This is a genomic window from Ruegeria discodermiae (assembly GCF_030758345.1).
Taxonomy (GTDB): domain Bacteria; phylum Pseudomonadota; class Alphaproteobacteria; order Rhodobacterales; family Rhodobacteraceae; genus Ruegeria_C.
Window position 1 is genome coordinate 1065497 of record NZ_JAVAMO010000001.1, and the last position, 56322, is coordinate 1121818.

Annotated in this window: 56 protein-coding genes and 1 tRNA gene (1 of these 57 running past the window's edge); 26 read left to right on the top strand and 31 right to left on the bottom strand. The window is 60.8% G+C overall.

Annotated features, from left to right (window positions below; genetic code table 11):
• From rpoD to Q5Y75_RS05335, 5 genes are all read right to left on the bottom strand, one after another.
• Positions 1-43 carry the 5' end (the start) of an RNA polymerase sigma factor RpoD gene (rpoD, locus tag Q5Y75_RS05315; RefSeq protein WP_306195032.1) on the bottom strand. It extends 1955 nt beyond the left edge of the window, so 43 of the gene's 1998 nt are visible here — the first part of the coding sequence; the start codon lies at positions 41-43; the stop codon falls past the left edge of the window.
• A gap of 112 nt (positions 44-155) precedes the next feature.
• Positions 156-2108, bottom strand: coding sequence for a DNA primase (gene dnaG, locus Q5Y75_RS05320; RefSeq protein ID WP_306195033.1), 1953 nt, complete (start codon positions 2106-2108; stop codon positions 156-158).
• A gap of 1 nt (position 2109) precedes the next feature.
• Complete coding sequence (locus Q5Y75_RS05325; RefSeq protein ID WP_306195035.1) at positions 2110-2445, bottom strand: hypothetical protein; 336 nt, start codon at positions 2443-2445, stop codon at positions 2110-2112.
• A gap of 167 nt (positions 2446-2612) precedes the next feature.
• On the bottom strand, positions 2613-3182 hold the full coding sequence (locus Q5Y75_RS05330; RefSeq protein WP_306195037.1) for a DUF6151 family protein: 570 nt from the start codon (positions 3180-3182) through the stop codon (positions 2613-2615).
• Positions 3183-3188: 6 nt separating this feature from the next.
• Positions 3189-4619 carry a Glu/Leu/Phe/Val family dehydrogenase gene (locus Q5Y75_RS05335; protein ID WP_306195039.1) on the bottom strand — a complete coding sequence of 477 codons (1431 nt, stop codon included), beginning with the start codon at positions 4617-4619 and terminating at the stop codon, positions 3189-3191.
• A 446-nt stretch (positions 4620-5065) separates the two neighbouring features.
• Here Q5Y75_RS05335 and Q5Y75_RS05340 point away from each other — a divergent pair, with 446 nt between their 5' ends.
• Genes Q5Y75_RS05340 through Q5Y75_RS05350 form a run of 3 tightly spaced genes read left to right on the top strand, consistent with a single transcriptional unit; the run spans position 5066 to position 7852 of the window.
• A complete protein-coding gene (locus tag Q5Y75_RS05340) occupies positions 5066-6766 on the top strand; it encodes a pilus assembly protein TadG-related protein (protein ID WP_306195041.1) in 1701 nt (566 codons plus the stop codon).
• Positions 6763-7299: a TadE/TadG family type IV pilus assembly protein gene (locus tag Q5Y75_RS05345; protein ID WP_306195043.1), complete on the top strand. Its 537-nt coding sequence runs from the start codon at positions 6763-6765 to the stop codon at positions 7297-7299. Before Q5Y75_RS05340 ends, Q5Y75_RS05345 begins: the two co-directional genes overlap by 4 nt.
• Positions 7300-7303: 4 nt before the next feature.
• On the top strand, positions 7304-7852 hold the full coding sequence (locus Q5Y75_RS05350) for a TadE/TadG family type IV pilus assembly protein (protein ID WP_306195045.1): 549 nt from the start codon (positions 7304-7306) through the stop codon (positions 7850-7852).
• On the opposite strand, the gene Q5Y75_RS05355 is transcribed toward Q5Y75_RS05350, so the two are convergent.
• Positions 7849-8319, bottom strand: coding sequence for a hypothetical protein (locus Q5Y75_RS05355; RefSeq protein ID WP_306195047.1), 471 nt, complete (start codon positions 8317-8319; stop codon positions 7849-7851). The genes Q5Y75_RS05350 and Q5Y75_RS05355 overlap by 4 nt on opposite strands.
• A 98-nt stretch (positions 8320-8417) precedes the next feature.
• Here Q5Y75_RS05355 and Q5Y75_RS05360 point away from each other — a divergent pair, with 98 nt between their 5' ends.
• The 3 genes from Q5Y75_RS05360 (at position 8418) to Q5Y75_RS05370 (ending at position 11020) form a co-directional block, all read left to right on the top strand.
• A complete protein-coding gene (locus Q5Y75_RS05360) occupies positions 8418-9596 on the top strand; it encodes a 4Fe-4S double cluster binding domain-containing protein (RefSeq protein WP_306195049.1) in 1179 nt (392 codons plus the stop codon).
• A gap of 171 nt (positions 9597-9767) precedes the next feature.
• On the top strand, positions 9768-10679 hold the full coding sequence (locus Q5Y75_RS05365) for a pirin family protein (RefSeq protein WP_306195052.1): 912 nt from the start codon (positions 9768-9770) through the stop codon (positions 10677-10679).
• 50 nt (positions 10680-10729) lie between these two features.
• Entirely contained in the window at positions 10730-11020 is a 291-nt protein-coding gene (locus Q5Y75_RS05370; RefSeq protein WP_306195054.1) for an ABM domain-containing protein, read from the top strand.
• Between the two features lie 3 nt (positions 11021-11023).
• Here Q5Y75_RS05370 and Q5Y75_RS05375 read toward each other — a convergent pair whose 3' ends face one another.
• Entirely contained in the window at positions 11024-11611 is a 588-nt protein-coding gene (locus tag Q5Y75_RS05375) for a TetR/AcrR family transcriptional regulator (RefSeq protein WP_306195056.1), read from the bottom strand.
• A gap of 94 nt (positions 11612-11705) precedes the next feature.
• On the opposite strand from Q5Y75_RS05375, the gene Q5Y75_RS05380 reads away from it, so the two are divergent.
• The 5 genes from Q5Y75_RS05380 to Q5Y75_RS05400 all read left to right on the top strand — a co-directional run bounded on the left by Q5Y75_RS05380 (position 11706) and on the right by Q5Y75_RS05400 (position 16484).
• Positions 11706-11993, top strand: a complete 288-nt coding sequence (locus Q5Y75_RS05380; RefSeq protein WP_306195058.1) for a hypothetical protein — start codon at positions 11706-11708, stop codon at positions 11991-11993.
• Between the two features lie 107 nt (positions 11994-12100).
• Positions 12101-13387, top strand: a complete 1287-nt coding sequence (locus Q5Y75_RS05385) for a homoserine dehydrogenase (protein ID WP_306195060.1) — start codon at positions 12101-12103, stop codon at positions 13385-13387.
• A 102-nt stretch (positions 13388-13489) separates the two neighbouring features.
• Positions 13490-14467 carry a class II fructose-bisphosphatase gene (gene glpX / locus Q5Y75_RS05390; protein ID WP_306195062.1) on the top strand — a complete coding sequence of 326 codons (978 nt, stop codon included), beginning with the start codon at positions 13490-13492 and terminating at the stop codon, positions 14465-14467.
• A gap of 86 nt (positions 14468-14553) precedes the next feature.
• Positions 14554-16305, top strand: coding sequence for a single-stranded-DNA-specific exonuclease RecJ (gene recJ / locus Q5Y75_RS05395; RefSeq protein ID WP_306195064.1), 1752 nt, complete (start codon positions 14554-14556; stop codon positions 16303-16305).
• Between the two features lie 104 nt (positions 16306-16409).
• Positions 16410-16484: transfer RNA gene (locus Q5Y75_RS05400), tRNA-Glu, on the top strand.
• A gap of 263 nt (positions 16485-16747) precedes the next feature.
• Here Q5Y75_RS05400 and Q5Y75_RS05405 read toward each other — a convergent pair.
• Entirely contained in the window at positions 16748-18043 is a 1296-nt protein-coding gene (locus Q5Y75_RS05405; RefSeq protein WP_306195066.1) for a hypothetical protein, read from the bottom strand.
• A 243-nt stretch (positions 18044-18286) separates the two neighbouring features.
• Between Q5Y75_RS05405 and Q5Y75_RS05410 the strand changes: the two genes are divergently transcribed.
• From Q5Y75_RS05410 to Q5Y75_RS05420, 3 genes are all read left to right on the top strand, one after another.
• Entirely contained in the window at positions 18287-18529 is a 243-nt protein-coding gene (locus tag Q5Y75_RS05410; protein ID WP_306195069.1) for a hypothetical protein, read from the top strand.
• Positions 18530-18871: 342 nt separating this feature from the next.
• On the top strand, positions 18872-20032 hold the full coding sequence (locus tag Q5Y75_RS05415) for an extracellular solute-binding protein (protein WP_306195071.1): 1161 nt from the start codon (positions 18872-18874) through the stop codon (positions 20030-20032).
• A gap of 31 nt (positions 20033-20063) precedes the next feature.
• Positions 20064-21665: a BCCT family transporter gene (locus Q5Y75_RS05420; protein ID WP_306195074.1), complete on the top strand. Its 1602-nt coding sequence runs from the start codon at positions 20064-20066 to the stop codon at positions 21663-21665.
• Between the two features lie 77 nt (positions 21666-21742).
• Here the strand turns inward: Q5Y75_RS05420 and Q5Y75_RS05425 are convergent, their stop codons facing one another.
• A complete protein-coding gene (locus Q5Y75_RS05425; RefSeq protein ID WP_306195076.1) occupies positions 21743-22951 on the bottom strand; it encodes an aminopeptidase P family protein in 1209 nt (402 codons plus the stop codon).
• Between the two features lie 165 nt (positions 22952-23116).
• Positions 23117-24007 carry a LysR family transcriptional regulator gene (locus Q5Y75_RS05430; RefSeq protein WP_306195079.1) on the bottom strand — a complete coding sequence of 297 codons (891 nt, stop codon included), beginning with the start codon at positions 24005-24007 and terminating at the stop codon, positions 23117-23119.
• Positions 24008-24109: 102 nt separating this feature from the next.
• On the opposite strand from Q5Y75_RS05430, the gene Q5Y75_RS05435 reads away from it, so the two are divergent.
• The 6 genes from Q5Y75_RS05435 (at position 24110) to Q5Y75_RS05460 (ending at position 31773) form a co-directional block, all read left to right on the top strand.
• On the top strand, positions 24110-25555 hold the full coding sequence (locus Q5Y75_RS05435) for an aldehyde dehydrogenase family protein (protein WP_371933223.1): 1446 nt from the start codon (positions 24110-24112) through the stop codon (positions 25553-25555).
• Positions 25555-26535: a membrane dipeptidase gene (locus Q5Y75_RS05440; RefSeq protein ID WP_306195081.1), complete on the top strand. Its 981-nt coding sequence runs from the start codon at positions 25555-25557 to the stop codon at positions 26533-26535. The genes Q5Y75_RS05435 and Q5Y75_RS05440 overlap by 1 nt, the downstream gene beginning before the upstream one ends.
• Entirely contained in the window at positions 26535-28223 is a 1689-nt protein-coding gene (locus Q5Y75_RS05445) for a hypothetical protein (RefSeq protein ID WP_306195083.1), read from the top strand. Before Q5Y75_RS05440 ends, Q5Y75_RS05445 begins: the two co-directional genes overlap by 1 nt.
• Positions 28220-28849 carry a DUF3726 domain-containing protein gene (locus Q5Y75_RS05450; RefSeq protein WP_306195084.1) on the top strand — a complete coding sequence of 210 codons (630 nt, stop codon included), beginning with the start codon at positions 28220-28222 and terminating at the stop codon, positions 28847-28849. Before Q5Y75_RS05445 ends, Q5Y75_RS05450 begins: the two co-directional genes overlap by 4 nt.
• 12 nt (positions 28850-28861) lie before the next feature.
• Complete coding sequence (locus tag Q5Y75_RS05455) at positions 28862-29890, top strand: Ldh family oxidoreductase (protein ID WP_306195086.1); 1029 nt, start codon at positions 28862-28864, stop codon at positions 29888-29890.
• A gap of 68 nt (positions 29891-29958) precedes the next feature.
• Positions 29959-31773: a BCCT family transporter gene (locus Q5Y75_RS05460; protein WP_306195088.1), complete on the top strand. Its 1815-nt coding sequence runs from the start codon at positions 29959-29961 to the stop codon at positions 31771-31773.
• 82 nt (positions 31774-31855) lie between these two features.
• Here the strand turns inward: Q5Y75_RS05460 and Q5Y75_RS05465 are convergent, their stop codons facing one another.
• Genes Q5Y75_RS05465 through Q5Y75_RS05475 form a run of 3 tightly spaced genes read right to left on the bottom strand, consistent with a single transcriptional unit; the run spans position 31856 to position 34922 of the window.
• Positions 31856-32599, bottom strand: coding sequence for a maleate cis-trans isomerase family protein (locus Q5Y75_RS05465; protein WP_306195090.1), 744 nt, complete (start codon positions 32597-32599; stop codon positions 31856-31858).
• Positions 32600-32607: 8 nt separating this feature from the next.
• The gene (locus Q5Y75_RS05470) at positions 32608-33771 is read right to left on the bottom strand and encodes a M24 family metallopeptidase (protein WP_306195092.1); all 1164 of its coding nucleotides are present in this window, start codon (positions 33769-33771) and stop codon (positions 32608-32610) included.
• Positions 33771-34922, bottom strand: coding sequence for an amidohydrolase (locus Q5Y75_RS05475; RefSeq protein ID WP_306195093.1), 1152 nt, complete (start codon positions 34920-34922; stop codon positions 33771-33773). The genes Q5Y75_RS05470 and Q5Y75_RS05475 overlap by 1 nt, the downstream gene beginning before the upstream one ends.
• Positions 34923-35099: 177 nt before the next feature.
• Here Q5Y75_RS05475 and Q5Y75_RS05480 point away from each other — a divergent pair, with 177 nt between their 5' ends.
• Positions 35100-36149 carry a pyridoxal-phosphate dependent enzyme gene (locus Q5Y75_RS05480; RefSeq protein ID WP_306195095.1) on the top strand — a complete coding sequence of 350 codons (1050 nt, stop codon included), beginning with the start codon at positions 35100-35102 and terminating at the stop codon, positions 36147-36149.
• Positions 36150-36351: 202 nt separating this feature from the next.
• Positions 36352-36510 carry a hypothetical protein gene (locus Q5Y75_RS05485; protein ID WP_306195097.1) on the top strand — a complete coding sequence of 53 codons (159 nt, stop codon included), beginning with the start codon at positions 36352-36354 and terminating at the stop codon, positions 36508-36510.
• Positions 36511-36586: 76 nt separating this feature from the next.
• Here Q5Y75_RS05485 and rarD read toward each other — a convergent pair whose 3' ends face one another.
• The 10 genes from rarD to Q5Y75_RS05535 all read right to left on the bottom strand — a co-directional run bounded on the left by rarD (position 36587) and on the right by Q5Y75_RS05535 (position 46209).
• On the bottom strand, positions 36587-37471 hold the full coding sequence (rarD, locus tag Q5Y75_RS05490; protein ID WP_306195100.1) for an EamA family transporter RarD: 885 nt from the start codon (positions 37469-37471) through the stop codon (positions 36587-36589).
• Positions 37472-37514: 43 nt separating this feature from the next.
• Positions 37515-38396, bottom strand: a complete 882-nt coding sequence (locus Q5Y75_RS05495; protein ID WP_306195101.1) for a metallophosphoesterase — start codon at positions 38394-38396, stop codon at positions 37515-37517.
• A gap of 4 nt (positions 38397-38400) precedes the next feature.
• A complete protein-coding gene (locus Q5Y75_RS05500; RefSeq protein ID WP_306195104.1) occupies positions 38401-39000 on the bottom strand; it encodes a superoxide dismutase in 600 nt (199 codons plus the stop codon).
• Positions 39001-39160: 160 nt separating this feature from the next.
• Positions 39161-39571: a hypothetical protein gene (locus tag Q5Y75_RS05505; protein ID WP_306195105.1), complete on the bottom strand. Its 411-nt coding sequence runs from the start codon at positions 39569-39571 to the stop codon at positions 39161-39163.
• On the bottom strand, positions 39568-40020 hold the full coding sequence (locus Q5Y75_RS05510; RefSeq protein ID WP_306195107.1) for a hypothetical protein: 453 nt from the start codon (positions 40018-40020) through the stop codon (positions 39568-39570). Before Q5Y75_RS05510 ends, Q5Y75_RS05505 begins: the two co-directional genes overlap by 4 nt.
• 316 nt (positions 40021-40336) lie before the next feature.
• Positions 40337-40903 (bottom strand): sarcosine oxidase subunit gamma, encoded by a 567-nt coding sequence (locus Q5Y75_RS05515; protein ID WP_306195110.1) that lies wholly within the window; start codon positions 40901-40903, stop codon positions 40337-40339.
• Positions 40896-43913, bottom strand: coding sequence for a sarcosine oxidase subunit alpha family protein (locus Q5Y75_RS05520; protein WP_306195113.1), 3018 nt, complete (start codon positions 43911-43913; stop codon positions 40896-40898). Before Q5Y75_RS05520 ends, Q5Y75_RS05515 begins: the two co-directional genes overlap by 8 nt.
• A gap of 50 nt (positions 43914-43963) precedes the next feature.
• Entirely contained in the window at positions 43964-44293 is a 330-nt protein-coding gene (locus tag Q5Y75_RS05525) for a sarcosine oxidase subunit delta (protein WP_306195115.1), read from the bottom strand.
• A 4-nt stretch (positions 44294-44297) separates the two neighbouring features.
• Positions 44298-44627: a TfoX/Sxy family protein gene (locus Q5Y75_RS05530; protein ID WP_306195117.1), complete on the bottom strand. Its 330-nt coding sequence runs from the start codon at positions 44625-44627 to the stop codon at positions 44298-44300.
• A 337-nt stretch (positions 44628-44964) separates the two neighbouring features.
• On the bottom strand, positions 44965-46209 hold the full coding sequence (locus tag Q5Y75_RS05535) for a sarcosine oxidase subunit beta family protein (RefSeq protein ID WP_306195119.1): 1245 nt from the start codon (positions 46207-46209) through the stop codon (positions 44965-44967).
• 176 nt (positions 46210-46385) lie between these two features.
• Here Q5Y75_RS05535 and ccmI point away from each other — a divergent pair, with 176 nt between their 5' ends.
• The 4 genes from ccmI (at position 46386) to Q5Y75_RS05555 (ending at position 49006) form a co-directional block, all read left to right on the top strand.
• Entirely contained in the window at positions 46386-47609 is a 1224-nt protein-coding gene (ccmI, locus tag Q5Y75_RS05540; protein WP_306195120.1) for a c-type cytochrome biogenesis protein CcmI, read from the top strand.
• The gene (gene ruvX, locus Q5Y75_RS05545) at positions 47606-48070 is read left to right on the top strand and encodes a Holliday junction resolvase RuvX (protein WP_306195123.1); all 465 of its coding nucleotides are present in this window, start codon (positions 47606-47608) and stop codon (positions 48068-48070) included. The genes ccmI and ruvX overlap by 4 nt, the downstream gene beginning before the upstream one ends.
• A gap of 15 nt (positions 48071-48085) precedes the next feature.
• Complete coding sequence (locus Q5Y75_RS05550; protein ID WP_306195125.1) at positions 48086-48316, top strand: DUF1289 domain-containing protein; 231 nt, start codon at positions 48086-48088, stop codon at positions 48314-48316.
• Between the two features lie 189 nt (positions 48317-48505).
• Positions 48506-49006 (top strand): ClbS/DfsB family four-helix bundle protein, encoded by a 501-nt coding sequence (locus tag Q5Y75_RS05555; protein ID WP_306195127.1) that lies wholly within the window; start codon positions 48506-48508, stop codon positions 49004-49006.
• A 169-nt stretch (positions 49007-49175) separates the two neighbouring features.
• Here Q5Y75_RS05555 and Q5Y75_RS05560 read toward each other — a convergent pair whose 3' ends face one another.
• The 8 genes from Q5Y75_RS05560 to Q5Y75_RS05590 form a co-directional block, all read right to left on the bottom strand.
• Positions 49176-49901, bottom strand: a complete 726-nt coding sequence (locus Q5Y75_RS05560; RefSeq protein ID WP_306195129.1) for a SpoIIAA family protein — start codon at positions 49899-49901, stop codon at positions 49176-49178.
• Between the two features lie 31 nt (positions 49902-49932).
• The gene (locus Q5Y75_RS05565; RefSeq protein ID WP_306195130.1) at positions 49933-50718 is read right to left on the bottom strand and encodes a hypothetical protein; all 786 of its coding nucleotides are present in this window, start codon (positions 50716-50718) and stop codon (positions 49933-49935) included.
• Entirely contained in the window at positions 50712-51536 is an 825-nt protein-coding gene (locus Q5Y75_RS05570) for a sulfite exporter TauE/SafE family protein (protein ID WP_306195132.1), read from the bottom strand. The genes Q5Y75_RS05565 and Q5Y75_RS05570 overlap by 7 nt, the downstream gene beginning before the upstream one ends.
• Before the next feature lie 59 nt (positions 51537-51595).
• Positions 51596-52630 (bottom strand): tRNA dihydrouridine(20/20a) synthase DusA, encoded by a 1035-nt coding sequence (gene dusA / locus Q5Y75_RS05575; RefSeq protein WP_306195134.1) that lies wholly within the window; start codon positions 52628-52630, stop codon positions 51596-51598.
• A gap of 472 nt (positions 52631-53102) precedes the next feature.
• A complete protein-coding gene (locus tag Q5Y75_RS28450) occupies positions 53103-53402 on the bottom strand; it encodes a DUF6378 domain-containing protein (protein ID WP_371933224.1) in 300 nt (99 codons plus the stop codon).
• Positions 53399-54460, bottom strand: a complete 1062-nt coding sequence (locus tag Q5Y75_RS05580) for a metallophosphoesterase family protein (protein ID WP_306195136.1) — start codon at positions 54458-54460, stop codon at positions 53399-53401. The genes Q5Y75_RS28450 and Q5Y75_RS05580 overlap by 4 nt, the downstream gene beginning before the upstream one ends.
• Positions 54460-54750, bottom strand: coding sequence for a hypothetical protein (locus Q5Y75_RS05585; RefSeq protein WP_306195137.1), 291 nt, complete (start codon positions 54748-54750; stop codon positions 54460-54462). Before Q5Y75_RS05585 ends, Q5Y75_RS05580 begins: the two co-directional genes overlap by 1 nt.
• Before the next feature lie 11 nt (positions 54751-54761).
• Entirely contained in the window at positions 54762-55100 is a 339-nt protein-coding gene (locus Q5Y75_RS05590; protein WP_306195139.1) for a hypothetical protein, read from the bottom strand.
• Positions 55101-56322 lie beyond the last annotated feature (1222 nt).

Genomic DNA, 56322 nt, shown 5'->3' on the forward strand with positions numbered 1-56322 from the left:
GTTCGTCGGGCTTGCGGTCGTCGTTGGTGTCTTTGGCGGCCATTCAATGCTCCTGCAGGGCTGGGTGATTCGGCTGAAACGAATCATTAGCGCGAAGATCTGATTCGGCCACCCGTTTACCCTGTTTTTTTCCCATGTTCCTTAGCAAAACGCCCCTATCGGCGTTTTCGTTCAAAGTTGATTCCCGAGACAATTGCATCCAGCGCGTCCCGTTCGTCCCGCTTGATTCGCGCGCCATTGTCGGCCACGTCAAAGATCGCCTTGTCCTCGTTCTGCGAGCGACTGGCGCGATTATGCTCTTCGGCGGCCTGCGCCACCCGCCAGGTCACCGCCTCATCTTCGAGCTCGGCAATCTCTTCGCGTGCTTCGGCCATCTCGGCGGTCAGCCCGCGCAGCGCGGTGAGTTTTGCGAGTTCTTCGGCCAGGGTCATCTCGGCCAGTTCGACATCGCCGGGTCGGCGCACGCAGGGGCTGATGGCCACATGGCGAAACCTGTGCAGATTTTCAAGGGCCTCGGGGCCAAGCGCCTCGTGAATTCTGTCCGATAGGTGTTCTGGTGCATCAATCGCGTGGCGCAGGACCTGATCGCGTAGCGCCGCAGTGTCGGGATCGCGGCACTCCATCTCTTCGATCTGCGCCTCAAATTGGACCACGACTTCGGGCGTTGCGATGGCGGCGGCCAGAATGACAGCCTCGCGCATCTGGATCTGGCTGTGCTCGCCTTGCGAGGCCAGCAGCGAGGCGCGGGTCTGTGGCAGCGGTGTCGGTTTCGGCGGCTGCCATTTGCCACGCGGTTGCCAGGTCCCCTGTTTCGGCTTGCGCTGCGGGCGGAACAATTCCCAGCGCAGATCCTTGATCTCCTGCCCATAATGCGACCGGATCGACGGGTCACGGATCAGCTTGATCTTTTCGCGCAACGCCTTGTCCAGCGCCGCCTTGCGCTCGGGGCTGTCGAACACCTTGTCGTCGGTCTCGCGCTGCCAGAGCAGGCGCACCATCGGCATCGCCTGATCCAGCACATTTTGCACCGCTGCAGGCCCTTCGCCCCGAATCAGATCATCGGGGTCCTTGCCTTCGGGCATCAGCGCAAAGCGCAGCGATTTGCCAGCCTCCAGCAGTGGCAGGGCCAGATCGATGACGCGCATCGCCGCGCGCAGACCGGCAGTGTCACCATCCAGCGCAATGATCGGCTCGTTCGCGATCCGCCAGAGCAATTGCAGCTGATGTTCGGTGACCGCCGTCCCCAGCGGCGCGACCGAAGCACCAAAACCGCCCTCGGCCAGCGCGATCACATCCATATAGCCCTCGGCCACGATCAGCGGCTGACCCTTGCCCGCTGCGGTGCGGGCGGGGCCGTGATTGTAGAGGCTGCGGCCCTTGTCGAACAGCTCGGTCTCGGGCGAGTTCAGGTATTTGGCATTGTCATTGGGATCCATGGCGCGACCGCCAAACGCGATACAGCGCCCGCGCACATCGCGGATCGGGAACATGATGCGGTTGCGGAAGGTGTCATAAGGCTTGCCGCCCTTGGTCGAGGGTTTGGCGAGCCCCGCGCCCATGATCCGCTCTTCCTCAACGCCCTTGCCCCGCAGGTGATCCCAGAGCCCCTGCCAGCCATCCGGGGCAAAGCCGATCTCCCACCGTTCAGCCGCCGCCCCGTCCAGACCGCGTTTCACCAGATAGTCCCGCGCCGCCGTCCCTGCAGCGGTCTTCAGTTGCAGGCGGAAAAACTGCACAGCCTGCTCCATCACCTCGGCCAATTGCGTGCGGCGATCCTGCTTTTCCTGCGCGCGCGGGTCGCGTTCGGGCATCGGCATACCCGCCTCGCGCGCCAGAATCTCGACCGCCTCAATAAAAGAGACATTCTCGGTCTCTTTTACAAAGCTGATCGCGTCGCCCTTGGCGTGGCAGCCAAAGCAGTAATAAAACCCCTTGCGATCATCCACATGGAATGACGCGGTTTTCTCATGGTGGAACGGGCATGGTGCCCACATGTCGCCCTTGCCCTGATTGGATTTGCGCGGGTCCCATGTGACCTTGCGCCCCACCACCTGTGACAGGCTGGAGCGGCTGCGCAATTCATCCAGAAAGCCGGGCGGCAGCGACATATCAGTTGTTCAGCTCTTTCTGCATCTTCTGGATCTTATCCCAGTTCTCCAGACATTGGGCCTGCAATTGCGCCCCCAGATCGGTCTTGCGCAGATCGCGCATCTTCTGCTCATAGACCCATGGCACGAATTGCGGGATCGCGGCGTTGTACTGCGCGGGCCATGTTGGATTGCTCGCCGCAATCGTCGAGATCACATCGGCCTGTTTCACCCGGTCCAGCCGCGCCTGCTGAATGGCCTGGATGACCTGCGCCTGATAACCGCAGCTTTCCTCCTTGGTTTCCTTGGCCAGAACGGGCGTCGCCAGCAAAGAGGCAGCAAGCACATAGCGGATCATCGGGTCCTCCGGAATCAGTTGAGACGCCGCAAGACTACCCGCCTGCCGCCAGCGCTGCCATCGCCGTTTTGGGGTCATGCGCATTTGTGGCGACCCTGGGCCTGCGATCGCGGAGCAAAACCGTCAATCGGCGCACTCCGCGTTTTCGCTGACAAGCTGTTGCTGCGCTATGAGGGGTCGAGGATCTCGGGTCTGACAACCGCCTTGCCATCACTCGTAAAAAACGGTGTTTTCCGGCCATCGCGCTGAAACCCCGCGCGCAGATGCCGTCCCAAAATCTGCGCGACCATCTTCATCCGCCCCTTGGCTTTCAACCCGGTTGGCGAGGTCGCATCCTCCACGTTGCCAACGGCCACGACCGGCCCGATGACATCAGAGACGTCCGCGTCCGGGTAAGCAGCCAACAGAGTGCCCATGAAGCGCAGCTTGGCGCCAACCGTATTGACCAGCGGCGTGTTGCAGCAGGAAGCATACCAGCGATAGAGGCCCTTGGGGGTCAGGCGCAAACAGGCCAGTTGCTCGACCCCTTGAGTGAGTTCGAGCCGCGATGGCAGGGTCTGGTAGAGGGCGGTGCCGCCTTTGGGGTCCATCGCCCACTCTGCCCCCAGATGCCGGGCGAAGGCCTGGCAATCGACGCAGTAACACAAAACATGCGTGCCGTTTCGAGGTGAAACGCCACGCACGATACCGCGGAGCTTGCCGCACTGACAACCGAAGGTCAGGTCGCACTCCGCCATCCTGGGTCAGAGCCCTTTGGCACGATAGCTGGCCGCAACCTTTTCGATCGAGACGATATAGGCCGCCGTGCGCAGGTCCTCGATATCGGCCCGGTCATGCCAGACATTGCGCATCGACTGATAGGCGATCCGCATCGTGTCATCGAGACCCGAACGCACAAGTTCCAATTCGCCCGCGCCACGCAGATACTTGTCCTTGAAATCCGGAGACATCGACCATTTGTCGCCCAGATAATCGTCAAGCCGCTGCAACTCGTCGATGACCAACTGGTGGCGTGCCTCTTCCTGGCGGCGCTGCATCCGGCCAAAGCGGATATGGCTGAGGTTCTTGACCCACTCGAAATAGGACACCGTCACACCACCGGCATTGGCATACATGTCGGGAATGATCACGCAGCCTTTCTTGCGCAGCACCTCGTCGGCACCTGCAGTAACGGGGCCATTTGCGGCCTCGATGATCAGCGGAGCCTTGATGCGTTCGGCGTTGCTGAGGTTGATCACCCCTTCCAGCGCCGCCGGGATAAGGATGTCGCAGTCTTCTTCCAGCAGGACCGCGCCGTCCGCCACATGGGTGGCATCCGGGAAGCCGGAGACGCCACCATGTTTGACGATCCAATTGCGCACACCCTCCACATCCAACCCGTCAGCGTTATAGATGCCGCCGTCGCGCTCGATGATACCGATGATCTTGGAGCCATCCTCTTCTGACAGGAACTTGGCGGCGTGGAAGCCCACGTTGCCCAGCCCCTGCACGATTACCCGCTTGCCATCGAGCGAGCCGGTCATGCCCGCCTTGTCCATATCGCGCTTGTCCCGGAAGAACTCGCGCAGCGCATATTGAACGCCGCGCCCGGTGGCCTCGGTCCGGCCCTGAATACCGCCGGCATTGATTGGCTTGCCCGTCACGCAGGCGCGGCCATTGATGTCGGTGGTGTTCATCCGCATGTACTGGTCCGCGATCCAGGCCATCTCGCGCTCACCGGTCCCCATGTCCGGGGCAGGCACGTTCTGCGAGGGGTGGATCAGGTCGCGCTTGGCCAGCTCATAGGCGAAACGGCGGGTTATCTGTTCCAACTCATGCTCGTCATATTGGCGCGGATCGATACAGAGGCCACCTTTGGAGCCGCCAAAGGGTGCCTCGACCAGCGCACATTTATAGGTCATCAGCGCCGCCAGCGCCTCGACCTCGTCCTGATTGACCGATGGCGCATAACGAATGCCCCCCTTCACCGGCTCCATATGTTCGGAATGCACCGAACGGTAGCCAACAAAGGTTTGAATCTGCCCACGAAGCCGCACGCCGAACCGGACCGTGTAGGTGGCGTTGCAAACCCGTATCTTTTCTTCGAGGCCCGGAGGCAGGTCCATCAGGGCGACCGCCCTGTTGAACATCAGGTCCACACTCTCGCGAAAACTGGGTTCGTTCCTTGGGCTCATATTGGTCCTCCCTGACCTTATGCGACTCGCCATACACATCGAGTGTTATCGCCACCTTAAGCAGGTTCGACGCGGCGATGCGACATTTTTGAGCATGTTGCTAACCACTCTTTCAGGTCTCTGGCGCGAATCAGCTGATACCGGGGCCGCATTGTGGCACTGTCGCGTGGCGGGAAACAGAAGCCCAAATGCACGCATAAGTGTCCGCGAATTGCCCCTATTAATCTAGGTTTGGGGCGGGTTATGCCCAATTATCGCCATGTTCCCAGCGCATCTAGGATAGTCGAAGTAAGTCTGAAGTATGTCTTCGGAATTGGATCATCGGGTCCGGGGGATAGAGGTGTAGTATGCACAACCATGTTAACAAACCGCACGTATGGGGGCGTCGTGCGGCCAAACAATTTCACAAACGCGGCAGGTCATTCCTGTCGGATGACACGGGATCCATGACGATTTTCTCGTGCTACATTTTTCTCATCATCATCGCATTGGGGGGCATCGGCGTAGACGTGATGCGTCACGAACGCGACCGGGCCCGCCTGCAAGGCGTTCTGGACCGGGCGGTGCTGGCCGCTGCCGACCTCGATCAGACCCAGGACCCCAAAGACGTGGTCATGGACTATCTGACCAAGGAAGGCCTGCAGGACTATATCGACCGGGACACCGATATCATCGTCACTCCGGAATTCTCGGGTGAAGAGAATATCGGCCCGCTGGGGTATCGGATCGTCGAAGCAACCGCCCGATCCAGCTTTCCGACGCAGTTTATGCATCTGTCCGGTATCGACACGTTGAATGTACAGGCACACAGCGTTGCCGAAGAACGCATCGGCGAGGTCGAGATTTCGCTGGTGCTGGATGTATCCGGTTCGATGAACAGCTATAACAGGCTGGTCGATCTGAAAGTTGCGGCGAAGAATTTCGTCAACCAGATGTCGGCGAATACCCGCGATGGCGACCTGTCGATCTCAATCATTCCTTATGCCACGCAGGTGTCCTTTCCGGACAGCATGCTGCCGCATCTGAGCCTGAGCGGTCAGAACGATCATGCCAACTGCATCAACTTCTCGGATGACGAGTTCCTGACAACCTCGATGGATCTGGGCCGTGAGCGTGAGCGCACACTGCATATGTCGCCCTGGCCCTGGAGCAGTTACGCCTTCGATCTGCGTGCCGAAAACAAGCGCGTCTACTATGAGATGTGCGACGATGGTGTTCTGATTGAAGAGGGCGAAACAGACGGCAGCGTAAGCCGCAACAACCGCGAGATTCTGCCGTTTCAGAAGGACGCAAATGCGATCAACACCTATATCGACGAGCTGCGTGCCTGGGGCAACACCTCAATCGATATCGGCATGAAGTGGGGCGCCGCCCTTCTTGATGACAGCACGGCCGACATGATCTCCGCAATGGCGGACGGCTCCGAGAGTGCCACGGTTCCCAGCGAGTTTGCCGATCGGCCCTCAGCCTATAACAGCGGCGACGCGATGAAGGTTTTGGTGCTGATGACCGATGGCGCAAATACCGATCAGGGCGCGATCAAAGCCCCCTACCGGGAAGGCCCATCGAATATCTGGTGGAATGGCGCGGAAAAAGTTTATTCCAGCTACAACGACTCCACCAACCAGTATTTCTGGCATCATGAGGGCATCTGGCAGGACCATGCCTATGGCGCGCAGCCCGGATCGGAATATGAAATCCAGACCCGGGTCCGTGTCTGCGGCTACTACAATTGCTGGTATGAATACCAGACCGAAACCAAAGAAGAGGGTGGCAACGCGGCCCGGCTTGACTATGCCGAGCTGTGGGAACAGACCTCTGTTCGCTACGTGCGCAACCTTCTTGATGACTGGATGGGCAGTTCGGCTGCAGGCAATTGGTATAACTCGGTTGTCGATTGGACCTACAACGATACCAAGGACCAGCGCGTCAGAGCGATGTGCGACCTGGTGAAATCCCCCGAACGCGGCGCCTACATCTACAGCATCGCTTTCGAGGCACCGGAATCCGGCGCAACGCTGCTGGATTACTGCGCAAGCTCTGACAATCATTTCTACAAAGTCGGCGACGCATCCAACGAGTTGACGATTGACGAGGCCTTCTCGTCCATCGGATCGTCGATCCGCAAACTGAGGTTGACACAATGAGACCTGGTTTCCTGAAACGCCTCCGCCGTGTTCTTCGTAACGAAAGCGGCACTGCGACCATCGAATTCGTAATGGTGTTCCCTGTCGTGATGTTCCTTGTCGCCTCCGGCGCCGAGATGGCGATGTTGAACATCCATCGCGGAATGCTAGAGCGGGCCGTGGACACGACCGTTCGCGACATCCGCCTCAGCACCGGCACGCATTACGAACATGATGATGTCAAACAAACCATTTGCGAGCGGGCAGAGTTCATTGAGGATTGCAATAGCAATCTCAGGCTGGAGTTGGTGCCGGTGGATCCCCGCGTCGCGGTAACCACCCAGGAAGGGGCCGATTGCATCGACCGGGTCGAAGTGATCAACCCGCAATACAGATTTACCAATGGTCAAAGCAACGAGCTGATGGTGATGCACGCCTGTGTCCTGATCTCTCCGATCCTGCCCACAAGCCACCTTGGCGCCGCCTTGGCCGACAACGAAGACGGCAAGTATCGGCTGTTTGCGACAACCGCCTTTGTGCAGGAGCCTCAGTAAAATCATGGTACCTTTTATTGCACCCAGACTTAAGCGCTTCTCGAAAGAGGAAAACGGCGCAATTTCGGTCGAAGCCCTCATGATGCTGCCCCTGCTGTTTTGGGCGTTCCTGGCGGTCTTCACGTTCTTGGACGCTTACAGAGCCAACGCGCTGAACCTCAAGGCGGCCTATACGATCGGCGACCTCGTTTCACGCGAGACCGAGGTTATCAACAATACTTATATCGACTCGATGGCCACAGTGTTCGGGCTGATGACCAAGCCCGGCTCGGAAAGCCGCGTGCGCATCAGCGTCGTTCACTATGACGAGGATACCGACGGATATTATCTGGACTGGTCGGCAAATCGCGGCTTTACGAATGCGATGGATGACGACCGGCTTGCGGAAATCCGCGATCGCCTGCCGATCATGCCGGATGAGGAACGGGTCATTCTGGTCGAAACGTCGAACACCTATGTCCCGCCCTTTGCGGTCGGTGTGAACATCACCGACATGGAGAACCTTGTCTTTACGCGGCCGCGTTTCACCGGGCTGGTGCGCGCCGAGCTTTAGTCTCGCTCTGCCATCAGGGTGGCGATGGCCTCGGCCATGAACTTGCCCTGAGACCCCGGCGTGACACCGCCGATACCGATACGGCGTCCCAGGCGCCACCAGAGCCCCGGTTGCCATGTACGGCCACCGGGGTTTTTCATGCGGATCAGAAACCCGTTCGAGGGTTTGAAGGCAAACGCGCCCCGATCCAGGGCTTCGATTTCGGAAATCTCGGCGATCACCACGCCCGCGCTGCTGCGCAGTTGGGTCGCGGTCAGCTCGATCCGGTGTTCGGTGGCCCGATAAAGACGCAGAGCCAGCCAGATCGACAGCCCCCCTGCCCCGATCAGAAACAGTTGCCATCCTGGCGCAGGCGGGGTCGCAAGCGCGACGTAGAACACCAAGACTCCCAATGCGCATAGGATGGCTATCGCAAACCACCGCCGTGGAGCGGATGCCTCAATGACCGCCAAAACCTCATCCGACATGCTGCCCCTCCGCCTGTTGCGCCCGCCTGCTTACTCCATCACATGAGCAGCGAACAGAGGGGATTGCCCTGTCTTCGCCTCGTGGCTAGCCTGACGCCATGGTCTATCCTGCAAATCGTGATGCACTGACTCGACCCACCGATGCCGCGGCGGGGATCGAGGTGACGGAGGCCTTCGAACGATTCAGCCAGCGTAACGACATCTTCACGCGCGCGATGTGGGATGATCGGGTCAAATCCAAGCACAGCGACAAGTTCTTCAGCTCCTACCGGATGGATGCGACACCGCGCCGGGGCGACGGGTTTTCGCAGCGTGACTTTGCCCTGCGCAATGCGGCCTGGCTGATCTCGGACGTGATGACCAATCGCTACGCCGATCAGGGGCGCCGCGAAGGGTTTCAGGCCGCGATCAGCGATGACACGCCGGTTGCCCCCAAGGCGGTCGAGATCGACGCGCCCGATAAAATGTCTGCGGAAATCAAACGGGTCGCCGCCTTCTTCGGCGCCGATCTTTGCGGCATCACCGAGTTGGATACACGCTGGCTCTACACGGCACGCGTCGATACCCGCGACATGAGCGAAGCACCCTCGGACCTGCCAGACGGCATGACATCGGTGATCGTGCTGGGCCATGAGATGGATAAGGAGTTGGTCGCCACCTACCCTTCGGCGCTGGCCGGTGCGGCGACGGGGCGGGAATACAGCCACGAGGCCGCAGTGGTGATGCAGGTGGCGGGCTATATCCGCAATCTGGGCTATCGCGCGGTGGCGTCGATGAACGATACCGGGCTGGTGATCCCCTATGCGATCAAGGCAGGCCTGGGTGAATATGCCCGCAACCAGATGGTGATCACCCCGGAATTCGGCCCGCGCCTGCGGTTTTCCAAGATTTTCACCGATCTACCGCTGGCCCACGACCTGCCCCGCCCGCTGGGCGTGCGGGCCTTCTGTGATATCTGCACCAAATGCGCCGATGCCTGCCCGGTCAAAGCCTTGCCTTATGGGCCGCCTTCGACTGAAACGGCGAATCTATCCGCGATAAAGGGCGTGCGCAAATGGACATCGGATGCCGAGAAATGCTTTGGCTTCTGGGCCAAACTGTCCACCGATTGCGCGATCTGTATGCGGGTCTGTCCGTTCAACCGCGACTTCACCCGGTTGCGCGACCGGCTCTGGCTGAAACTGGCGCTGTCGCGCTTGCGCAAGCTTGCGCTTTGGCTCGACCGCAAGCGAGGTGGACGGGTCAAGCCAAGTGCATGGTGGCAGGAGACAGATTAACCTTTACGCCTAGGTATCTGATATTACTTGTTAGTTACCCTTTGCACCAGCGATGATCAGCACAGCAGCGTTGCTGCGCAAAATCGCACACCCATCGTTCGAATGGCGGCAATTGCCCTGCCGGGCAAAACCCATAGCTTTGTCCCAAACCGACATTGAAGGAGGCAAACTATGTCCCTCAGACCCACCATCGAAACCCGAAAAGCCATGCCGCATATCGAAGGGGCCGGCGTAAAGCTGCACCGCGCTTTCGGCTTTCAGGACCCTAGCGAGTTGGACCCGTTCCTGCTGTTTGACGATTTCCGCAATGACCATCCCGAGGATTACCTGCGCGGCTTCCCCTGGCACCCCCATCGCGGGATCGAGACGATTACTTACGTATTGTCCGGCACCGTCGAACATGGCGACTCGCTGGGCAATACCGGCACGTTGGGTGCGGGCGATGTGCAATGGATGACCGCAGGGTCGGGGATCATGCATCAGGAGATGCCGCAGGGCAACGCGGCGGGCCAGATGCATGGGTTCCAGCTCTGGGGCAACCTGCCCGCCAGCCAAAAGATGACGGCCCCGCGGTATCAGGATGTGGCCTCGGGCGAGATTCCGGAGGTGATCGATGATGACGGCACGCGCGTTAAGGTGATCGTGGGGTCGTTCTGGGGCAAGACCGGTCCGGTGGACGGTATCGCCGCTGACCCGCAATATCTGGACATCCAGATACCAGCCGGGGTGCGCAAGACCTTCCGCATCGACACCTATCGACGCGCGTTCGCCTATATCTTCGAAGGTCAGGCGGCGTTTGCCGATGCCTCTGCGCCCAGCGGTGTGTTGCTGGAAAAGGAAGTTGCGGGCGAAGAGGTCAATATCCGCGACCTGTCAGGCGACCGCACACTGGTGCGCTTTGGCACCGGGGATGAGATTACGGTGCAGGCAGGCCCCGAGGGTGTGCGTTTCTTGCTGATCTCGGGCGCACCGATTGCCGAGCCGGTCGCCTGGCACGGGCCCATCGTGATGAACACGCAGGCCGAGTTGCAACAGGCGATGCGCGACCTGCGCAATGGCACCTTCATCCGCCCGGCGCACTGAACCCGCGTAATTGTGCTAGAATGGCCTCCTTTCAAAAGAGGGAGGCCATCATGATCATCCGCATATTTCGCGCCATTATCTATGAAGAGCGCGTTGATGAGCTTCGCACATTCCTGACCCAGACCGCCCTGCCCCTGATGCGCGAGCAAACCGGGCTGGTCTCGATCACCGCCGGGTTGCCCCGCCCCGAATCTCCGAACGAGTTCTGTCTGGTGATGGTTTGGGACTCTGTAGCGTCGCTCGCGGCCTTTGCCGGGGAAGACTGGCAGAAGCCCCATATCATGCCGGAAGAAGAAGGCATCGTGCGCGACCGCTTTCTGCACCATTTCGATATGGCCTAGCCGTCAGGCGGCCACCGCCTTGCGCACCATCGACCAATAGACCGCCTCGACCTCGTCCAGCGACAGCCGCCCGCCGCTGCGATACCAGGTGTTGACCCCGTTCAGCATGGCAATGACCCCCAGCGTGGCAAGCTTGGTGTCGGGCACCGAAAACACCCCCGCAGCACTGCCATCGCGCAGGATGTCCTGCAGGTCGCGCTCATAGTCTCCGCGCAACTCCTCTATCCGGGCGAAGTTTTCGGGGGTGAGGTTGCGCAACTCCATATAAGCGATGAACACCGCATCGGGCCGTTCCAGATGAAAGCGGATGTGGAAGCGGACGAAATCACGCAAACGCGCTTCGGGATCACCCGCCCCCGCCTGCATGCGCCGCGTGTCCAGAAGCGTCTCCATATGATCCCGCATCAGCCGGAACAGCAGCGTCTGCTTGTCGGGGATGTAGTTATAAAGCGCCCCGGCCTGCACCCCCACCTGCGCCGCAATCTGGCGCATCGAGACGGCGGCATAGCCGTGCCGGGCAAAAAGCTCCAGCGCCGCTGCCTGAATGCGCGGGCCGGTAATGTCGGAATGCGAACCTTGGGTACGTGCCATGAGACAAAGCTATCTGAACATATGTTCAGATAAAACCCCACTTGCGCGCGCAGCCATGCCGTTGCATCACCGGTATGTGGAAGGATGTAAGTGCATGACGGGACGGGTTCTTGTGTTGATCGGGGCGATGCTGCTGGCAGTGACCGCCTGCACCAATGTGCCCGAGCTTGATGACGAGATCAGCCCGCAACTGCGCAATAGCAGATATCCCGCACTCATCCCGCTGGAGGACGCGCTTGGCCCGCCGGTCGATCCGCAAGCCGAAGCGCAAGAGATCGAGGAAGAGCTGGAGGCGCGCGCCGCCGCGCTGCAGAACCGCGCGCGGCAATTGCAGGCGCCACAGCCCGATGATGGCGCAACCACGCCCGACAACGCCCAATAAGCCACCACGCTCCATTGCACCGGCCCGGTGAACCCGATAAGGCACGGTCGCAAGTGACATGCCGCTGCAAAGGCGCGGCCAATACGAGCAGAAAGGACCGGTGAGACATGGCGCAGCCGCTGCGGTTAGGGATTGCAGGTTTGGGAACCGTCGGCACCGGTGTCGTCAAGATCATACGACGTCAGGCCGACCTATTGGAAAAACGCACCGGGCGACGGATCGAGATCACCGCCGTATCGGCCCGCGATGCCAGCAAGGATCGCGGCGTCAGCCTGTCCTCCTATGTCTGGGAAAGCGACCCGGTTGCGCTGGCGCAGCGCGACGACGTGGATGTTTTTGTTGAGCTGATGGGCGGCTCCGAGGGCACCGCCAAGGACGCAACAGAGGCAGCGCTGGCGGCGGGCAAGGATGTGGTCACCGCCAACAAGGCGCTGCTGGCCATTCACGGTCAGGCGCTGGCTGAACAGGCCGAGGCCTCGGGTCATGTGATCCGCTTCGAGGCCGCCGTTGCCGGGGGCATCCCGGTGATCAAGTCACTGACCGAAGGTCTGGCGGGCAATGAGATCACCCGCGTCATGGGCGTGATGAACGGCACCTGCAACTATATACTCACCCGGATGGAAGCGGACGGTCTGGGCTATAACGCCCTGTTCGAGGAAGCCGAGCGGTTGGGCTATCTGGAGGCCGACCCCAATCTGGACGTGGGCGGTATCGATGCCGGGCACAAGCTGGCATTGCTGGCCTCCATTGCCTTCGGCACCAAGCCGAATTTCGACGACGTGGTGCTGGAAGGCATCCAGCGGATCAGTCTGGAAGACATCCGTCAGGCCGCCGATATGGGCTTCCGTATCAAGCTGCTAGGCGTGGCCCAACGCACCGCTCGCGGCTTGGAACAGCGTATGCAGCCCTGTCTGGTGCCTGCGCAATCTCCGTTGGGCCAGCTTGAGGGCGGCACGAATATGGTGGTGATCGAAGGCGACGCGGTCGAACAGATCGTGCTGCGCGGCCCCGGCGCGGGCGAAGGCCCGACCGCCAGCGCCGTTGTCGGCGATATCTGCGATCTGGCGCGCGGTCTGCGCATCTCGACCTTCGGGCAGCCGGCAACCACGCTGGAGGCGGCGCAACCCGCCCGCACCGGCCTGCCCGCCCCCTATTATCTGCGCATGGCGCTGCTGGACAAACCCGGAGCACTGGCCAAGGTGGCCTCGATTCTGGGCGACGCGGGTGTCTCCATCGACCGGATGCGCCAATACGGTCATAGCGACACCAAGGCGCCGGTGCTGATCGTGACCCACAAAACCACCCGCGCCGCGCTCGATGACGCGCTTGAGGCGTTTGACCGGACCGATGTCATCGCAGAACAACCCGTGGCGCTCAGGATCGAAGAGGTATGAGCGGGTGGCAGGGACGCTCCCTGCCCCGCCAAATCTCTTGCCGTGCTGGTGCAAGCCGCGCTATCCCCGAAACACGTGTTCAAATGACCAAAGGACTTTGCAATGAGCCCCGCCAAATATGATTTCAATGACCGGATGCTATCGCTGGGGCTTGCCCGCGTGGCCGAACAGGCGGCGCTGGCCTCAGCCTCGCTTGTGGGACGGGGCGACGAAAAGGCCGCTGATCAGGCGGCCGTGAACGCCATGCGCGAGCAATTGAACCTGCTTGATATCGCGGGTGTCGTGGTGATCGGCGAAGGCGAGCGCGACGAGGCCCCGATGCTCTATATCGGCGAAGAGGTCGGCACGGGCGACGGCCCCGGCGTCGATATCGCGCTGGATCCTCTGGAGGGCACGACGCTCACCGCCAAGGATATGCCCAATGCGCTGACCGTTATCGCCATGGGTCCGCGCGGCTCGATGCTGCATGCGCCGGACGTCTACATGGACAAGTTGGCGGTTGGGCCGGGATTCCCCGAAGGTGTCGTGTCGCTGGATATGAGCCCTGCGGAACGGGTCGAGGCGCTGGCCAAGGCCAAGGGCTGTTCGGCGGCGGACATCACCGTCTGCATCCTTGAGCGCCCGCGCCATGAGGCGATGATCGCCGAGGTGCGCCAGACCGGCGCGTCGATCCGCCTGATCACCGATGGCGACGTCGCAGGCGTGATGCATTGCGCCGAATCCGAGACCACCGGCATCGACATGTATATGGGCCAGGGGGGGGCGCCCGAGGGCGTGCTGGCCGCTGCCGCGCTGAAATGCATGGGCGGGCAGATCTTCGGCCGCCTCGTCTTCCGCAATGATGACGAAAAGGGCCGCGCCGCCAAGGCAGGGATCACCGATCTGGACCGGATTTATGCCCGTGATGAGATGGTGACCTCGGATGTGATCTTTGCCGCTACCGGCGTCACCGGCGGCTCGCTGCTGCCGCGCATCAAGCGCGAGCCGGGCTGGGTCGAGACCACGACGCTGCTGATGCGCTCCAAGACCGGCTCGGTGCGCCGGATGTCCTACCGGACGCCTCTGCACTCGCATCAGTAACCGCGCACCATGCTGGTCAGAAAACACAGGCCGGGCCGATCAGGTCCGGCCTTGTCATGTCCGGGCAGGAATGAGAACACGGGACCATGAGCTTTCTTGGGGTTGAGACATCGCTGACCGGGCGCCGCTGGGTCGGACCGTCAACAGATACCGATCGCGCCGCCGACATGATCCGGCAGCAGGCGGACCTGCCCGATGCGCTGTGCAAGGTGCTGGCGCGCCGCGGCGTGCCCGCGATCGAGGCCAGGGGATTTCTGCACCCAACCCTGAAAGACCTGCTGCCTGATCCGCGCAGTCTGAAGGATATGGAGGCCGCCGCCGCCCGGTTCCTCGACGCGGTCAGCAAGCGGCAGCGGATCGCGATCTTTGCCGATTATGACGTGGATGGCGGCAGTTCGGCGGCGCTGCTGCTGGTCTGGCTGCGACAGATGGGCCTTAAGGCGACGCTCTATGTGCCTGACCGGATCGACGAGGGCTATGGCCCCAACGCCCCCGCCATGGCGGATCTGGCCCGGTCACACGACCTGATCATCTGCGTCGATTGCGGCACGCTCAGCCACGAGCCGATCGCTGCGGCCAAAGGCGCGGATGTGATCGTGCTGGACCACCATCTGGGTGCCGAAACCCTGCCCGACTGTATGGCGGTGGTGAACCCCAACCGGCAGGATGAGAGCGGCGATCTGAGCTACCTCTGCGCTGCCGCCGTCGTGTTCCTGATGCTGGTCGAAGCGCGACGGCAATTGCGCGAGGCGGGCCAGCCCACCGGCCCGGACCTGCTGGCGCTGCTCGATCTGGTGGCGCTGGCGACCGTGGCCGATGTGGCCCCGCTGGTGGGCGGGAACCGCGCGCTGGTGCGGCAGGGGCTCAAGGTCATGGCGGCACGCCAGCGCCCGGGCATCGTCGCCCTGTCCGACATCGCGCGAATGGAAACCGCGCCGACCTCCTACCATCTGGGCTTTCTGCTGGGGCCGCGTGTCAATGCGGGCGGGCGGATTGGCAAGGCCGATCTGGGCGCGCGGCTGCTGGCCACCGATTCGATGGTCGAAGCGGAAGTGCTGGCGCAACAGTTGGACCAGTTGAACACCGAGCGGCGCGAGATCGAAAATGCCGTGCGTGCCGCAGCCCTGGCGCAGGGTGAAGAGCGCGGGCTCGACGCGCCGCTGGTCTGGGCCGCCGGGGACGGCTGGCACCCCGGCGTTGTCGGCATCGTGGCCTCGCGCCTGAAGGACACCGCCAATCGTCCCGCCATCGTGATCGGCTTTGACGGAGACGAGGGCAAGGGCTCGGGCCGCTCGGTGCCGGGCGTCGATCTGGGCGCTTCGATCCAGCGACTGGCGGCCGAGGGGCTTCTGGTCAAGGGCGGCGGGCACAAGATGGCCGCAGGTCTGACAGTGATGCGCGACAAGCTGGAACCGGCAATGGAACGGCTGTCTGAGATGCTGGCCAAACAGGGCGCCGGAGAAGGCGGCGCCCGCGACCTGCGGCTGGATGGTGCGCTGATGCCCGGCGCGGCCACGGTCGAATTGATCGAACGGCTGGAAGAGGCCGGACCCTTTGGAGCCAGCGCCCCTGCCCCGCGTTTCGCCCTGCCCGATCTTGCGGTTCGCTTCGCCAAACGGGTGGGCGAGACGCATTTGAAACTGTCGCTGAGCGACGGAATGTCGGCTGGCATAGACGCGATCGCATTCGGCGCGTTCGACAGCGATCTGGGATCCCGGTTGAGCAACCATGGCGGCGCCCGCTTTCACGTTGCCGGTCGGCTGGAGATCAACAACTGGGGCGGCCGCCAGAGCGTCCAACTGCGTCTGGATGATGCAGCGGAGGCTGCAAGGCAATGAAATTATTGAGAAATGCCGAACCGACAAAAAAATCCCCAAAAAGCTCATTTTTCCGCTTGCAGGGTTACCCGCTAAACCGTAAAAGCCCCTCCACAAGCTAGCGTGGCCCGTTCGTCTATCGGTTAGGACGCCAGGTTTTCAACCTGGAAAGAGGGGTTCGATTCCCCTACGGGCTACCAAAAGCTTCCTCTAAATCTCTGAATATAAATATATTTCTGAGCGGCGGCTCAGCAATGCCAGACGTTTTGCCCAGCAAATGAAATCTGATCCTGGCACCTCCCGGCACGCGGCAGGTTTCCGCACTTCGGATCGGTTGCAGCGCATTTATGCCGCGGTCAGTATGTATGCCAATCCACAAGATGGGAGGCAGGGAGACCTCCACTGAGTCAGTGTCCCCCTGCCATTCCAAGACGCAAAACGCGTTTTCTCGGCTTTGCTTACCCTACTCTGCACACTCGTAACTGAAGCTGGCCGCACCATCAGCGACATCCTCGATCGTGACCGAGCATGTGTTGCCGATATCAACGCTATCGCCCGACGCACCTGTGCTCAGAGTTTGGCCGTTTACCGCAAAACGCACCTTGTCATCGGGGGTCACGGAACCCACAAAAATCCGTGCAGCTCCATCGCCCAGGATGACTGTTTTGCCAGCCGTCACTGCGCTGGATACCGATATTTCCGATCCACATTCAGCACTTACGCGCACATGCCCCCGGTCAATGTCATCGACTCGGACGCGGCATTTGTCTTCTCCTTCCGAGACCGGGGCGGACCTGCGCACCGGCAGGCTAACCATCTGCCCATTTACGGATAGGCGCGCAGTATCTTCGCCCACCAAAGAAACGAACACGCGGACAGCCCCATCCTTAAGCAGCGCCGTATCACCGGCCATATACCCCTCGGGCGCGGGCAAGGCATCACCACATATCGCGGAAAGGACAGCGCCATCGGCTGAAACGCTTTCGAGCAAGAGCTTGCAGTGGCTATCTCCGGCCGGCAGAACCACACCGCTTCCGGCAGTCAGAGTCTTGCTCTCTTGCTTGACAGACACGACGGCCTGCGCGCTTTCGGGCATGAGACGCGACACGAATACTGCCAAAGCACCGTCATCGAAAATCGCCGTTTCGCCCGGCGTAAAGCCATTTGAAGCCGCATTGGCTGTTGTTGCGCTTGCGTCAGACTCCGCCGTGTCTGCTGGGGCTGCGGTATCGCCTGTTGGTGTGGCCTCCGCTTCCGCAGGCTCAGCGGGCTGAACCACGGCCATAGCCGCCGCCGCTGCCGATTGGACCGCCTTCTCCAGGGCCGCCTCGGTTTGCTCAATTCTTTCGTGAATGCCGCTGATCTCTCCCGTGACCGAAGCGGATTTCTGCGAGAGCGCGTCAATCTCGTCTCGTAGGCCCGTCAGTTCCTCAACCCGCGATACCAACGATGCCAGATCCTCGGCACTCGCCGAAGAGACCGCCTTCTGTGACACGTCGTTCAACGAAGATTCAAGCTGGCCAATTTTGTTTTCAAGTGCAGCAATCTTATCTTCGGTGCCTGAGATGGCCTCGGAGATGGCGTCGTTAACATCCACCTCTTCGCCCCCATAAGAAAACAACGCAATCACCAGAAGAATGGCAACCACGCCTCCCAAACCCATAGCTATTTTTCTCTCGTCCAAATCCGTTTCCTCCCTGATCAGCAACACACTCACAAGACAATAGAACGATTCCCGGCCGCTTCGCACGACCGACATGTCTAATTTCTTTGAACGAGAAGTCTGTTGGTTGCCGTTGAAGCTGAGTTTCTGGCGCTCACGCAGATTGCAGGGCCTCTCAAAAGGCCCGAAGGTGCGTCAGGTGCAAAGGCAAATCAGGGGACGCAAATTGCTTATCCTGAGAAAACAGCTCGGCGGGTTGCATGTCTCACGCGGGACATGCAGAAAGGTTGATGTAAAGCGGCGCATTGATAGACTTCAGCCAGTCATAAGGAGAGCGCCATGAGATACCTCGCCCTTGTCCCGGCCCTTGCCGTTCTGGCAGGATGTCAAACCCCGACCAATATCGAGGGCGTCCAAACCTACTATAACGGCAGCGAGGTCATCATCGACGGGTTGCAGACCCCGACCCCGACAGACGCAGAGCATCTGAATGCCGAACAAGGCTGCGGCGGCCCCGCAACGTTCAAGTCCTCCGAGCCTGCCGCTCAGGGGTTCTATCGCCTGACGTTTACCTGCGACTGATCCCTCCACCGGTCCTTTCCAATATCCACGCGTGCCATCGCCATGTCTGGCTGCGTGTTTTTGGCGACGTTTCACGGCACATGTGGCCATAGAGGCCCCTTGGGCGTGCGCGTTTAATGCCACGCCCTTACGGCTGCTACGGGGCCAAGTTTGCCACGCGCCGGTCGCTATCCCCCTCAAAGGGGTCGCATTTGCCCAATGGATGTTGCCGATTTACACGATGATCAGGGTAATATTGCCCTAAGGGCACCCTGTTGCCGAATACCGGGTCTTGTGGGCCCGCATGACGCGCTGATCGGGTCAAACCAAGAATAATCAGCCTTGATAAAGGGAGGACACTTAATGGTCGTTAGCAGATCTATTGCATCCAACGGGCACACGTTTGGATTGGCGGCGCTCATAGCGGCGATGTCAATCGGTGCCGCCAGTGCGCAAGAGGCGGCTGATACCCCAGCGCCACCAGCCGCAATGCCGGAGATTACCTTCACCTCCTGGACCGGTCCCTATATGCGCAGCCAGATGCTGGGCTTCGTGCGCCCCTATGAGGCCGAGAGCAAGTCGAAGGTGAACGTGGCGCATTACAATGGCGGCATCTCGGAAATCCGCGATCAGGTCGAAAGCGCCAATGTCATCTGGGACGTGGTTGATCTGACCCAGGCGGATTCGCTGCGCGCCTGCAAGGAAGGCTTGCTGGAGGATATCTCGGATATCGAGCTGCCCGATGGCGTGGATGGCACTCCGTTTCGTGAGGATTTCGTCGAAGGCGCGCTGAACGATTGCGGTGTCGGTGTGATCGTCTGGGGCACGGCATATGCCTATAAGAACTCGCAATTTGCCGACACACCGCCATCGACCATCGCGGATTTCTTCGACACAGAGACTTATCCGGGCGCGCGGGCCATCCGCAACGACCCCACGGTGATCATGGAATGGGCGCTGATGGCTGATGGCGTGCCGCGTGAAGAGGTCTATGCCACGCTCGAAACGGACGAAGGCGTCGAGCGGGCGCTAAAGAAGATGGAGGATATCCGCCCCGGCCTGCAGATCTGGGAAACCGGGCGCGAACCGGTGCGCCTGCTGAATGCAGGTGATGTGGCGATGTCTTCGATCTGGGCCACGACCGGTGCCACCGCCGCGCAGGAGGAAGGTGCCGATTTCACCGTCAATATGGATGGGCGCGTGATCGAACTGGACCTGTTCGGCATCCCCAAGGGCAGCCAGAACAAGGACGCCGCGATCGAATTCATCCGATACGCCAGCAGTTCCAACGCGCTGGCCGATATGGTGGGGTATCTGCCCAACGGGCCGACACGGAAATCCTCAATGGCGCTGCTGTCGGATGACGTGCTGCAGCGCATTCCTAACGGCCCCGCCTATGAGGATAACCTCTACATCCTGTCGGATGCCGACTGGTGGGCCAACAACCACGCGCGTCTGGAAGAAGCGTTCCAGACATGGGCATCCGCCACGGCACGCAGAGGTGCCGCAGGATCAACAAGATAAGCCGGACCAACAGGGCAAAAAGGGATATGAAATGAGTGATCAATCAAAAGAGAGACCTGACAATCTTGTTTCCAAGTCAGGCTTGTTCAAAGGGATGAACGCCACGATGGGCATCGCCTCGATGGTGATGATCCTGGGCTTCGTCTTTTACACGATCCGCGATGTCGAGGCGTCGAGCGTGGTTTTTGCCGCTGGCAAGGACTTTATCATCGGCTCGCTGGACTGGTTCTATGTGCTGGTGGTGAATGCAGCGCTGTTCTTCGTGCTATGGCTGATGATCAGCCGCTTCGGCCATGTCAAACTGGGCAAGGACGATGATGAGCCCGACTTTTCGACCTTTTCCTGGATCTGCATGCTGTTCAGCGCCGGACTGGGATCGGGCCTGATCTATTGGGGTGTCGCCGAGCCAATGTTTCACATCCAGGGCAGCCCGTTCCAGGAACGCGCGGGACTCGAGCCCGGCTCAGTTGACGCTGCGATTTCCGCCGTGACCATCACCAACTTTCATTGGGGGTTCCATGGCTGGGCGCTTTATGTGCTGGTCGGGCTTAGCCTCGCCTATTTTTCGTATCGCCACGGTCTGCCTCTGACCCTGCGCACAGCGCTTTATCCTGTGCTCAAAGAGCGCATTTATGGCCCGTGGGGGCACCTGGTGGACCTGATCGGTGTGTTCGGCACTATCTTTGGACTGGCGACCTCGCTGGGTCTGGGAGTCACCCCGATTGCTGCCGGGCTAGAGGATCTGGGCTGGATGGCCAATACGCAGACCAACCAGTTGATCCTCGTGGCAATCATCACCTGCATGGGCACCGCCTCGGCCGCGTCGGGCGTGGGCAAGGGTGTGCGGATTCTGTCCGAAACCAATGTGATGGCCAGCGTCTTCCTGCTGATCCTGTTCATTGTCCTGGGACCCACCGCCTTCCTGCTCGGGATCACCCTTTCGGGCTTCGGCGATTATCTGTGGACGGTCATCCCGATGGGCTTCTGGATCAATGGCGAACCCGATAACCAGTGGCAGAGCTGGTGGACCATCTTCTACTGGGGCTGGTGGATCGCGTGGTGCCCGTTTGTGGGCCTGTTCATCGCCCGCGTCTCAAAAGGGCGCACCATCAAGCAGTTCTGCTATTGCGTGCTGCTGATCCCGACCTCGGTCGTGATGCTGTGGATGGGCGTCTTTGGCGGGGCGGCGGCTGGCGTCGATCTGTTCTATGATGCCGGTGTGGTTGAGGCCGTGAACAATGACTATGCTGCGGGCGTCTTCGCGACCGTGAAAGGCTTCGGCTATACTTGGCTGACCTATCCGATCACCGTGTTGATCACGATCCTGCTGATCTCGTGGTTCGTAACCTCGTCGGACTCGGGCACTTTGGTGATGTGCACGATGCTCTCGATGGGGGATGAGCATCCGCCGGTCAAATTCCGCGTGTTCTGGGGTCTGACCGCCGGTGTCGTCGCGGGTGTTCTGATGCTGGCAGGCGGTTTGAGCGCGCTGCAGACAGCCTCGATCGTGGCCGGTCTGCCGATCGCGGTGATCCTGCTGTTCATGATCTACGGCATCGTCACCTCGCTGCATGCCGAGCACCCGCTGCCGGATTATGCCGATAAATACGATCTGGAGTTCCTCAACCGGTAACTCCCGAACTCGGACACAAAAAAGAGAGGCAGCCCCGGCTGCCTCTCTTGCGTTTCGTTCAGCCCTGGCGGCCTGGCTCAGCCCACCACGTTGAACTCCGGACCATAGGGGTAACCGGTGATGTTCTCGTTGCCGTCCTCGGTGATCACCAGAATATCGTGCTCGCGATAGCCCCCTGCCCCGGGTAGCCCGTCCGCGATGGTCAGCATCGGCTCCATCGAGATCACCATGCCCGGCTCCAGCACGGTGTCGATATCCTCGCGCAGTTCCAGACCCGCCTCGCGCCCGTAGTAATGCGACAGCACACCGAAGGAATGGCCATAGCCGAAGGTGCGGTATTGCAGCAGGTCACGCTCGGCAAAGAATGCGTTGATCTGCTGCGTGACCTCGGCACAGGAGGCGCCGGGCTTCAGCAGCGAAATACCAAGCTCATGCGCGCCGATATTGGCCTGCCAGAGTTTCAGGCTCGCCGCGTCCACCTCACCCACAAACAGCGTGCGTTCCAACGCGGTGTAATAGCCCGAGATCATCGGGAACGTATTCAGCGACAGGATATCCCCGCGCTCAAGCCGCCGACCGGTGACCGGGTTATGGGCGCCGTCGGTATTGATGCCCGACTGGAACCAGACCCAGGTGTCGCGATATTCGGCATCCGGAAAACGGGCGGCGATCTCCAACTCCATCGCGTCGCGTCCCGCCATGGCGACATCGATCTCGCGCGTGCCTTCTTTGATCGCGTCGCGGATCGCATAACCGCCCACATCCGCCACCGCCGCGCCCGCACGGATCATCTCGATCTCGGCAGGCGATTTGTGCATGCGCTGGCGCATGGTCGCCTCGTATAGGTCGACGGTGTTCGACGGCGCGAGAAAGCTCTGCAGCTTGCCCTGCTGCAACAGTGTCAGGTGATCGCTTTCGTACCCGATCACCCTGCCCGGCCCCGTCACCGACAGGATCGCGCGCCAGTAATTGTCGCGCTGCCAGTCGGTATAGGTGATGTTGTCGCTATAACAGCGCCGCCAGGGCTGGCCCGCGTCAATCCCGGCCGAGATGGTCACGCATTCGGTGGGCGTCACCACCAGCGCATAAGGCCGCCCGAAGGCGCAATAGGTGAAGCCCGAATAATACGAGACATTATGCATCGAGGTGAAAACGGCGGCCTCGGCACCGCGCTCGGCCAGGATTTTGCGTAAACCGTCGATGCGCGCGGCGTATTCGCTATCGGCAAATTGCAGACCGGCTTTTTCGCCGTTGTGGAAACGATAGAATTCAGGACGTGCAGTCATATTGACCTCCGATCAAAGAGGTCCCGGCGTTCAGGACTGTGTGTAGTGGCGCGTTTCGATACACTCAAAACGTGGCGACGCCATCGCCAATTTGCCTGAACAGACGCTGCCAAAATCAAGGAGGCAAATCCAGCCTTTTCTGGGCTGCTCGACGCAGGGGAACCCCTAGGCGCCCTGTTTGGCCTCATGAAATTTACACGACAGAATGAAAGCGCTGCATTCATCGGTCAGGTCTTGGAACCGCGACTTTTCCCGGCTGTAGAGATAGACCTGTCGCTTGTCCGGCAAATCCGCGATGGGGCGAAAGACGGTGGTTTCGGGGATGAACTGCGCGACGGTCTGCGGCAGCACCGTGACCCATTTGCCGGTTTGGATCATGGTGATCAGCGAATGAGTGTTCTGGATGGTGACATCCGCCGCCTCGATCGCGTCCAGAAAGCGTGGCGTCTCGATCAAATCACACAAGGCGTTGCGCAGAAACGCTCCGGTCACCACATCCGCGATTTCCGGCTGGCAGGCCTGCGTGTTCAGGGGATGATCTGCGGCGCAGACCAGGCCAAAGTGATCTTCCAACAAGGGCACCGCCCTGATCCCGTTCAGGGGGTGGAACCCCGAGGCGATCCCGATCTCGGCCTTGCCCTCGGTCAGCGCGTCCAGCACCTGCTGACTGTCCGTATCACGCAATTCCACTTTCAGCCCCGGAAAGCGCCCGGTCATGTGTTCGAGAACCTGCGGGAAAAGCAGTGCTGCGATGGAAGGCACCGAGACGATGCGGATCAGGCCATGGCTTGCCTCGGCGGCGGCCTCGATCTCCTGCACCGTTTCGTCAAACTGGCGAACCTGCCTGGAGGCCAGATCAAACACCTGCTCTCCCAAGGGCGACAAGGTGCTTTTTCGCTCCCCTTCGAACAGCTTCTTTCCCAGGTGATCTTCCAATTGTTTCAGCGTCATCGACACCGCAGACTGCGTGCGCCCCAACCGGTCGGCGGCCTCGGCAAGAGTGCCGGTCTGGGCCACAGTGCAAAAGCAGCGCAGCATTTCGATCTTGATAGCCATGCTTCAGATTTTCTGAAATTATATTCAATTGTTTGAGTTTGACTGATATCACAACCAAAGTCCATCCTGATCCAAATTTGACCACGGGATTTGGGGCTGACCTTGACCAAACTGAACCTGATTGCTGGCGAATGGCTGGCCGGCGAGAGCGAGATTGAAAACCGCAACCCTTCGGATCTGAGTGATCTGGTCGGGATGTTCGAGCAAGCCAGTGCGGATCAGCTTGACGCGGCACTGGATCAGGCGCGTGTCGCTCAGGTCGAATGGGCCGCCTACGGGATGGAACGCAAGCAGGCAGTGCTGACGGCGATCGGCACCGAGCTGATGAGCCGCGCCGAGGAACTGGGCACCCTGCTCAGCCGCGAGGAAGGCAAGCCGCTGGCCGAGGGCAAGGGAGAGGTCTATCGCGCCGGGCAGTTCTTTACCTATTACGCTGCCGAATGCCTGCGCCAGCTGGGCGAAAACGCCGACAGCGTGCGCGACGGGGTCGAGATTGACGTGCGCTGCGAGCCGGTTGGTGTTGTGGCCATTATAAGCCCCTGGAACTTCCCCACCGCCACCGCCTCGTGGAAGATCGCCCCGGCGCTGTGTTATGGCAATGCGGTGGTCTGGAAACCCGCCAATGTCACCCCGGCCTCTGCCGTGGCTCTGGCCGAGATCATCGAACGGCAGGACATCCCCAAAGGTCTGTTCAGCCTAGTGATGGGCTCGGGCCGCTCGGTTGGTCAGCACCTGGTGGAAAGCCCCAAGGTCAACGCGATTTCCTTCACCGGCTCGGTGCCCGTGGGCAAAAGTATCGCCGCCGCCGCGATCCAGAACCTCACCAAGGTGCAGATGGAAATGGGATCGAAAAACGCGCTGGCGGTGATGGACGATGCCGATCTCGATCTGGCCGTGACCCTGGCGCTTGGCGGGGCCTTTGGCGGCTCGGGCCAGAAATGCACTGCCTCCTCCCGCCTCGTGGTCCATGCGGGCGTGCATGATGCTTTTGTCGAGAAACTCGTCGCAGGCGCGCAGGCGATGAAGGTGGGCCACGCGCTGGAAGACGGCGTGCAGATGGGCCCAATCGTCAGCGAACAGCAGCTTCGGGAAAACCTCGCCTATGTCGATCTGGGTAAGTCGGAAGGCGCCGAACTGGCCTGCGGCGGGCAGCGTCTCGATATGCCACATGAGGGGTTCTACATGTCGCCGGGCGTGTTCCTGAACACCAGTAACGATATGCGCATCAACCGCGAAGAAATGTTCGCACCGCTCACCAGCGTCATCAAGGTCGCCAGCTATCACGAGGCGCTGAGCGTCGTCAACGACACCAATTTCGGCCTGACCTCGGGCATCGTCACCCAAAGCCTCGCCCGCGCCACCCATTTCCGCCGCAACGCCCGCACCGGCGTGGTGACCGTGAACCTGCCCACCGCAGGCACCGACTATCACGTGCCCTTCGGCGGGCGCGGCGACAGCTCCTACGGGCCGCGCGAACAGGGCAAGGCGGCGGCAGAGTTCTACACCACCGTCAAGACCGCCTATATCAGCGCCGGAACCCCGGTCTGATGCTTATCGACGGGCTGCAATATGCCAACTGGTCGGAAAAGATTTTCCGGCAACTGCGCGAAGGGGGCGTCGATGCTATCCACGTCACCATCGCCTATCACGAGAACTTCCGCGAGACGGTGCTGAATTTTGAAAAGTGGAACCGCTGGTTCGAGCAATATCCCGACCTGATCATGAAAGGCCGCTGGGCCAGCGATATCGACGCGGCGCGCGAAACGGGGCGCACGGCGGTGTTCTTCGGCTTCCAGAACCCCTCGCCTATCGAGGATGATATCGGGCTGGTCGAGATCCTGCACGATCTGGGCGCGCGGTTCATGCAACTGACCTATAACAACCAATCGCTGCTGGCGACGGGCTGTTACGAGGCCGAAGACACCGGCATCACCCGCATGGGCAAACAGGTCATCAAAGAGATGAACCGTGTAGGTCTGGTGGTGGATATGAGCCATTCGGCGGATCGCTCGACCATCGAGGCGGCAGAGATCTCGGAACACCCCATCGCCATTACGCACGCGAACCCGCATGACTGGTCGCCCGCCCTGCGCAACAAGCGCGACACGGTGATCCGGGCGGTGATCGAAAATGGCGGCATGATGGGCTTTTCGGTCTACCCTCATCATCTGAAAGACAAATCCGCCTGCACGCTGGAGAGCTTCTGCGAGATGATCGCGCGCACCGCCGAAAGATACGGGCCCGAACATCTGGGGATCGGCACTGACCTGTGCCAAGACCAGCCCGACAGCGTGGTCGAATGGATGCGCGTCGGGCGCTGGACCAAGGAGGTCGACTATGGCGAAGGCTCCGCCGCCGCACCCGGTTTCCCGCCCATGCCTGCATGGTTTCAGGACAACCGCGACTTCGGCAATATTGAAACAGGTCTGCGCGCAACCGGGCTGAGCGAGGATGAGGTCGCAGGGATCATGGGAAGGAACTGGTACAGGTTCTTCTCAGAAAACTTCACCCCAAGGGGATGCGTGTGATGAAACCGGTCGCGCCAACACAGATCCAGCGCAGAGCCCCGGAAGAGGTGATGCGCCTGTCCCGTCTTGGTTCGCTGCATCAATGCCGACTGAGCTTCATGCGGGTCCTGACGCGGCGCATGGCACGGGATGGCTGGACCTTCACGCGCCCGGTTTTTGCGATTAATGACAAGGGCGTAGGCCACGCTGTTTATACGGCGCAAGGGCCGGAACGGGCGTATTCTCTGGTGGCCTTCGCCCATGACCTGCCGCCCGAAATGCGCTCGGACCGGGTGATCGCCGAGGCCTGGGATGCCACTTTCACCCTGTTCGACGGCATCCCCAAGGATGAGGATATCGACCGGCTGTCCCGCAATGTCCCCCTGCAAGAGGCCGGGCGCGTCAGCGAAACCGAGCTGTCGCTGTCGCGCGCCAACCGCTCGGTTCGTCTGTGGTCCCATGTGGTGGACCGGCTGGCGGCGGGACGGCAACCCGATCCCGAACAGATCGAAGGCGTAGGCTATCTTATGCGTACTACGGCCGTCTATGGCTCGGGCAAGTTCGGCGCGGCGGATCGCGTGGTGATCGCGGATCGCGAAGAATTGCAGGTGCCGTTTCAGGCCGAGATGTTATCGGTCTACCTGACCCGCACCTTCGTACGGGACCTTGTTGAACATATGGCCCGGGTCAAGGGCAGCGATCAGGCGGTGCAGCTTGATCCGGCGATCGCCCGGCAGCTGGGGATCGGCAATTCCACCGGGCTGGGCATGGCGCCTTTCATCATCAATCACCCGATCCTGTTCAATAACTGGATCATGGCCCGCGAAGAGGCCATCGCCAGGGTCCGCAGCCGCCCAGACGCCACGCAGATCGAGGCGGATATCTTTCGCGCTGTCCTGAAACGAAGCGCAATCTCGGTGGATCGCTGGCGGTCCAAGCATCCGATCCAGATCAAAAAGCTGGCGCATCTGACCTCAGACATGCAGGCGCTTGAGGCGCATGTTCAGCAAGAGACCCTGCTGCACGACTATCCCTGGGACCGGCTGGTGCTCTGGTCGGAAACCGCGTTGAGCGAGGAAGGTCAGGAACTGGTCGCCTCACTGATCCTAGAGCCTTATGCGGATGAGGTGGATGGTCTGGCCAGCTGCATGGCTGACAGCAACGCGGACGCCTTCGTGATTGATGGCGCGATGCAGATCAAAGAGGTCCGCGCGCTGATCGAAGGCCGGTTCGGCTGGGCCCTGCCGCTGGATTGGGACGCGCCGGAGCATTGCGCGCGGGCGTGGTATGTCTCGGAAGAAAAGCTCGAACCGCGCATGGGGGAGCGGTTCGAGGAGCCCATCGGCGCCTACGAACAGCCCCTTGCCCCGGCGCGGGACGCAGTGGCGGCGCATCGCGCGCTTGCCAATCAGGAAGACGACCACCCGATCGCGGAATTCCTGATGCGCCACCCCGAACATCGCCACACGGTCCGCCGCCTGCAGATGAGCCGCATCGCGCCTTATAGCGAGGTGCAGGACAACACGATCAGCGCGGCAGTGCTGCCCATCGACATGCTGCGGGCCAAACTGTCCTTCTTTGGCGCAACCCATTTCGATCCCCGCTCAGACCGATGGGTGCGGATCTGCATGTATGCGGGTGCACCCTATCCCGAGGACCTGACGACAGAGAATGCCGATCTGTGGGTCTATCCAGAGTGTGCGGAATGACCCTGTCGCTGAACGAGATGGAGGCAACCGCCAAGCGTGCAACGCGCGGCGGCCTCTATAGCTGGGGTCTGGCCGAGGAGGCCGCCAAGGCGACCCGCTGGCTCTGCGCGCATGGGCTGGATGGCGGGGCTGTTCTTGCCGCTCTGCTGCAACGAAGGTTTGCCGCATCTTTGCAAGACCATACGCCCGAGAACCTGGATGAACCCTGGCAGTGCAAGACCACGCTCTGCCCGTTGACCGCCGGGGTCACCCTGTCGGACTGCGCCGAGCGTTTATCTCAACGCCCAACCGACATGCGGCAGGTTGCCCACCCTTTGCTGATCCTGCCCTTCGCCGCGCAAGTCGCGCGCAAGCTCGAACGTTCCGTGACCGTGACCAGCGGGAGCTGGGAAGCGGTGACCGACGGCACCGCGCTGAGCATGCCGCAGGAGGCCCCGGATCATTCGGAGCACCTGCGCATAGAGCTTGGCGGCGTATTGTCGGAGCTTCGCCCGCATCGCACCCGCGCCACCCCCGCCCCCGAGACCCGCGCGATACTAAGCCGCTTCGCTCAACTCACCTACGCCCCGGCCACTGAAGAATCGCGACGGCTCGGCGCGGGTGCCGGTCTGTCCGACAATGACTGAGGAGACGCCCACGTGACTGAAACCAAGACACTTTCGTTGTCCGAGATCGAGGCACTGTCCTTTGACGCTTTGGTCGCTGCAGGAACGTCGGAGGCCAACGCGCGCCCGCTTGCCGTGGCAACCGCAGCCACCGAGGCCGACGGCGTGGCCAGTCACGGGCTGGCCTATATCCCGATCTATTGCGAGCATGTGCAATGCGGCAAAGTTGATGGGCAGGCAATCCCTACCTTATCAACGCCCCGCCCCGGCGTGGTCGCCGTTGACGCCGCCACCGGTTTTGCCCATTCCGCAATCAATCTGGGGTTCGAGCCATTGATCGCGGCGGCGCGCACGCAAGGCGTGGCGGTTCTGTCCATCAGGAACAGCTATAATTGCGGGGTCCTGGGCTATCATACCTACCGTCTGGCGCAGGCCGGGCTGGTGGGGATCGGCTTTACCAACGCGCCTGCCTCCATCGCGCCCTCGGGCGGCTCCAGACCGGTGGTCGGCACCAATCCTTTCTCACTTGCCGTGCCCGGCAGCGATGGCCAACCCGCCCTGCTGATCGACCAGAGCGCCAGCACCATCGCTAAAAGCGAGGTGATGAAACACGCGCGCGAGGGCAAGCCGATCCCGGTGGGCTGGGCGCTGGACAGCGACGGCAAGCCGACAACCGACCCTGATGTGGGCCTGAAAGGGTCGATGGCCCCATCGGGCGGCTACAAAGGCGTCGGCATCGCCCTGCTGACCGAGGTCATGGCCGCCGCACTAACCGGCGCAACGTTGGGCATTCACGCCTCGCCCTTCTCAGGCACCGCAGGTGGCCCGCCCAAGACCGGGCAGTTTTTTATCGCAATTGACCCATCTGCGACCGCCGGTGACGTTTTTGCAGCCGGTATTGCCGATCTTGTCGAAGCGATCCGCTTTCAGGACCGGGCACATTTGCCGGGTGACGGTCGCCGCGCCAAACGGCTGGCGGCCCAAAAAGATGGCGTTGCCGTGAATTTGGCAACGCTGAACAGGATCGACGCCCTACTGCAAGGACAACAGCGCGACGGATAACCGGGAGACCCCGCGCGACAACAAACCTTCCCGGCAAATCAGGACACGTGCGAACAGGGAGGAAACACATGTCAGTGAAACAACCGTTTACCGACTTGCAGATCAAGAGGTCTGCCAGCGGGTTTTATGAAGGGCACAGTCTGGAGATCGCCCTACTGAGCAAGGCGATCATGGTCGGCCTAGTGATCTGGGCTCTGGTCTGGCCCGCCAATGCAAATGGCGTTCTGGGCAGCCTCAACTGGAGATTGCTTGAAGATTTCAACGGCTTCTACATCATCATTGTTGGTCTCTTTATCTTCTTCCTCGTCGCCGTGGCCCTCATACCAGGCACCGGAAAGCGGGTTATGGGCCCCGAAGGCGAGAAACCGGAATTCTCGGATTTTTCCTGGTTCTCGATGATGTTCGGCGCGGGTCTGGGCGTCGGGTTGATGGTTTTTGCAACCGCAGAACCTCTGGGCCTCTGGGGATCGAACCCGGTGGTGCTGGCAGGCACGGTCGAGGCCAATACCGAGGCCGCGCTGCAATCGGGATACCGCTACACCTTCCTGCATTACGGCTTTCACGCCTGGGCGATTTACGTGGTCACGGGGCTGTCGCTGGCCTATTACGCCTATACGCGCGACATGCCGCTGACCATCCGGACGGCGCTGACGCCGCTGTTTGGGCGGTTGATGAACGGCTTCCTGGGACATGTGGTTGACGTGCTGGGGGTGGTTGCGACCATTCTGGGCGTCTCGGTGACCATCGGCTATGGCGTCTCACAATTCATCGACGGGCTCTATGCCATCTCCGGCATGGAATGGATGATGGATCTGACCGGAGAAACGCCGGAGCCCAGCACGGTTGGCCTGATTTCGGGCCTGGTCGTCATCATGGGACTGTCGATCATTTCGGCGGTGTCAGGTGTTGGGCGGGGTGTGAAATACCTGTCGAACCTGAACCTGGTGCTGTCGCTGATCCTGCTGCTGGTCTTTGTGGTCTTCGGGTCTTTCCTCTTTGCAATGACCAACTACGCGACCGCCTTCGTGGACTACATGCTGCATTTCATCTCGCTCAGCTTCAATGCCATCGGGCCGCAATCCGAGACAGCGTTTGCATCGGCTCTGCCGTCCGAGGCGGCCCCGATGGCAGACGCGCTCTATAGCGGCGCGACCAATGCGTGGGGGTCGTTCGATGCGTTCAAATCCGGTCTTGAAGGGGAAGCCGCCGCATTGCCCGACGATGTCTTGACCGCCGCCTATGCGGCCGGTGAGCAGGGACGCCAATTCGGCTGGCAGGCCGGTTGGACAACCTTCTACTGGGCCTGGTGGATCGCATTCTCGCCCTTTGTCGGCCTGTTCCTGGCCCGCATCTCCAAGGGGCGTTCGGTGCGTGAATTCATCATCGGCTGCGTCTTTGCACCCGCGCTGGTCTGCTTTGCCTGGATGACCATCCTTGGCGGCACCGCGATCGATCTGGAACTGAACGGCACCGCTGAAGGCGCCATCATCGGTGCGTCCAACACGGCTAAGCTGTTCGTGACCCTGCAGGAGATGATCACCGGCGGATTGCTGTCTGGCATCACCGTGATGTGCGTTGTGCTGATCATGACCTTCCTGGTGACCTCGGCAGACTCGGGCATCCTGGTGATGAACACCATCATGTCGGGTGGCGACCAGAAGATCGGCAACAAGCACAAGATCGTCTGGGGTCTGATCCTGACCGCAGTGATCGGGGCGTTGATCCTGGCTGCGGGTGAAAACAACCCGATGGACGCGCTGCGAAACGCGATGATCATCGGCGCGCTGCCCTTTACCATGGTGATGGGTCTGATGTGCATTGCCCTTGCCAAGGCGCTCTATCGTGACGGGTTGCGTGCGAAGCACACCGTCGCTGCAGAGTAAGACATCGCAGCGGGCGGCCCCGAGCTGAAGGCCGCCCGCATCTGCGCCCGTTTCCACAACAAGACCTGTGAACGCGCCCGCCCTACCGGTGACCAAGCTGGCCCAGTATCGGCAGAGCATCCCCAACATTCGCAAGCCGCAGCATGTGCCAGGCCAACGCCTGATTGCTGGTGATCACGGGCAGGCCGGTGCTGGTCTCGATCTCGTCAATGACGTTCAGGCAGCGCAGGTTGGTGCAGGAAATCACGATGGCATCGCAAGGAGCCGCCGCAGCGACCTGCGTCGCCGCCGCGATAATCGAGGCCTCGGTGATGCGGGCGACCACCCGGTCATCGCCTTCCTCGAATGAGCCGAACCCGGCGATCTCGAACCCGGCCGCTTCCAGCCTCTGCCGCATCCGGCTCGAGACTTCGGGCACGTAAGGCGTGAGGAAGCCCAGCCGTTTCACCTCAAGCGCCTGGGCAGCGGCGATGACGGCGGCGAGTGGATCGCTCACCTTGGCATCGGGGAATACCGATTGGATTGCGCGGGCCACATTGTCCGATCCGATCACACTCGAAGCGGAAGTGCAGCCATATCCGATGACATCGAACTTCAGCGACTGCGGAAAGAGCCGTGCCGAAGCGGGCAGATCATTTTCCATCCGGGCCAGCGTATCGGGACGGATTTCCGGGACCATCGGAATGCGGCTGTGATAAAGTGCAATCCCCTGCAACGCCATGATGCGCGCAAACTCGGCCTCGATCGTCTCGTCGTTTTCCAGCACGATCACACCCAGCGTGGCGCGGGTTCCGATGCCCTGATCCGTGTCGTACTCCAGTTTCATGCCCTGCCTCATATGATCGGAAGGTCTGGTGCGGCGCGCTCGGACAAAAGCTGCGCGCCATCCGCGCGTATCACGATATTCTCTTCATGCACCATGATCTTGTCATCGCCATAGCTGAGCGAAGGTTCCAGTGTCAGCACCATGTTTTCGGTAATTTCTGTGTCGTCAAACGCGGCATGCGAGGGCCATTCGGTCAGTTGCATCCCCAGCCCGTGGCCAAGACGCCCGACATCGCCACCCTGATCGTCCAGTTCCGCGATCACATTCTGCATCACCTGAAACAACGCGCGGCTGGTTGTGCCGGGGCGCGCGGCGGCGATACCGGCCTCGGTCGCGCGCCAAAGCACCTCATAGGCGCGCTGCGAGGTGCTGTCGGCCACGCCAATCGCAAAGTTGCGGTCGAAATCGCAGAAATACCCGTCCCAATTGGCCCCGGTATCCAGCATCAGGATATCGCCCCGTGCCAAGGGACGGCACGAGGGGGGCGAGATGACGTCGCGATAGCCACCGGTATCTGCACCGCCGACCAGATAGGGTACATCATCCGCCCCCTGTGCCAGCGCCTCGCGCCGGAAAGCCCGAAACAGCGCCTCCAGCGGCAGGCCTTCGCGGGCAAGCTCGGGGACGCGGGCAAATGTGCGCGAGCCGATGGCACAGATATGGGCTAGCTTTTCGATCTCGGCCTCGGATTTCACCATGCGCAAGGCTCGGATCAGCCCGGTGCAGTCGCTCACGCGCAACCCGGTCAGCCCCTGCATCAAACGTTCATAATCGCCCAACGGCATGCGTAGCGCGGTCTCGTGCCCTTTCAGGATGCCGATCGTCTCTCCGTTCCGTGCGAGCGGGGTCAGGAGATCCGTGAGCAGGCTGATGCCATCGTCATCCGGCGCGGGTGCGCTCCAGGTGCGGATATCGTCGATCCAGGTGCCGCGCATCAGCTCCGCCCCGATCTCGGGTATGATCGCGATCGGCTTGCCCAAGGCCGGAACGAACAAGAACCAGGGCCGGGTCGGGCTTTGCCAGAACAGCGTGTGAAAGCCGCTGAAATAGCGCAGCTCCGCCTCGGTCATCAGCAGCAGACCGGCCATGCCGGACCCCGCCATGAGAACTTGCGCGCGCCGAGTACGCGCCGTGAACTCGGCCTCGGGGAATCCGCGCTCCGGGGCCGCCATCACGCCTGGTCCTTGCGGATCGGCAACCGGTCTCGCACCAGCTGCACCCAGAACTCTGCCCCGATGGGTAGGAGATCATCGTTGAAATCATAGTCCGAAGCGTGCAGCGGCTGGCCGTTTGCCCCGTCCTCACCATTGCCGAGCAGCAGGAAGCAGCCGGGAACGGCGGCGCAAAAATGAGCGAAATCCTCGGAAAAGCTCATTGGGGGGCGGTTGCGGATCAGATCGCACCCCGCGGTGTCAGCGGCGCGATAGACGGCCTGGGTCGGGGCGTCGGCATTGATGGTTTCGATGAACTCGGTGTTGAAGGTCACACTCGCCTGAATACCGTGCGCCGCAGCGATGCCTTCGGCGATCCGGCGCATATGGGCCTCGATGGCGACGCGGTCCTGCGGAGATCGCGCTCGGAAGTCACCTTTGAGCACGGCCTTGCCAGGCAGGACATTGCGCTGCCCGTCGCTCAGAAATTCGGTGACCGAGACAACCGCCCCCGCCCCGGGCGCCAGTTTGCGAGCCACGATAGTCTGCAGCGCCAGCACCAGTTCCGCACCAACGGTAATCGCATCCACCCCGGCCTGCGGCATTGAGGCGTGCCCGCCCTGCCCGTGAATGGTGATCTCGAACAGCGTTTCGCTGTTGCAGATGATGCCAGACCGGGTCGAGACCTGCCCCACCGGCGCGCCGGGCAGATTGTGGATGGCATAGACCTCATCAATCGGAAATGTCTCCAGCACGCCTTCGTCGATCATGGCTTGCGCGCCCAGCCCATGCTCTTCGTTGGGCTGGAACAGAAAGACCACGCTGCCGTCAAACCCGCCTTCGGCTGCCAGCCTTTCAGCAGCACCCAGCAGTATCGTCATATGGCCGTCATGGCCACAGGCATGCATGACACCAGGGGTTTGCGAGCAGTAGCCATGGGCTGAGTTTTCGGTGATCGGCAGCGCATCCATATCCGCACGCAGACCAATGGCGCGATTGCCCTGCCCCATCCGCAACACCCCGACAACACCTGCACCTTCATGCGTTTCGATCCCCAAGCGGCGCAGAGACTGGGCCACCGCGGTTTTTGTCCGCGCCTCCTGAGACCCCAGTTCGGGATCACGATGAAACGCGCGGCGCTGCGCGATCAGTCGGCTGTGAAAGTCAGTCATATCGGTCCATCTCGGTGACATCTGGTCAGGGTGGTGGCGATCAAGACGCCTGTTGGCGGGCCATTCAGGATATTGCGGCGCATGCTTGTTGCTTTTCGCGGGGAATCCGACTTCTTTCATGCCATGGACGCCAACGTCCTGAAAACCTCAAACACGACATAGGCGGGGCCTGCTGGCATGACATATTCCGATGACCTTCACTTCGCTCCGGATTTCGGCCGCGCTCTGAGCTTCTTTCGCACGCAGAACGCCTATGCGCCCTCGCCCCTGCTGCGTTTGCAAGGGCCGCACGGTCAGGAGGTTCTGGCCAAGGACGAAACCGGTCGGATGGGGCTGGGCGCCTTCAAGGCGCTTGGCGCGCCTTATGCGGTGGCCCGGATCATCGAGGCGGAGTGGCTGTCCCGAACCGGAGAGATTCTGACGCCGGCTCGCATCGGCGACGCGGATATCCGCGCCTTTGCCGCCACGCTCTGCTTTGTCTGCGCCAGCGCGGGCAATCACGGGATGGGCGTTGCGGCGGGCGCGCGGGCCATGGGGGCGAAGGCAAGGGTTCATCTTGCCAATACCGTGCCCGAAGGCTTTGCCGACCGGCTGCGGGCGCTGGGGGCCGAGGTCGTGCGCTCGGGCGAGGTCTATGACGAGAGTGTCGCCGCAGCCATCGCTGATGCCGACACCAGCGGCGCGATCCTTTTGGCCGATGGCACATGGCCGGGCTATACCGAAATCCCCAAGCTGGTCATGGAAGGCTATTGCGTCATAGCCGAGGAACTGCGCCGGGAGTTCGAGACCTCGGGCAACTGGCCGACCCATGTTTATCTGCAGGCAGGCGTTGGCGGGCTCGCTGCTGCAATGGCGCATATGATCCGCCTGAACTGGGCCGAGCAGCCGGAATTGATCATCGCGGAGCCCGAAGCCGCGCCCTGCCTCAAAGCGAGCCACCTTGCCGGACACCCCATCCGCGCGGATGGGCCGGAATCGAATATGGGTCGGCTGGACTGCAAGGAACCCTCAATCGTCGCCTGGCAGGTTCTGGAACGCTGCGGCGTGCGCTATGAGACATTGTCCGAGGAGGAAGGCCGCGCGGCCTCGGACGCCGTGGGCGCGCTGGGAGTCGCCACTACCCCCTCCGGTGCTGCCGGGTTTGCCGCCTTGCGCAAGCATGTTCCTCACCTGGATGACGACCAGGCATTCCGGCCACTGGTGATCGTGTCAGAAGGACCCGCCTGAGCGGAACTTGTTGACGCGGACCCAGCGCCATCTTTCACGTCAATTCAGCCACAGGTTTTGCGCTCTGTCCCCAGCTCAGGAGTCAGGGGGTGAATCGGCTTTTTTTAAAAAAGTGAACTATTCGGTTCAGTAGCTCTTGAAAACTGAACTGACCTGTTTAGATCATGTAATGTGAACCGAACAGTTCAGATTGGAGAAGACGATGAAACCCCTTTTGATTGCAGCAGCATTGGTCCTGACAACCGCCGCAGCGCCAGCAATGGCAGGTGGCTTCGCAATTGGCAGCCCCGCGGTAACCCTCACATTCCCGGAAAAACCAATTGAGCCGGTCAGCAAGTCCGTCACCGTTCTGAAGCGCTAATTCAGCCGCCCTCCCCCGGCACGGCTGTGTCCCCGCCCTTCCTCCGGCGGGGGCACACCATCATAAGCCCGGCTGCTCATCCCCGCGATCCACGCTGTCGCCCGCCGATCAGTGGGTTAAGGGAAAAAACCAACACCGCTAGCCAGATCAGCGAAAAAGCAACCACATGCCAGAAGCTGAACGGCTCGCCAAACACAACAACCGCGCAGATAAATTGCAGCGACGGATTGATGTATTGCAGTACGCCCATGGTCGACATCTGGACCCGCTGCGCGGCATAGCTGAACAGGATCAGGGGAACCGCCGTCATCGGCCCTGACAGGACCAACAAAGTGCTGATCAGTACATCGCTGCCGAAGAGACCCTTGCCCACCCAACCCGCTTGGACCAGAACGGCCAGCCAAAGCGGCAGCAGGATCAGAATCTCGCAGGTCACCGACAGGACCGGACCCTGCTGCAACCCTTTCTTGATCGCGCCATATAAGGCAAAGGCCGCCCCGATCAGCAGCGCAATCCAGGGCGGCACGCCGGTCCCGAAGCTCAGCACCAAAACCGAAAGCGCAGCGAGCCCGATCGCAGCCCATTGCGGGCGAGCGAGTCTTTCACCAAACCAGAACCGACCGGCCAACACTGCACAGAGCGGAAAAATATAATAACCCAGCGCCGCATCGGCTACCTTTCCGATCTGAACCGAAACCAGGAAAACCAGCCAATTCAGCGAGATCATCAGCCCTGCCAGCAACAGCTTGACCGTCTGCCCACCGCTATAGGCGGCGGGGATCTCGCGCAGCCTACCCTGCAGCGCCAGCACCGCGGCAAAGAACACAATCGACCAGACAGCCCGATGCGACAGAAGCTCCAGCGGAGGCACCATCTCGAGTTGCTTGTAAAACAGCGGCGAAAGGCCCCAGACCGTACAGGCCGCGATCATCGCTGCTATACCTTTGGTCGTTTCCGTCATAGGGCCCCTCCGCCGTCCGGGGTGTCATGCGTCTGATCTGCGGTCAAGCTGACAGCTCAATCACGGTGATCTCTGGCACCACTCCCAATCGCACGGGCAGGATCGAGCAACCTATGCCGCCGGATACAACGAGATCACGGCCATCCTCACGCACATGCCCGTATGCATATTTGTTCCCAAAACGCGATGGGACGAACGGGGCCCAGCCAAAGACCCTAATTTGCCCACCATGGGTATGACCCGAAAGCGTCAATGCAACCTGCTTGGGCATCTCGGGAAACGCGTCCGGTTCGTGTGCCATCATAACCACCGGTGCATCATCAGTGATTTGCGCCAAGGTCGCGGGTAGATCATCCAATCCGTGACACCTTCGCAATCCACGCAGGATAGCCCGCTGATCTTCAAGCCCGGCAAGCCAGATACCGGCACTTTGCAGCTTTAGGGCAGAGTTCGAAAGCACCGGTATCCCGTTGCGCTCAAGCGCCTCGCCATAGATGTTCGGCCCGCTTTTGCGCCGTTGAGCAGCTCGGTCTGCCCACCAATCATGGTTACCCAAAACCGCATAAACCCCATGCGGTGCCTCTAGCTGCGCCAATACGGGTGCGATATCGTCAATTTTTACCGGACGGGTCTCAAATTTATGACCCCGAGCAAAATCGCCCAACAGCAATACCAGGTCCGGTGCGATCGCATTTGTACGCCGTACGATACGTTCGATCCGCTTCATTCCGACAAAAGGTTCACCCGCGTGCAGATCAGACACAACCGCGATACGAAGCGGCGGTATTGGCCAGTCCTCCCGCTGAACGTGCCATTTTTGAACACGCAATCTCAACGATGGTTCAACAAAAAACTCGTAGCCGGCACGAAAAAGGCCTGCTCGCTTTCGCGCCAGCAGGCCTTTCAGTAGTTTTCTTAGATTCAACCGATCACATCCGGCTGGCGACGTTTTCCCAGTTCACCAGATTGTCGAGGAAGTTCGACAGGTAGGCAGGACGCTTGTTGCGGAAGTCGATGTAATAGCTGTGTTCCCACACGTCACAGCCCAGCAGGGCGGTTTGACCGAAGCAGAGCGGGTTCACCCCGTTCTCGGTCTTGGTCACGGCCAGCGAACCATCGGCATTCTTGACCAGCCAGGCCCAGCCCGAACCGAACTGGCCGGCACCGGCGGCGCTAAACTGCGACTTGAACTCGTCAACCGAGCCAAAGCTCTCGGTCAGGGCCTTTTCCAACTCACCGGGCATGGCGCTGTCGCCGGGACCCATCATCTCCCAGAACTGGTTGTGGTTCCACAGCTGGCTGATGTTGTTGAAGATACCGTTCTGCGCGACGGCGTTTGCGTCATACGTGCCGGAGATGATCTCTTCCAGAGACTTGCCGTCCCATTCGGTGCCCGCGATCAGCTTGTTGCCGTTATCGACATAGGCCTTGTGGTGCAGATCGTGGTGATATTCCAGCGTTTCCGCCGACATGCCCTTAGATGCCAGAGCGTCATGTGCGTAAGGAAGATCAGGAAGTTCAAAAGCCATCGTGGACCCCTGTTGAAAATGAATGTTGCGGTTCCCCCGGTTACATGCGGCGATGGTGCGCGCAGGTCAAGAGTGGATGACGCATGCAACCGAGGTTAAGAACAAAGCACAATGCTCGATACGAGCACTTGATGCGCCTTCCGATCCGACTTCCTAAGATCTACCGCTTGGATATCTTGCAGGGACCTTGACCACTTGGACGGTTATCTGCCGCCCCGCCCAACCGAACACGCATCTGGGCCCTACCGGTTTTCTTTGAAACCAACGCGGAATATGTGGCGCTTATTGCACCGCTACCGCGTACTTTCATATCTTCATGCTTCCATGTGACACGAAACTTTCCATTCCTAAGATCTTTGTATGTGACGGGGATCGGTTTGTCGTAGTAGTGGTTAATATAATCGTCGATTGCCATCGCGGTGCTGTCCTGTTCGTCGACGATAATCACCAAGCGCTCTGGGATCCAACCATAGACTCTTTGGTTGTTTTTCATCTCGCAATCATAGATCGTTTCGGCAGCGGCACCAGTCACGGCCAAAACACTTAACGCTGAAATGACGAGCCATCTCATCCGTTTTTCCCCTTTTCTTTTGAATCAACACGTTTGCACGCCCCGGTGGTATTAAACTTCAAGTGGAGGTACCTAGTGTCCTCAAATCGGACCTTGGCCTGCATCGATCTTTTGTCAACAAAAACAGAATAATCAAAGGTATCCATATTGATTGTCATATATCCGTTACCTCTGTTGGTCTTCCTACCATTTTTGGTAAAGACATATTCGTTTGCTGGCCATGCTATCGACAGTGCATTTCTACCGTTTCGTTCGACTTTTGCCGTACGCTTGTGGGTTTCAACACCCGAGATTACTGTTTCGTGCAGCTTTGCGTGCGTGTCAAATTGCCCGACCGAGAACACAACCCTTTCTGGTAAATACTTGTTTGAACTTTGTTTTTTGAAGACACAATCCAACGTGTCCGCATAAGCGGTGCCCGAAAGTGCCATAGCGGCCAGAAGGCTCAACAACACTCGCATATTAGGTGAAGACATATTTTTCCTTGATTTCACTACTGCTCCGACCGCATGCAAGCGGCCCATTTCTGACTGTGATTAGCTTGCACTAGTTGAGCAGGATCAGGGTCTTCGGTCACAACGGTCAGCGCACGGACTAAACAAAGCCCAACAAACCGTTAGCGCCTGCTTTCCCCTTTAACTCATACTACCCCAGATTATTTTTATGATTCTCCTGAGGAATGTAATAGAGTCGTATGAGCACGCAAGTTAAAACCGATCAATGTCATCGGGTACGTAACGGCGTTTTGGCATTCGGACGCAACGATCAGAACGCGCCAACATCACTTCCCGGCTGCGCAGCGATCTGGAGCAGGTTGAAGACATACCCGGCGACCGACCGGAAACAGACGATGCGGAACGCGCCGTCCTCTTCCATCCAAAATGCCGCCGCGACCTGCGCCAGACGAGTGCGGCGGAAATCGCCGGGTTTGAATCCCTCGGGGCTCAGATCGACAGGTGCCATTTTCGCCAGCACCTCGCGCGCATTGGGGCCCGAGACACGGAACACCGCGCGGGCGTCCGAGACATTGACCGCCCGTGCATGGCTGGACCCAAGTGCTTTTTGCATCTCGACAAGCTTGGCATCGACCTCGGTATAGGGCACGAGAACGAGCAATTCGTCTGGCGACATCCAACAGAGTCCGCTCTCACCCTCGACCAGCGCCTGCCTCTGCCCGGGCATCTTTTGGCCCGTCGCACCGGTCGCGGCCTTGACCAGCCCTTTATCGCTGTGATCGCCGCGCAGGGTGATCATGCCCTGCAGACCCAGTTCTTCGATAACGGCGATGCCTTCGATGCGGGCGCCATTCAATGCGCTGATGGGTTCAGACATTCTGCTTCTCCCCGTCCTTGTCGTAGAAGATCGGTTCGACGATCTTGGCCTTGTAACTCTTGCCGTCAGTTCCGGGGATCTCGATCACCTCGCCCATCCGGTCCGGCCCGTGTTTGACCAGCCCCATGGCGATGCCGCGACCCAGATTGGCCGAGTAATAGGTCGACGTGACCCGCCCGATCATGTTGCGCTGCCCGTTGGCGTTGGTGCCCTCGCCCACCGCATAGGCCCCGTCGGGCAGAACCGAACCATCCACAGTCTCAAGACCGACCAGTTTCCAGCGGTCCGGGTCGGCCATGTGACTGCGTTCCTGCGCGCGCTTGCCCAAGAAATCCTCTTTCTTTTTCGACAGCGCCCAGTGCAGGCCAAGGTCCTGTGGGATCACGGTGCCGTCGGTCTCGTCCCCGATCATGATGAAGCCTTTTTCGGCGCGCAGGATGTGCAGGCATTCGGTGCCATAAGGCATCACGCCAAACTCTTTGCCCGCCTCCATCAAAGCATCCCAGAAGGCCTGCCCCCGAGAGGCGGGAACCGCGATCTCATAGCTGAGCTCGCCCGAGAAAGAGATACGGTAAGCCCGGCAGTCAAAGCCACCAATTTGACCATCGCGCCACTCCATGAACGGCAGCGCCTCTTTGCTAACATCCATGCCACCGAGTTTTTCCAGTACCTTACGTGCATTGGGGCCGACAACCGCCACTTGCGCATATTGCTCGGTCACGTTGGCGACATAGACTTTCCAGTCCCACCACTCGGTTTGCAGCCACTCTTCCATATGGCCGTGGATGCGCTCTGCGCCTCCTGTGGTTGTGTGACACAGCCAGGTATCCTCATCAATCCGGGCGACAACGCCATCATCGATCAGAAAGCCGTTTTCCGAGCACATCAAACCGTAGCGGCACTTTCCCTGTTTCAGCGTCGACATCATGTTGGTGTACATCATGTCGAGGAACCGGCCCGCATCGGGGCCCTTGACGATCAGCTTGCCCAATGTGGAAGCGTCAAGCAAACCAAGGTTTTCGCGGGTATTCTTCACCTCGCGATTCACCGCGGCCTCAACGCTTTCGCCGGGGCGCTGATAGGCATAGGCGCGCCGCCAAAGGCCAACCGGCTCCCAATCAGCGCCGTTTCGGTCATGCCAGTCATGCATCGGCGTTCGCCGGATCGGTTGAAACACTTTGCCGCGCGCCTCACCGCCGATCGCCCCCATCGAGATCGGTGTATAGGGCGGGCGGAAGGTGGTAGTACCCACCTGCGGGATTTCCGCGTTCAACGAGTCGGCCAGAATTGCCAAGCCGTTGATATTGCTCAACTTACCTTGATCCGTCGCCATGCCCAGCGTTGTGTAACGCTTGGTGTGCTCGACGCTTTCATAGCCTTCGCGTGCGGCCAGTTGCACGTCCGAAACTTTGACGTCGTTCTGGAAATCCAGCCAGGACTTCATCCGCAGCGGCGTGTCGGCATTTGCGGGCATCAGCCAGACCGGTTCCATCGGCGTTTCGGTGGTGCTATCGCCGTTCGGCGCTTTGGGGCGTTTGGCCTTGCCGCCCGCCGTCTTTGCCGCGGCAAGACCCGTCGCATGGGCATCACTTAGCACCTCGCCCAGCGCCAGCGCACCGTTGGCCGAACCGGCGGCGCTGACAAAGCCCGCGCCATCCACGCCCAGCGGGGGGCGGTCGGGGTCGGGGCGGAAATGGGCCTGCGCCTCATCCCAGATCAACTTGCCGCCACAATGGGACCAAAGATGCACCACCGGCGACCAGCCGCCTGACATGGCCACCGCATCGCAGTCGACCTCGTCGCGCGCGCCACCGATCCCCTCCTGGTTGCAGATTGAGACTTCCTTAACACGTTTACCACCCGAGACTTTGGCGATGGCCTTGCCGGGGTCGACCCGGATGCCCAGCGCCCGCGCCTCATCCGCCAGAGCCCCGCCGCCCGAGGCGCGCGCATCGAGGATGCGCAGCACATCGACACCGGCATTTTTCAGCGTGATCGCGGTGCGGTAGGCATCGTCATTATTGGTGGCCACAACCACTCGCTCGCCCGGTGTCACACCCCAGTTCACCACATAGTCGCGCATGGCCGAGGCCAGCATGACGCCGGGCACGTCATTGCCCGCGAAGGACAAAGGCCGTTCGATTGCGCCGGTGGCGGTCACGATCTGTTTGGCGCGGATACGCCACAACCGGTGACGCGGGCCTGCAGCATGCGGCGCGTGATCGGTCAGACGCTCATAGCTCAGCGCGTAGCCATGGTCATAGATCCCCGCCCCCATGCAGCGCAGCCGCATCGTGACATTGTCCATCGCCTCCAGCTCAGCGACGATTTGTTCCACGAACTTATCCACAGGGCCATCGTCGATACTTCCGCCATCAACCGGCGCGCGGCCGCCCCAATGGGCGGTCTGTTCGACCAGCAGCACCTTTACACCGGTCACCGCCGCCGCCTTGGCCGCCTGTAAACCTGCGACCCCCCCGCCGATGACCAGCACATCGGTAAAGGCATAGAAATGCTCATAAGTGTCGGCGTCGCGCGTCTCGGCATCGGGCGCTTTACCCAAACCGGCTGATTTGCGAATGAACGGCTCGTAGATGTGCTTCCAGAAAGGCTGCGGGTGGATGAACATCTTGTAGTAAAAGCCCGCAGGCAAGAACCGCGCCAAATGGGTGTTCACCGCACCGATATCGAAATCGAGGTTCGGCCAGTGGTTCTGTGACTGCGCTTTCAGCCCGTCGAACAGCTCGGTCGTCGTTGCGCGCTGGTTCGGCTCGAACTTGCTGCCCTCGCCCAGACCGACCAGAGCATTGGGTTCTTCGGCCCCGCTCGCCACGACGCCACGCGGGCGGTGATACTTGAACGAGCGGCCCATCATCATCTGGTCATTGGCTAGCAAGGCCGAGGCCAGCGTGTCGCCTGCAAAGCCGCGCATGGTGGTGCCGTTGAAGCTGAACGTGACCTGCTTGGAGCGGTCGATCAGGCGACCGAGTTTCGAAAGACGATTGCTCATTTATGCGGACCTTTCGCGGAGGGAGGTCATAAGGTGGAGGCCGCTGGACATCAGGAGAACTCCCTCCATGTCCAGCCGGGCCGCTTGGCGGTGATGGCGTCGCGGATCTCCTGCGGCGGCTCGGTGGTCTGGGCCGGATAGGTGCCGAACACCTCCAGCGTCGCCGTGCAGCGGGCGACGTGGAACCACTTGCCGCAGCCGTTGGCGTGCTGCCAGCGTTCAAAATGCACGCCCTTGGGGTTTTCGCGCATGAAGAGATAGTCGTGGAACTGGTCATCATCCGAGCCCGGCCCGAAGCGCTTGACATGCGCCTCGCCGCCCGCGTGCAGTTCGGTTTCCTCGGCATCGACGCCGCAATAGGGGCAATGAAGGATCAGCATCTCGTCATCCTTTCGGCGGTAGGCTGGCAGCATTGGCCAGCGACATTTCGGTCAGTTTGGCGCGCAGATCGGCATCCTCGAAGCCGCCCTCATCCAGTTCCACCATCCCGCCCATCGGACGGCCGGTGAAGCTGAGCGGCTGCGCGCCTGCTTCCAGCGCCTCGGCCTCGCGGGTCTTGCCGGGCCGGTACATGGCACCGTCCTTGTGGACACCGCAGACCATGTTGCCATGCAGCAGAAAGCAGAGCCCGCCAAACATCTTCTTCTCGGACAGCCCCGGCTCCACGCCCAGATCAGCGCGCATCAGGTCGGCCATGGTTTCGGAATAGGGCACTTACATTCTCCCCCATTCAGCGAGGCAGAGCCTCTTTGAGAGGATCACGCTAATGGCATCAAAATCATAAGTCCTGCAGAACAAGGTCAGCATTGTCCCACCCTGCGCGCGCCTCTACTCTTGATCACATGCTTACTTTGGGAACGATCATAGTTTTGGCGCTGATTGGCTGGTACGGATACCATTTGTATCTCGGTTTCAAATGGCGCCGCCTTGTCAAAAAAGACCCCGAAGAGGCAGACAAACTGCAAGCCGAAATGCGGGCCAGAATTGGCGGGGGGCTGGCATTTCGAAACCGTCCTCCGACCGACCCGCGCAATTCTTCCGAAGACTGACATCAATGCGCCACCCCCGCCGCAACGCTTTCGTCGATGAAGCGGCCTTCCTTGAAGCGGTCGAGGGTGAAGGCTTCGGTCAGCGGCGAGTGGCCCGTGGCCATAAGCTGCGCCATGCCCCAGCCCGAGCCGGGAATCGCCTTGAACCCGCCGGTGCCCCAGCCGCAATTGATGAAGCAATTCCCAAGCGGCGTTTTTGACAGGATGGGCGAGCGGTCGCCGGTCATATCCACGATCCCGCCCCACTGGCGCAGCATTTTCAGGCGTGAGATCATCGGGAAGGTCTCGACCAGTGCCCGGACGGTTTCCTCGATATGATGGAACGACCCGCGCTGGGTGAAGTTGTTGAACCCGTCCGTGCCGCCGCCGATCACCATCTCGCCCTTGTCGGACTGGCTCATATAGCCATGCACGGTATTGGCCATCACGACCACATCCATGCAGGGCTTGATCGGTTCACTGACCAGCGCCTGTAGCGCCACCGCCTCAAGCGGCAGGCGGAACCCGGCCATCTCGGCCAATTGCCCGGAATGGCCCGCAACCACGATGCCCAGCTTTTCGCACTCAATCGCGCCTTTGGCGGTATCGACCCCCACGACACGGCCCTGGTCGGAGCGCACGCCGGTCACTTCGCATTTCTGGATGATGTCCATGCCCATGGCCGAACAGGCCCGCGCATAGCCCCAGGCCACTGCATCGTGGCGCGCCGTGCCGCCGCGCTCCTGCCAGAGCCCGCCCAGAACCGGATAGCGCGGCCCTTCCAGATTGATGATCGGGACCAGTTCCTTGACCCGCTGCGGCCCGATCCATTCGGTCGACACTCCCTGCAGCGCGTTGGCATGAGCCGTGCGCTGATAGCCGCGCACCTCGTGATGGGTCTGCGCCAGCATGATCACGCCACGGGGGCTGAACATCAGGTTGTAGTTCAGATCCTGGCTCAGATGCTCATAGAGGCTGCGCGACTTCTCATAGATCGCCGCTGACGGGTCCTGCAGATAGTTCGAGCGGATGATGGTCGTGTTGCGCCCGGTATTGCCGCCACCCAGCCAGCCTTTCTCGATGATCGCGACATTCTGAATGCCATAGTTCTTGCCCAGATAATAGGCCGTCGCCAGCCCGTGCCCGCCCGCGCCCACGATGATCACATCATAGCGTTTCTTGGGTTCAGGCGACCGCCAGGCCCGCTCCCATCCGGTATGAGAGCGCAGGGCTTCGCGGGCGACGGCAAAGGCAGAATAGTGTTTCATGAGCGAATCCATCCGGGTCTGCGGGATTGCGGCAGGTATGCCGCGCGGGCCAAGAATACCCACGCCACGTTACGTCGCAATATCGACCTATTGCGACATGGTAACCCGTGTCGTGCTTTTTATCTTTTTCCCGCACGCCTGCGGGGCTAGATGAGGGCAATCCGAAGGAAGACACCATGACGTTCTGGATCCTCATTTCGCTGACCGCGCTGGTGGTCGCTGCTCTGCTGGTGCTGGCGCTGCTGCGGGGCCGCAGCAAGCACGAGCACACAGCAGCTTATGACCTGCGCGTCTATCGCGAACAGCTGGCCGGGGTGGATCGTGATCTGGCGCGCGGGGTGATTGGTGAGGCCGATGCTGAGCGCATCCGCACCGAGATTTCGCGCCGCATTCTGGCCGCCGATGCGATGGTGCGCAAAGAGGCCGAGGGCGTAGCCCAACCGCGCGGCGGCACATGGGTGGTGGCGCTGCTGCTGACTGCGGCGCTGATGGGGGGCGGTCTGATGCTCTATCGGTCGCTTGGCGCGCCCGGCTATGGCGATCTGCCGCTGAGCCTGCGCAAGGAAATCGCCGAGGAAAGGCGCCTGACGCGTCCCGATCAGGCCAGCGCCGAGGCGGAACAGCCAGAGCGGCCGAAGCCCCGCATCGAACAGCAATATGCGGAGCTGATGGAGCAGTTGCGGGCTGCGGTCGCCGCCCGGCCCGATGATCTGCAGGGCAACATCCTGCTGGCGCAGAACGAGGCCAATCTGGGCAATTTCAAAGCCTCCTACGAGGCGATGGCGCAAGCGATCCGGCTTTTGGGCGAAGATGCCTCGGCAAGTGACTATTCCGAGATGGCGGAGATGATGATCGCGGCGGCGGGTGGCTATGTCTCGCCCGAGGCCGAGGCCGTGCTCCAACAGGCGCTAGATATCGATCCCAACGATGGCCCGGCGCAATATTACTGGGGCGTGATGCTGCTGCAGGTGGGGCGCCCCGATGCGACCTTCCGCGTCTGGCAGGAGGCGCTGCGGGCCAACCCGGTCCCTGCCCCTTGGGTCGACGCCATCCGGGCGCGGATCGAGGAAGTGGCCGCGCGCGCGGGCGTCAGATATGACCCGCCCCAGCCGGCCTCCCGACCCGGCCCCAGCGCCGAAGACATGGCCGCCATGGAAGCGATGACGCCCGAGGCGCGGCTCGACGCCATTCGCGGCATGGTGGCCGGATTGTCCGAACGGCTGGCGACTGAGGGCGGCACCGCCGAGGACTGGGCGCGGCTGATCCGATCGTTGGGGGTGCTGGACGAGCGCGCGCAGGCCAATCGCGTCTTCCACGAGGCCCAACAGGTCTTTGCGGGCGACGATGCAGCGCTTGCCTTGATCAGACAGGCCGGCCAAGCGGCGGAAATACTGCAATGATCGCGGATCCGTTCGAAGTGTTCGCCGCCGCCCTGCCCACTTATACCGCTCTGATCGGTTTGGATCTGGGCGACAAGACCATCGGGGTGGCCGTGTCAGACCGGATGAGTACCGTCGCTACGCCGTTGGAGACCGTCAGACGCAAGAAATTCACGGCAGACGCCGCCCGCCTGCTGGAAATCATCGCGGATCGCGAGATTGGCGGGATCGTTCTGGGCCTGCCCCGCAACATGGATGGCACCGAGGGGCCGCGCTGCCAGTCGACGCGGGCATTCGCGCGCAATCTGACCAGTTTGACAGATCTGCCGATCGGCTTCTGGGATGAACGGCTCAGCACCGTTGCGGCGGAAAAAGCCCTGCTTGAGGCGGATACGACACGAAAACGTCGCGCCGAGGTGATTGATCACGTGGCCGCAAGCTATATCTTGCAAGGGGCGCTGGACAGATTGCGCCTGTTGTAGAAAGCCTGTGACCTGATGGACAAACCGGTCTGGAAACGAAACGAGATCGACAGCCCCTGCGTGGATATCTGCGTCGTCCATCCGGTCGAGCGCATCTGCACCGGCTGTTACCGGACCATCGACGAGATCACCCGCTGGTCCAAGATGGACCCCGCCGAGCGCACCGCCATCATGGAAGAACTGCCCGACCGCGCGCCTCGCCTGGTCAAACGGCGCGGCGGACGGTCGGCCCGGCTGAAGCGTTGAGCTTCACGGAGGCAGCCTAGCATATAGCGGATCTCACCGGATCAAACCTGGTACCAGCAGCGCGTGAGGTAGCTCCGTTTTGCCGCGAGGGCTGCTATGTCGCCAGCGCTTTTGATGGGGTTTCAACCGTACCGCGCCGACTTGATACACGTCAATGCAATGAAAGACTGATGTTTTTACCTGTGGCTCATGCCAGCAGCTACCAACAAGTCCGATTTACTTGCGGCCTTCGACAAGGAGTTGGCGAAGCTGCGCAAGACTTTTGATGGCATCAATGACGCGCAATCCTCATTATCACTCCAAGACGATAACACGACGATCAAAGCTGTCATTGCGCATCGCACCCACTGGATGGGCATGTTCCACGGATGGTACGAAGACGGTATTGCGGGTCGCGAAGTCCATGTGCCAGCCAAAGGCTACAAATGGAACCAGCTCAAGGAATACAACGATCGACTTTATGCGATGGGCGACGCTACGGCTTGGGACGATCTGCTTGCAGAGTTCGAAACCGCCTGCAAAAAGCTACGTGCGTTTATCGAGTCCCATGAAAACATTGAACTCTATGCAAGCGGTGTTCATGGCTGGACAGGCAAATGGACGCTCGGCAGATACGCCGAAGCTTCTGGCCCGTCTCACTTTCGGTCCGCAAACACCTACATCCGAAAGGTGCTGCGCAACTCCTGGTGAGGCCCGCCTTAGCACTCATCCCAGTTTTCCCTAAACATTGCAAAAGCTCTTCGCTCATTGCGCGGCTCCGGTCGCAATAGGCTCATCGCTTTCATTTGCCCGGCTCACTCAGCGCCGCAAGCTGTCAAATACTAACGACCAATTCCCCACAAGACCGGCTTCAGGAGCCTCAGGCCTTCAACCACGCCACCGCGCCGTCAATATCCGAGACATCGAAGAAATGACTTTCGGCGTTCAGAAACCGGCGCATCAGGTGCTGTGCGGCGCGCTGCCAGGCCTGGTCGCCCACCACGGCGACGCGCTCCGGAATGGCGGCATGTTCGCGCACAAGGCTGAAATGCGCCGCCATTGCCGATAGGCCCTGCCAGCCGTCAAATTGACTCAGGTCCAGCAACAGGCGAAAGCCATCGCGCGCCCGGATTTGCGCATCCAGATCCTTCTCGGCATTGGCGATCACTTCGGGGTCGAGCTTGCCCATCAGTTTGACCTGCAGGCACGGCCCGCCCAGATCACGCATATGCACTGAGCCCAGCGACTCACGCAGCCAGCGGCGGGCGATTTCGGCGTCGATCAGATCGAAAACCTGCACCGGGCATGGCATAATCGGCGCGGCCAGCCGGATCGAATTGCGCAGCCATTTGGTATCGGTGACCACCGCGATCCGGTCAAAGCCGCGCCAATGGCCCAGGCCAAGTTTGCTGTCGGCCCAGGCGGCGGACAGGTCATAGCCCTGAAACTCCTGCCCGAAACTCATCATCAGCCGGATGCGATCATGGTTTTCCAACGCTTTTTCAACCGCCGGGATCAGGACCGTGTCGTAATCCTGCGCCGTGATCTGGCCCGAAAGCTCGACCTCCAGCAAGGCGCCATCCATCTGTGTTTCAACGGAAATCATTCACACGCTCCCTTCATGATCTGAGGGCAGCCTAATCGCTTTGCAACCACCGCGCGAGGCCTTCCGGAAACTCGGGCCGGAAATAGGCGATCATCCGGCCATCACGGTCGGCTGTCGCATTTGCCGCCCAAGGCGCGACCCCATGCAACAGATGGCGGTGCAGCAGATAAGCCTCGCCCGGACACCCGTGCAACTCGATCCGAGGGCAGCTTTCGAACACCTCGCGGCGCGTGGCCTGATAGGCATCGGTTATGTCGAGCGTGGCATGCGCCTCCGCAGGATGGGCGGAAAACGCATCAGCAAAGGCACGGCCCAAGCGGTGATGGCTGCCCTCCCACAGAACCAGCGGTGCGGCGTCGGGGCTGGCCTCGCTCAGGGGAATACCGAGTATCCAGGCATGCGGTTCTTCGACCCGGCGGCGGCGCTCCGGCCCCGAGGGCCTCAGCCCGTCTACATGCGCCGCATCCCGGCGCGCGCGGTAGCGAAACGCGGCTTCGCCTTCACCGCGCCGCGGCTGCGGATAACCGGGATAGATGACCGAGATCTGCCCCTTGTGTAGCACCTGCGCGCCCAGATGGCGGTTGATGAACTCCACCGCCTGCCCGGCCAGAGGCGGTGAACCATTCACCCGACCTTCGCCGTCATTCTCCATCGCATCCACGCCGATAAACCACGTGCCCTCGCAATCATGCCATTCGCTGTGTTTTGGATCACTGACGGCGGCGCGCGCGACGGGCAAAGCGTGGCGAACCCAGCGCGCCAGAACCGGATCGAGAGGAAACTTGACCCAGCCCTTTTGCAGGTACCCCTCTACCATCCCAGCGCCTTGCGCAGCATGTTCAGCGCCACGAGGGTCAGGAATACAGCAAAGACCCGCTTCAGCGGCTTCGGGTCCATGGCATGGGCCAGTTTCACCCCCCAAGGCGCGGTGATCAGGGTCATCGCAATGACCACAAAGAACGCAACCAGATTGACCGCGCCGATGGTGTAAGGCGGGCGATGCTGGGGATCGATATCAAGAAGCAGGAACCCGGCCACCGAGGGCACGGCGATGATCACACCAAACCCCGCCGCCGTGGCTACGGCCCGGTGAATGGGCGTGTTGAACAGGCTCAAGAGCGGCACGCCGAAACTACCACCGCCAATCCCCATCAATACCGATAGGAACCCGACCGAGGGCGAGAGCACCGCCCGTTTCACCCCACGCGGCATCGCATCATCCAACCGCCATTCCGGCCGGCCGAGGCCCAGATAGGCCCCGATCACCATCCCAAGCACACCAAACAGCGCCTGCAGCACCGTCGTATGCAGATATGAGGCCACCAGCACGCCAAGAACAGACCCGATGGCGATGCCCGGCCCCCAGCCGCGCAGGATGTCCCAATCCACCGCGCCTTTCTTGTTATGGCTCAAAACCGACCGGAACGACGTGACGATAATCGTCGCCAGCGAAGTGGCGAGGCAAAGCTGCATCAGCTGCGGGCCACCATAACCAAGGGTCTGGAACGCATAGAAAAACGCAGGCACCAATACGATACCGCCCCCGACCCCCAGCAACCCGGCCAGCACCCCGGCAAAGGCTCCGATGGCCAGCAGCATCGCCAGCATCTGCAGCAACAATCCGGTCTCCGGCATGAACATCCCCCGTTTCGGCAGGCCTTGGTTACACCGGCGCAGGGGAAAGGAAAAGCGCCCTAGCCCGCCCGTGCCTTGGGCTGCGGGATCACATGCGTCAAGGCCGCCTCGACCAGTTCCGGCCCGGCCTCCTTGCGCGCCGCGCCTTCCGACAGATGCCGACGCCACGCCCGCGCGCCGGGTCGCCCGGCAAAGAGGCCCAACATGTGGCGCGTGATCTGGTGCAGCCGCCCGCCCGCGCTCAGATGCGCCTCGATATAGGGCAACATGGCGCGCACCACCTCGACCGGATCGCGCACATGGTCCCGCCCGAAAATGTCCTGATCCGCAGTGCACAGGATATCGGCAGGCTGATGATAGGCGGCGCGCCCGATCATCACACCGTCCAGCCCGGCCTCCAGATGCGTCTGCGCCTGAGCCAGTGAGGTGACGCCCCCATTGATCGAGATATGCAGGTTGGGAAACAGCCCTTTAGCCCGGTAGACCAGATCATAATCGAGCGGCGGAATATCCCGGTTCTCTTTCGGGCTGAGCCCCTGCAGCCAGGCCTTGCGCGCATGGATGGTCACCCGCTCGCAGCCTGCCGCCACGATCTGCGCCAGAAACTCGGGCAGCACCTCTTCGGGGTCCTGATCGTCGACACCGATGCGGCATTTGACGGTGACATCCACATCCACCACCGCCCGCATCGCCGCCACACAGGCGGCAACCCGCGCCGGGTCTTTCATCAGCACCGCCCCAAACGTGCCCGATTGCACCCGGTCCGAGGGGCAACCGCAATTAAGGTTGATCTCATTATACCCCGCCGCCTGCCCCAACCGCGCGGCAGCGACCAGCTCCTGTGGGTCCGAGCCGCCCAACTGCAGGGCAACGGGGTGCTCTTCGGGGCTGAACTCCAGCAGGTGCAAGGCCCCACCTCGCACCAGCGCCGGCGCGGTGACCATTTCAGTATAAAGCAGCGCCTCGCGGCTCAGCAGACGGTGCAGATACCGGCAATGCCGATCGGTCCAATCCATCATCGGGGCGACGGAGAGCCGCGCAGAGCGTCGAACATCGGAAAACCCTGATTTGTCCCGGTTTTTCGAATGCGACATCTTCTACATTTCCCCGCTTTGGCCCGTTCTAGCCCCGATTTCGGAAGCGGTGCTACAGAGTATGGCACCGTAGATGCCGTGTAGCACTTTCCCCTACCCAAATTCCAGCGCCTGAGATCACCCAGCACCGGGCCACTGCCCAAAGAAGAACAGTTATCCTGGGGTTATTTCCAAAAAACAAAGGGTCACGCCGAGATGGCGTAACCCTTTGTTTTTACTGGTGCGGTCGAGAAGACCCATTTAAATGATTTTTTACAATTGGTTGCGTCTCTAGTTGCGTAAATTATGCGGTTCACGTTTGCCCGTCTCGCAAATGTTCCCCATATGTTCTGAATGCCGCTTGTCGTATACTTCCACTGTGTCTGCGGGCACTCGAAAGGGTTTGAAGACCCGGAGCTTGTGAGGAGGTTCAGGGAGATGACCTTGCCAAGAGCGCGGTGTACCCGGTGCGGGCGCGAGAGCTTCAGTAAAACTATGTCTTGGCGGACACCGTCTCTAAACGAGGGCAATGACGAGTAGCTGCCTCCCCGCCACACGCTGCATATCCCGCAGCGTCTATCCAGTTGTCCTCATGGCCGGGAACGCCTCTTGCGCGGGCCATCTTTAGAAGCACCATCATTGCGGCTACGTCTGAGGCCGATACATCAACACCCAGGTAAGCAGCCCACATCCCCGCGATGCGGTTGAAGTTATCTTCCATGTCCCCGTGATCCGCAGCGCGGTCCTTGGTGACGTATTCCGTTGCTGTGCTGAGAATTTGGGCTCGGTTCATGCGTTCTTTCCCCTCCGGTGTTCTGCTACCACACGGGCTGTGTCGAAGTCGTAGAAGGGCTGTAGGCGCTCATGGCTGGTAACGGGCTCTCGGGTGTCATAGGCGCACCATACGACCGGGTGACGCTTCGCAGACATGAAACCTCGGTCATTGGCGTAGTCGTCCAGTTCCTTGAAGGCATCCAGCTTGATTAATCGCTGCACACGGCCATCAACAGGCCTGACATGCTCGCGTACCTCGCCTTTATGGTCATGCGCACCGACAAGTGCATCCGCATCAGAGTAGCCGAACGTAGCCGCGCGCTTCAGCTCATGAGCCTCGGAATAGATACTGCTGCCCTGCCAGATGTGCCTCAGGTCCAGAGAAAGCGGTGTGCCTTGGTCCGTCTTGATAACGATGTTGCCGCCAGAGCGGCGCACAACTGTTCCGATGGAGCGAAGGAACTCTACAAGATAGTTTGCAACCCCCGTGTTCCAGATATCGTGGTTGCCCAGAATGAAAACCAAGAATGGGTATCGGCGCAGTAAGTCCTCAACCACGATCCACGCGAAGTACGGGTCCGTCGATGACTGTCCCGCGTGGGCCAGCGCCCGAACCCAATTGTCGAACAGATCACCATTGAAGATGCCGTAGACGTTCTGGGAGGGGTCCAGGCGGCTCATCTCGGATTCAAACAGATCGAAGTCACAACCAGGGTTGTCGGCGTGCACATCTCCGAACAGGCCAATTACGCCCACCGGTGATTTGATCTTTGTTATGAGAGAGGTTTTGCGCCAGTCGCCCTTTTCGACCTTGGCTTCGCGATGAAGGTCCATCGCCACACGGGCGCGCACCAGCTCTTCATGAGTGCGGTTGGTGTTGCCCTTATCGCCAAACAGCAGAACGGGGTCTATTCGCTCATCGCCCGCGTCATATGCCTTTCTTATGCGGCGGGATATGTTGGCAGGATCGCAACCAAGCTCTGCGCCCGCCTTGCGAAAGCTGCCACCGTTTCGAATCCAGGCGTCGATAATGACGCCCAACTCCAACCCATGCTTCTTTCCTGTGGGATTAGCCATTACGCGGGGTCCCCGTCCACCAGCGCTTCGCTCAGCTCCTCGTAGGACTGACCAGAAGCACCGAGGCAGGAAATCCCACCGGGCATTGTGAGGAGAATGGTCCATGAGCCTGATTCCTCATTAGCCCAGACCTCCATCAATGATCTGCCAGCAACACCCATGGCCTGACGGGTCTCGCCGTACTTGCTTTGCAGGCGCTCAACGACCGTGTCGCGTGGTGCGCAGTTGCGAGGCTGTGCGGCAACCTGAGTCGCCAAGAGCGCCGCCAGGGCGGTTGCTAGGAGTTTCATGGGTGGTCTCCTTAAATTGCGGGATCGATTAGAAAGCGGTAGGTGCCGACTTCAGGCCAGGTCAGGCTGACCCCGTTATCGAATGCAACGGATACGGTCGCCTCCCAGATGCCAGGAACATCTGTATCGGCTGTCGTGAAGGTGTAAGAACAAGTGCTCTCACCAATGTCCTTATCCATCGTCGCCGTGATGTTGTAGGATCGATCACTGCTGTATGCCCCGATGCGCCGCATGTTGAGCGTGGCCACGTCGTCTGAGACAAAGGCTACAGCGGTGCCGTCCGGGTTTGTGAGAGACACCGGAAACGTGACACCGACGTCGCCCTGCTTCATTTTCAAGTCATATGCCATTAGCCGAACCTGCTTGTTCTCTGGGCGCGAGTAACGCCACCCACTCTGCCCTGCTTGGTGACGCTAGATGATGATCCGCGCCGGTGGATAATGGTTGCGCCGCTGACCACTAAGGGTGCGAAGCCTAAGCCTGTCGCCGTACCGGTCCCTGGTGCTGCCGAGGCGCTGAAATTTCCGGTTACAGTTGGCGCATACCCCAAACCCGTGGAACTACCCGTTCCCGGCAGAGCGGTTGCGTTCGAGCCAGCGACCACAGTCGGTGCGTACCCGAGGCCAGAGGCCGAACCCGTTGCGGGCTCTGCTGTGACGTTTGCGCCTGCCGAAACTGTGGGAGCGTATCCAAGACCCGTTGCGGTACCGGTCCCCGGCGCTGAATCTGCATTGGCCACAACGACGGGCGCATAGCCCAAGCCTGTTGCTGATCCGGCACCAGGTTGTGCGACTGCGCTATCTCCGGTCGAGACAATTGGCGCGAAACCAGTCCCGCTCGCTGTACCGGTGCCCGGTGACGCGGAAGCGTCGGAAACAGCGGATACCGTTGGTGCGAAGCCTGCCCCGGCGGCTGATCCTGTGCCGGGCGTTGCGGTTGCGTTAGACCCCGCAGACACAGAGGGGGCATATCCGAGCCCGGTTGCGCTACCTGCGTTGGGTTCAGCCGTGGCGCTTGCGGAAACCGTCGGAGCTTGACCAAGCCCAGTAGCAGTACCGTTTGCGGGGGTTGCCGTTGCATCACCCCCGCCACCCGCAGCAGTGTAGTGGACCCGCATCTCCACTATATCGATGCGACCGGCGGTACTTCCGCCACTTCCCACATCGGCATATCGCTCAATCTGGAACGTGATGCCAAAGTCCGAGGATATTACGTCGGCTTGGGTGATGGTGGTGCCCCAAAGATTGGTTGCGCCACCATGTGTTACTTCGGCATCGGTTGAGCTGCTCGACCAACTTGTCAGGTCTGCTTGATCGGTACCTGTAGCCGTACCCGAAGCGCCGTCTTTGATGATGTGGGCATTCTTGAACCGAATGTGCCGACCACCGTTTGCGACGAGCAATCCGCCGAAGCGAAATTCTACGCCGTCAATCGTTGCGCCACTCGGAACATCGGTAGCGGTCAGCCCGAAGTTGTAGGCTTGCGCATACTCAGTGTCGTTGCCAGTTGATGATCCGGTGAACCCGTAAGCACGCGTGCCATCGGCAGTGTTGACTACCGATGTTTCCCAAT

Coding starts and splice junctions, on each gene's coding strand:
- dnaG (WP_306195033.1), bottom strand. CDS start 2,108: ATGTCGCTGCCGCCCGGCTTTCTGGATGAATTGCGCAGCCGCTCCAGC.
- Q5Y75_RS05325 (WP_306195035.1), bottom strand. CDS start 2,445: ATGATCCGCTATGTGCTTGCTGCCTCTTTGCTGGCGACGCCCGTTCTG.
- Q5Y75_RS05330 (WP_306195037.1), bottom strand. CDS start 3,182: ATGGCGGAGTGCGACCTGACCTTCGGTTGTCAGTGCGGCAAGCTCCGC.
- Q5Y75_RS05335 (WP_306195039.1), bottom strand. CDS start 4,619: ATGAGCCCAAGGAACGAACCCAGTTTTCGCGAGAGTGTGGACCTGATG.
- Q5Y75_RS05340 (WP_306195041.1), top strand. CDS start 5,066: ATGACGATTTTCTCGTGCTACATTTTTCTCATCATCATCGCATTGGGG.
- Q5Y75_RS05345 (WP_306195043.1), top strand. CDS start 6,763: ATGAGACCTGGTTTCCTGAAACGCCTCCGCCGTGTTCTTCGTAACGAA.
- Q5Y75_RS05350 (WP_306195045.1), top strand. CDS start 7,304: ATGGTACCTTTTATTGCACCCAGACTTAAGCGCTTCTCGAAAGAGGAA.
- Q5Y75_RS05355 (WP_306195047.1), bottom strand. CDS start 8,319: ATGTCGGATGAGGTTTTGGCGGTCATTGAGGCATCCGCTCCACGGCGG.
- Q5Y75_RS05360 (WP_306195049.1), top strand. CDS start 8,418: ATGGTCTATCCTGCAAATCGTGATGCACTGACTCGACCCACCGATGCC.
- Q5Y75_RS05365 (WP_306195052.1), top strand. CDS start 9,768: ATGTCCCTCAGACCCACCATCGAAACCCGAAAAGCCATGCCGCATATC.
- Q5Y75_RS05370 (WP_306195054.1), top strand. CDS start 10,730: ATGATCATCCGCATATTTCGCGCCATTATCTATGAAGAGCGCGTTGAT.
- Q5Y75_RS05375 (WP_306195056.1), bottom strand. CDS start 11,611: ATGGCACGTACCCAAGGTTCGCATTCCGACATTACCGGCCCGCGCATT.
- Q5Y75_RS05380 (WP_306195058.1), top strand. CDS start 11,706: ATGACGGGACGGGTTCTTGTGTTGATCGGGGCGATGCTGCTGGCAGTG.
- Q5Y75_RS05385 (WP_306195060.1), top strand. CDS start 12,101: ATGGCGCAGCCGCTGCGGTTAGGGATTGCAGGTTTGGGAACCGTCGGC.
- glpX (WP_306195062.1), top strand. CDS start 13,490: ATGAGCCCCGCCAAATATGATTTCAATGACCGGATGCTATCGCTGGGG.
- recJ (WP_306195064.1), top strand. CDS start 14,554: ATGAGCTTTCTTGGGGTTGAGACATCGCTGACCGGGCGCCGCTGGGTC.
- Q5Y75_RS05405 (WP_306195066.1), bottom strand. CDS start 18,043: ATGTCGGTCGTGCGAAGCGGCCGGGAATCGTTCTATTGTCTTGTGAGT.
- Q5Y75_RS05410 (WP_306195069.1), top strand. CDS start 18,287: ATGAGATACCTCGCCCTTGTCCCGGCCCTTGCCGTTCTGGCAGGATGT.
- Q5Y75_RS05415 (WP_306195071.1), top strand. CDS start 18,872: ATGGTCGTTAGCAGATCTATTGCATCCAACGGGCACACGTTTGGATTG.
- Q5Y75_RS05420 (WP_306195074.1), top strand. CDS start 20,064: ATGAGTGATCAATCAAAAGAGAGACCTGACAATCTTGTTTCCAAGTCA.
- Q5Y75_RS05425 (WP_306195076.1), bottom strand. CDS start 22,951: ATGACTGCACGTCCTGAATTCTATCGTTTCCACAACGGCGAAAAAGCC.
- Q5Y75_RS05430 (WP_306195079.1), bottom strand. CDS start 24,007: ATGGCTATCAAGATCGAAATGCTGCGCTGCTTTTGCACTGTGGCCCAG.
- Q5Y75_RS05440 (WP_306195081.1), top strand. CDS start 25,555: ATGCTTATCGACGGGCTGCAATATGCCAACTGGTCGGAAAAGATTTTC.
- Q5Y75_RS05445 (WP_306195083.1), top strand. CDS start 26,535: ATGAAACCGGTCGCGCCAACACAGATCCAGCGCAGAGCCCCGGAAGAG.
- Q5Y75_RS05450 (WP_306195084.1), top strand. CDS start 28,220: ATGACCCTGTCGCTGAACGAGATGGAGGCAACCGCCAAGCGTGCAACG.
- Q5Y75_RS05460 (WP_306195088.1), top strand. CDS start 29,959: ATGTCAGTGAAACAACCGTTTACCGACTTGCAGATCAAGAGGTCTGCC.
- Q5Y75_RS05465 (WP_306195090.1), bottom strand. CDS start 32,599: ATGAAACTGGAGTACGACACGGATCAGGGCATCGGAACCCGCGCCACG.
- Q5Y75_RS05470 (WP_306195092.1), bottom strand. CDS start 33,771: ATGGCGGCCCCGGAGCGCGGATTCCCCGAGGCCGAGTTCACGGCGCGT.
- Q5Y75_RS05475 (WP_306195093.1), bottom strand. CDS start 34,922: ATGACTGACTTTCACAGCCGACTGATCGCGCAGCGCCGCGCGTTTCAT.
- Q5Y75_RS05480 (WP_306195095.1), top strand. CDS start 35,100: ATGACATATTCCGATGACCTTCACTTCGCTCCGGATTTCGGCCGCGCT.
- Q5Y75_RS05485 (WP_306195097.1), top strand. CDS start 36,352: ATGAAACCCCTTTTGATTGCAGCAGCATTGGTCCTGACAACCGCCGCA.
- rarD (WP_306195100.1), bottom strand. CDS start 37,471: ATGACGGAAACGACCAAAGGTATAGCAGCGATGATCGCGGCCTGTACG.
- Q5Y75_RS05500 (WP_306195104.1), bottom strand. CDS start 39,000: ATGGCTTTTGAACTTCCTGATCTTCCTTACGCACATGACGCTCTGGCA.
- Q5Y75_RS05505 (WP_306195105.1), bottom strand. CDS start 39,571: ATGAGATGGCTCGTCATTTCAGCGTTAAGTGTTTTGGCCGTGACTGGT.
- Q5Y75_RS05515 (WP_306195110.1), bottom strand. CDS start 40,903: ATGTCTGAACCCATCAGCGCATTGAATGGCGCCCGCATCGAAGGCATC.
- Q5Y75_RS05520 (WP_306195113.1), bottom strand. CDS start 43,913: ATGAGCAATCGTCTTTCGAAACTCGGTCGCCTGATCGACCGCTCCAAG.
- Q5Y75_RS05525 (WP_306195115.1), bottom strand. CDS start 44,293: ATGCTGATCCTTCATTGCCCCTATTGCGGCGTCGATGCCGAGGAAACC.
- Q5Y75_RS05535 (WP_306195119.1), bottom strand. CDS start 46,209: ATGAAACACTATTCTGCCTTTGCCGTCGCCCGCGAAGCCCTGCGCTCT.
- ccmI (WP_306195120.1), top strand. CDS start 46,386: ATGACGTTCTGGATCCTCATTTCGCTGACCGCGCTGGTGGTCGCTGCT.
- ruvX (WP_306195123.1), top strand. CDS start 47,606: ATGATCGCGGATCCGTTCGAAGTGTTCGCCGCCGCCCTGCCCACTTAT.
- Q5Y75_RS05550 (WP_306195125.1), top strand. CDS start 48,086: ATGGACAAACCGGTCTGGAAACGAAACGAGATCGACAGCCCCTGCGTG.
- Q5Y75_RS05555 (WP_306195127.1), top strand. CDS start 48,506: ATGCCAGCAGCTACCAACAAGTCCGATTTACTTGCGGCCTTCGACAAG.
- Q5Y75_RS05560 (WP_306195129.1), bottom strand. CDS start 49,901: ATGATTTCCGTTGAAACACAGATGGATGGCGCCTTGCTGGAGGTCGAG.
- Q5Y75_RS05565 (WP_306195130.1), bottom strand. CDS start 50,718: ATGGTAGAGGGGTACCTGCAAAAGGGCTGGGTCAAGTTTCCTCTCGAT.
- Q5Y75_RS05570 (WP_306195132.1), bottom strand. CDS start 51,536: ATGCCGGAGACCGGATTGTTGCTGCAGATGCTGGCGATGCTGCTGGCC.
- dusA (WP_306195134.1), bottom strand. CDS start 52,630: ATGTCGCATTCGAAAAACCGGGACAAATCAGGGTTTTCCGATGTTCGA.
- Q5Y75_RS28450 (WP_371933224.1), bottom strand. CDS start 53,402: ATGAACCGAGCCCAAATTCTCAGCACAGCAACGGAATACGTCACCAAG.
- Q5Y75_RS05580 (WP_306195136.1), bottom strand. CDS start 54,460: ATGGCTAATCCCACAGGAAAGAAGCATGGGTTGGAGTTGGGCGTCATT.
- Q5Y75_RS05585 (WP_306195137.1), bottom strand. CDS start 54,750: ATGAAACTCCTAGCAACCGCCCTGGCGGCGCTCTTGGCGACTCAGGTT.
- Q5Y75_RS05590 (WP_306195139.1), bottom strand. CDS start 55,100: ATGGCATATGACTTGAAAATGAAGCAGGGCGACGTCGGTGTCACGTTT.